Genomic DNA, 55,880 nt, shown 5'->3' with positions numbered 1-55,880 from the left:
TCCCGGCGGCCGGGCCGGTGGAGGGCCCGATCAGGATCGGCGCAGCCGCCGGGGGTCGGTGACGCCCAGCCGGGCGAGGACCGCGGCGGTGGCGGCGCGCCGCACACCGGGGTCGGTGGGGGACAGGGATCCGGTGCGCAGCTGATCCGCCAGTGCCGCTTCGGATTCGCAGCCCAGCGCGGCCAGTAGGTCCCGCACGTGTGCGGTGGCGGCGTCGCCCGCGCGGACTTCGCGGCCCGCGACGCCGAGCAGGTTGCCGCAGATGCGCAGCAGGTACCGCTGGCGCGCGGCGTCGGCGCCGAGCGCCGGGCCGATCTCCTCGGTCAGGGTCTCCGCCACCAGGTCGAGGATCTCGGTGAGGTCGGGGCGGTCGTGGACGGCCGGTGCGGGCGGGGCCGCGGCGGGCAGCGATATCGACTCGTCCAGCAGGCCGAGTACCAGCAGCAGATCGTATTCCGATTCGCAGACCCGGCGGCCGATCGCCGCCAGTTCCAACGAGCGCTCCTGCCCGCCGAGGTGGCGTTCGGCCTGGAACCTGCTCAGCACCAGCCATTTCAGCGTGCCGAACGCCTCCCACCACAGCAGTTCCGCCGCGCCGGGCCGTATTCCGGCGGTCTGCTCGTAGCCGTCGAGCAGCGCCGCCCGCTCGCCGATGCCGCCCACCGGGGCCGGGGCGCCGAACCGCCAGGCGCGCACGCACAACCAGCCCAGATCCTCGATCGGATTGCCGCGGTGGGCAAGTTCCCAGTCCAGGACCGCGCGCACCCCGGACGGCTCGACGAGGAAGTTGCCCAGTCGGAAATCACCGTGCACCAGGGCATTCGGGCGGGCGACGGGGGCGTGCTCGCGCAGCCACCGCAGCCCCATCTCGACGACCGGGCGCGGCTCGGCCAGATCGCGGTAGATCTGTTCCAGCGCCGCCAGCGGATCACCGTCGTCGAGCATGTCCAGAGTGTCCAGCGGAGTTCGATGGATCAGCCCGAGCACCCGGCCGAGTTCCCTTGCCAGCCCAGGCCGTAGCCGCTCGAACTCCGGATCCCGTTGCAGTTTGCGGGGAATGGACTCGCCGCTCACCAATTCCATCAGCAGATACGGGGATTCGATCCCGGGTGCGGTGTCGCCGTTGCCGAGCACCGCGGGGACGGGCACCCCCGCCGCGGCGGCCGCTCGCAGGCAGGCCGCCTCGGCCCGCATCCGGTCCGCGTCGCCGTGCCCCGGCGGGTCGCGGCGCAGGACGGCGCGGCGGGTGGCGCCGGTGTCGTCGCGCGCCGTGACGGCGTAGACCTGCCGGCTCGCGCCGCCGGTCAACTGCCGTGCCTCGACGTCGGTGAGGAGGCAGCCCAGGGCCTCGCCCAGCACCGCGCGCAGGCCGTCGGCCAGCGACACCGCCTGGGCCGCCGGGGATTCCGGCGTCACCGCCACGGCGCCGCCTCCGGGCTCCGCAGCAACCGGCGCGCGGTCGACATCCGGTGCACCTCGTCGGGCCCGTCGTAGATGCGGGCATACCGCGCCTGCCGGTACATCCGCTCCAGCGGGGTGTCGGCGGTGAGGCCCAGCGCGCCGTGCACCTGGATGGCGCGGTCGATCACGTTGTGCAGCATCCGCGCACCCCAGAACTTGATCAGCCCGACCCGGACCCGGAAGTCCTCCCCGGCGTCCATCGCGCGGGCGGCGTCGAGGGTCATCAGCCGGGCGGCGTGGATCTCGGCCGCGGATTCGGCGATGTACCGGTGGATCTCGCCCTTCTCCGCGAGCAGCGAGCCGTGCGCGTACCGGGTGTTGGCCCGCTCGCACATCAGCTCGTAGGCCCGCTGGGCCTGCCCGAGCCAGCGCATGCAGTGGAAGATCCGGCCCGCGCCCAGCCGATCCTGCGCCACCGCGAAGCCGCGGCCGCGCTCGCCCAGCAGATTGCCCGCCGGGACCCGGACATCGGTGAGCCGGACCTCGTAGTGGTCGCTGGGATCGTGCCCCATGGTGGGAATGGAGCGCACGATCTCGAAGCCGGGGGTGTCGGTCGGCACGATGATCGCGCTGATCGCGGAATGCCGTGGCGCGGAATCGGGTTCGGTGCGAGCGAAGACCGTGCAGTAACCCGCCTGTGCCACGCCTGTGGTGAACCACTTGTGCCCGTTGATGATCCAGGTGTCGTCCACCAGCTCGGCGCGGGTGGCGACCAGGGTGGGATCGGAACCCGCCACCTCCGGCTCGGTCATCCCGACCGACGGCAGGGTGTCACCGGCGACGATGGGCGGGATCCAGCGGCGGCGCTGCTCCTCGGTGCCGTGCTTGTACAGCATCAGGGTGTCCTGCATGGACACCGAGCCGACGGCCAGCTGGCCGAACTCCGATCGGCCGATGATCTCGTTGAGGTAGACGAAGTCGAGGAACGGCACCCCGCCGCCGCCGACCTCCACCGGATGGCCCAGCGCCCAGAGGCCGAGTTCCCGGGCCCGGGCCCGCAGCCCGTCGAGCGCGGCGGAATCCTCGGTGGCCAGGGCGGATTCGGCCGGGATGACCTCCTCGTCGATGAAAGTCCGCATCCGTGCGGACAATTCGGCGATATCGCCGGTCGCCCGGCCGATCGCGGTCATCGGCGCGCCCCGGCCGGCACGTCGCGCAGCGGCTGGGTGGCAGCCGAGTCCACGTACTCCTCGATGCGCTCGATGTGCCCGTCGCGCACCCGCACGAACAGGCAGGCCGCCACCTCCAGCGGCCCGTATCCGGGCAGCGAGCCGCGCAGCACGTGCTGCTGGGCGAAGCCGTCGGGCAGGATGTGACGCCGGATGTCCTCGTAGCGAAGGTTTTCCACGGTCCGTTGCAGCCAGCCGAGCACCTTCAGGTTCTCGGTGACGGTCTCCTCGGTGCCCTTGTCGTTGTGCCAGATCCGGGCATCCGGTGCGTACAGTTCCGTGAGTGTCGCCTTGTCGCCGGCGCTGACGGCGGCGAAGAAGCGATCGGCCAATTCGTTCATACGAGGCGGACCTCCTGCGGGGTAGTGATTGTCAGGAGCTGATCACCGGGTGCGGTGCGCGGGCGGTAGCAGCCCGAGCGCGCCGACGGACATCTGATCGAGGGTGTCCAGCAGGGCGTCCTCGTCGGCATCCTCGCCCTGGATCAGCCAGAGATACAACGTGTGGTCGACCATCGCGGCCATGGCGCGCGCGGCTAGTTCGGGATCGAGTTCCGGGCGGACCAGGCCCTCGCTCTGCCAGCGCGCGATGGCCTGCGCGGTGCGGTCGATGATGACGCGGCGGTGTTCGTGCCGCAGCCGCCGGAATTCCTCGTTGAAGGTCGCGACCTGTTCGACGATGGCCAGCAATTTGGCATTGCGCCGATATGCCGCGTAATAGGCGCGATTGGCGGCGACGAGCCGTTCCGCCGGCGTCGATCCGGTACCGGCCGGGTCGCGGCGGTGCATCTCCTCGAACAGCCGGGTGCTCAGCTCGCCGAACACGTCCTCCTTCGACTCGAAATAGCGATAGAAGGTGCCGTAGGAGACGCCGGCCTCGGTGGAGATCAGTTCCACCCGGGCATCGAGAAATCCGACCGTCTCGAACACCTTCTGTGCGGCATCGAGCAGTGCGTCCCGGGTCTTGCGGCCGCGCGGTGTCAGCGTGTCGACCGCCATGGGGGCGCTGTTGACAGATGACTTCGGCATGGATCAGACTATTCCGTAACATGACATGACTGTCAAGTCATCTTTAGGTGAGCAGCGGGCGGCCGGTCCGAGGCCGGCGGAAGGGACGATCATGAGCCGATCCAACCAGAAATACGAATTACAGGGAATCAATCACCTGGCGCTGGTCTGTTCCGACATGCGGCGCACCATCGACTTCTATTCCGGCGTGCTCGGCATGCCGCTGGTGAAGACCATCCAGTTGCCCGGCGATCTGGGCCAGCATTTCTTCTTCGATTGCGGCGGCGGCAACACCATCGCATTCTTCTGGCTCGCCGACTCGCCGGATGCCAGCCCCGGGCTCGCCGCGCCGAAGGGCCTGCCCGACGAGGGGGAGCTGGCCAGCGCGGTGGGCTCGATGAACCATGTGGCCTTCGCGGTCCCGGCGGAGCGGTTCGACGAGTACTACGCCGCGGTCCGGGCCGAGGGCATCAAGGTCAGCCGCATCCTGAACCACGACGACAGCCGCGCGGGCGTCTCGGCGCAGGTCCATCCCGGAACCTTCGTGCGCTCCTTCTATTTCCAGGACCCGGACGGCATCGTGCTCGAATTCGCCTGCTGGACGCGCACATTCACCGAGGCCGACGTGTCGCACGAGCCGAAGACCGCCGCCGACCGCCGGGTGCCGTCCGGTCGCTGAGCCGCCCGAAATTCGCACCACCCGAAAGGAATTCACCCATGCCCCGTTTGCGCGAAGTACCCCGTGCCGAAGTCACCGACGAGCGGATCCTGTTCTTCTACGACCGGTTGTTCGGCCCGGACAAGGATCCCGCGGTCGACCACGGCACCATCCACGCCACCCCCGGCGACTGGTGGACCGTGTTCGCCCAGTCGCCGGCGGTGTTCCGGCACGCGGTGAGGGGATTCTCCCTGTATCGCAATGCCAGCCTGGATCCGGCGCTGCGGGAATTGGGGCAGTGCCGGGCCGGATATGCCCGGGGCAGTCAGTTCGTCTTCTCCCAGCATTCCAAGCAGATGCGTTCCCTGGGCGTCGCCGAGGAGAAGATCGCGGCCATTCCGCACTGGCAGGTGAGCGACGCGTACTCCGAACTCGAGCGGGCGGTGCTGGCCTACACCGACGGCCTGGTGTACGACGGCGGCCGGGTGCCCGACGAGGTTTTCGCGGTACTGCGCGCGCAGCTCACCGATCCGGAAATCCTGGAACTCACCTACATCACCTGCATGTACGACATGCACGCCACCATGTGCCGCGCGCTGCGGCTGGAATTCGACGACCGCCCGGAATTGATCGAGGAATTCCGGGTGCCCGAGGGTGTCGAGGTGCGCGACCTGTCCGCGGATCTGTCCGGCGAGTGAAAAAGGCCGCCGCCGCACCGATTTTCCGGTGCGGCGGCGGGCTGTCGCGCGGCGATCAGAAGTACTGCGCGCCACCGTCGATGCTCAGGTGCTCCGCGGTGATGAAGCGCGACTCGTCCGAGGCGAGGAAGGCGACCACCGCGGAGATCTCCTCCGGCTCGGCGGCCCACTGCGGCACGAACGGGGTGCCCATGTTCGCCAGCGGCGGGTTGGTCGCGCTCGCCCGTTCCAGCGCACCCTGCATGTCCCCGGATCCCATCGGGGTGTTCACCCCGCCGGGGTGGATGCTGTTGACCCGGATGTGATGGCGGCCGAGTTCGGCGGCGAAGGCCCGGGTCATCCCGGTCACGGCATGCTTGCTGGTGGTGTAGTGCACCATGAACGGCTGCACCTTCTTACCGGCGTACGAGCTGATCAGGACCACCGAGCCGCCGCCGCGGTTGATCAGGTGCTGCGCCGACACCATCACCGTGTTCCAGACGCCGGTGACGTTGATGTCCATGTGGTCGCGGAAGATCTCCGGGGTGGAATTATCCCAGGTGGTCGGCACGCAGATGCCCGCGTTGGCGACCACCACGTCCAGACCGCCGAGGTCCGCCACCGCGGAGTCGACCAGGGCGCGCATCCCCTCGAGGTCGCGCACGTCGCCCTGCTTCGCGATGATCTTGCGGCCCTCGGCCTCGACCAGGCGCACCGTCTCGGCGAGGTCCTCGGGGGTGGGGGAGTCGTAGGGCACGTTCGGCAACGGCCCGGCAAGGTCGATGCCGACGATGTCGGCGCCCTCGTGAGCCAGTCGCACGGCATGCGCCCGGCCCTGTCCGCGGGCGATACCGGTGATGAAGGCGACCTTGCCGTCCAGTCTTCCCATGACGTGTCCTATCCCGTTCTCGAGCAGTGAGAAACTTACTTCTCTCAAGTAACAATATAGTTACCGAGTAATCGGTCTGCTACGGCCGATCGCCGGATGATCCGGTGCCGAACAACACAGTCAGCACCGCTTGCATGATCTCCGGATCGTCGGTCCGGTCGCGGTCGAGCAGCCATTGCTGCTGCATCCCGTCCAGCAGGGCCAGCACGGCGACCCCGGCCGCGTGCGGGGTGAGGCCGGAGGGCAGCCGCTCGCCCCAGCGTTCGGTGAAACTGTCCGTCATCTCCGCGAGCACCTGCCGGTAGTGCTCCCGGAAGTGCTCGCGCGCGGGATGGCTCGTGACCGCGCTCTCGGCCATCAGCACGCTGTACGCCTGCGCGAACTCCGCGTGCTCGCGATTGTGGGCGACCACCGCGGCCATTTGCGCGGGCACGTCCGGCTGCAAGCGGTGCGGCGGCAGTTCCCCGCGTCCGAGTTCGGCGGTGCGTTCCAGGATCGCGGCCAGCAACTGCTGCTTGCCCGGAAAGTAGTGCAGTACCCCCTGCCTGGTGAGCCCGATGCTGCGGGCGATGGCGTCCAGGGAGGTGCCGCGGTAGCCGCGCTCGGCGATCATGTCGAGCGCGACCCGCAGGATCTCCTCCCGCCGCCCGGCGCTCACGGCAGGGGCGCCGGGTGATAGCGGACGGTCGGCTGCCCGGGGCGGACCACCAGTTCCGTACCCGGCTCGCCGGACCGCAGCACCCGCTCGATCTCCGTGGCCACCGTGTCGGCGGTCAGCATCGGGATACCCGCCGCCCGGAACCGGTCGCGCGCGCCCTCGGTCAGCGGGGTGTCGACCAGTCCGGGGCAGACCGCGGCGAGCCGGATGCCCTCTTTCGCCAGCGTGCCCGAGAACGCCCGGACCAGGCCGATCACGGCATGTTTGGTCATCGTATAGATGGGGTCCTGCGGCACGCCCTGCAAGGCGGCCAGCGACGCCGTCACCACGATCGAGCCGCCGCCGTGGCGGCGCATCACAGGCAGCGCCGCGCGCAGACCCCACACCACCGCGTCCTGATTGACCCCGACCACCGCGCGGTATCGGCCGAGATCCAGGGTGGCGGGATCCTTGTCGACCGAATTCATCCCGGCATTGAGCACCAGCAGGTCCAGCCGGTCGCCCGCGGCCGCCACCGCCCGCTGCGACAGCGCCGGATCGGTGAGATCGCCGACGACGGCCTCGCCGCCGATCTCCGCCGCGACCGCCGCCACCCGCGGATCGCGATCCACCACCACGCAGCGCACGCCCGCGCCGGCCAGCCGGCGTGCCACCGCAGCGCCGATCCCACCGGCGGCCCCGGTGATCACCGCAGTTTCGGCCATTGCCACTCCTTCGTTCCGGCAACCCGGGACGACTCTACCTACCTACAGGTAGGTAGGTAAACCGGCGGCCGGCCAGGGCATCGAGTGCGGTTGACCGGCAGCGTGTTCCGGCGCGAGCGGTCCATTACCGTATGGACGTGATCACCGTCGCCACCTGGAACGTCCTGCATCGTGTGCATGCCGAGAACTGGTACGAGGAGGTCGGCGACCGGTGGCCGGACGAACACGCCCGGATCGCGGCGGTGACGCGGTGGGTGGCCGGGCGTACGGAACAGGTCGTCGCCTTGCAGGAGGTCAGCGGTGATCAGCTCGCGGCGCTGCGCGCGGCGGTGCCGCACCGGGCCGTGCACGCGCTGCGCTACCCCCGAGTGCCGCGATCGCGGCGGATCGCCACCGCGCTGCGGGATCGGGACGAACACCTGGTGGTGCTCGCCGATCCCGGCAGCCGGCTGATCACCGCGACCGCCTTCGCCGACGACCCGGGCAAGGGGGTGGTGGTGGTCCGCACCGGCGATCTGACGGTGGTGGCCACTCACGTCACCGGCGACGCCCGCCGCGGCGGACAGCTCGCCCGGCTGGCCGAATTGGCCACGGCCGCAACCGGTCCCACGGTCGTCCTGGGTGACTTCAACGCCGATCGCGACACGGTGGCGGCCGGGCTCGGTCCCCGCTTCGCGGTCGCCGCGCTACCCGGCAGCGTCCCGACCCGGCCCCGCACCTCCGGCGCGAAATCCCAGTTCATCGACCATGTGGTGACCGCCGGTGCCACCGCCACCGCGGTCGCCGTCGAGGACCTGCACGGCGTCTCCGACCACAATCCGGTGCGGGCGACGGTGGTACCGACTCCGGGCTGACTCGCCGGTCCAGGTGTGGGCATCGGTGGCGCCGGTCCTGGGCCGACACCGGTCAGGGTGTGGGTACCGGGCGCCTGCCGGTCACGATCAGCAGGATGTCCTTGGTGCTCAGCGTGATCGGGGTGCCGGTGCCGAGTTCGACCTCGGAATCGTTGGCGCACAGCCGGATTCCGCTCAGATCGACGCCGAAGTACGCGAAGTTGCGTGGACCGGCGTGGCCGAGCACCGTGGCCATCCGGTCGACGGAGGCGGGCGGGAGATTCAGCGGTTCGGTGATGTCGAGGCCGTGGATCACATCGTGGCTGAGCGCTCCGGCGGCGCCACCGCCCGGCGGCCGCCACGGGTGCCGCACGTTGTCGCGCAGTGCGGCGAGCAGCTCGGCATCGCTCATCCGCGCTGTGTCGGCGTGCGCGGCCCGGTCGGCGTAGCGATCGAAGGTGAAGCGGGCCGCGGCCATCCCGCGCAGGAACTGCCAGGTCGAGGTGCGGAAGGCCATCGTCATGTGGGCGACGACCTCGCGGATCTGCCAGCCCTCGCACAGCGAGGGGGCGGCCCACTGGTCCGGGGTCAGGCCGGTGAGCAGGGCCGTGAGTCGTTCGCGCTCGGCGGCGGTGTGCTCACGCAGCCGGGCGGTGTCCTGGTCGGTGCTGATCATGGGGTCCGTTCCGGTTCGGGGACGAGGGTCACCACTGATACGAACGGGCCAGTCGAAAATCATCGGTGCCCCTCGCACCTCGCCCGGCACCACCGCGTGGCACCGCCGGAGATCGTCGCGTGGCACCGCCGGGGATCGTCGCGTGGCACCGCCCGAGGCCACCGCGGCGGCTCACCGGACTACCCGCGGCCGAGCTGCGGGACCACGTCTGCAAACTCAACTGCTACATCCGGCCGGAGCTGAGGCCCCCGGCGACTACCCGCGGCCGAGCTGCGGGACCACTGCGGCCGAGCTGCGGGGCTACCGCGGCCGAGCTGCGGGGCTATCGGGGCCGAGCTGCGGGGCTACCGCGGCCCCGCCTACTTCGGCAGCGCTGGGGGCAGGCCGAAGGCGGCGAACCGGTCGGTGCTGCCGAGGAAGGTGATCTGCTGCGCGATCCGACCGTCCCTGGCCGCTACCGCCAGCAGCGCGAACGGCCGCGGTACGCCCGCGGTGTCGCGACGGTACTGGCCGAAGCCGATCGAGCCGTTCATCGCGACCTGGATCAGCCGGTCGCCCACGCAGGCGTCGGTGGCGGCGAACGCCGCCACGATCGCCTCGCGCCCGGACAGCCGCCACGCGAACGGTGGCATCCCCGATTCGGCGTCGGCGCACAGCAGGGTCGCCAGGGTCGCGACGTCGTGTGCCTCGAACGCGGTCACATAGCGCTCGATCAGGTCGCGATCGCGCGGATCGGCCGGATCGAGGGCGCTGGTGGGTGTGGCGTGGACGGCGGCGAGGGTGGCGCGGGCCCGTTGCAGGGCGCTGTTCACCGCGGCGGTCCCGGTCCCGAGCATGTCCGCGGTCTCGCTCGCGGTGAACGCCAGCACCTCGCGCAGCACCAGCACCGCCCGCTGCCGCGGCGGCAGGTGCTGGAGCGCCGCGACGAAGGCCAGTCGCACCGATTCCCGCTGCGCCACCACGTCCGCCGGATCCCGCGCGGCGAGCAGCGCGGCATCGGGCATGGGCGCCACCCATCGGTCGGCGGGCAGCGCCGAGTTCGGATCGAAACCGGCGGACACCGGGCCGTCCCAGGTCAGCATGCGGCGCTCGCGGGCGCGCAGCAGGTCCAGGCAGATATTGGTGGCGATGGCGTGCAGCCAGGTCGACAACCGGGCCCGTTGCGGATCGAAGGTGTGCCGGCGCAGGTGGGCGCGAATCAGGGTCTCCTGTACCGCGTCCTCGGTATCGGCGGCGCAGCCGAGCAGGCGGTAGCAGTAGCCGGTCAGCGGGATCCGCAGGGCCTCCAGCTCGGCGGGTTCCGGTGGCGCGGCTCCGGTCGATGCGCTCACCGTCCCATGCTCGCACCGCCGCGGTCTGGGCCGTACCGCGGGTACGCCGGGATCAGCCGGTCGTGGTCGGCGACCATTCCGCGACGAGATCGAGCAGTCCGGGGAAGCGGGTGTCGAGATCCTCGATGCGGACGTGGCTGCGCCGCTCCAGGCCGTACTGCCGCTGCCGGATCAGCCCCGCCTCGCGCAGCGCCTTGAAGTGATGGGTGAGTGAGGATTTCGGCCGGTCGATGCCGAACCAGCCGCAGGGGTGGTCGAATTCCTCGGAGTGCAACAGCAATTCGCGCACGATGTAGAGCCGCAACGGTTCGCTCAGTGCGCCGAGCGCGGCCTCCAGGCGCAGATCGTCCGGGGCCGGTTCGGGGAGCGGGTCGGGCAGATCGACCGGTCGCGGATGCGCCGCGAACCGGTGAGCGGCTGTCGACGGCATGGTGTTCCTCCGATCACAGTAAGTACGACTCCCATCGTACTACTGCTAGGTTCGAGAAAATTCGTACTGGTTCGAATATATTCGTACTACGAAGGGAGCGGTCGTGACAGCGACCGGAACGACGGTGGCCGAAGCGGTCCCGGTGCGGTGGATGTGGCTCGCGGCCTGGCCGGTGACGGCGGTCTTCGTGCTGTCCAACGCGGCGACCCCACTGTATGTGTTGTGGCAGCACCGGATCGGCTTCTCCAAGGGCACGCTGACGGTGATCTTCGCCTGCTACATCGCGGGCCTGCTGGGTTCGCTGCTGGTGTCCGGGGTCGCCTCCGACCGCTGGGGCCGCAAGCCGGTGCTGCTGCCGGCGTTGGGGCTCGCGGTGCTCGCCTGTGTGATCTTCGCGACCGCCACCGGCGTGGCCGCGCTGATCGCCGCCCGGGTGTGCACCGGCATCGCGGTCGGGGCCGCGGTCTCGGCCGCGATGGCGGCCGTCACCGATGTCGCGGGCTCGCACCGGAAACCGGCGGCGGCGCTGCTCGCCTCCTGCGCCATGGTCTTCGGCGCCGGGGTCGGCCCGCTGCTGTCCGGCATCGTGTCGGAGACGCTGCCCGCCCCGACCGTCACGGTGTTCGTGCTGGAGGCGGCGCTACTGCTGACCGCGATCGTCGCAGTCGTCCGAATCCCCTTGCCCCGCAACGCAATTACCCGCAGCGACGCCTGGGTCCGCATCCCGCGGGTACCGGCCGGGCGCGGGCGCGCCCTGGCCCTCGGCATCGGGGTGTTCGCCCCGGGTATCACCGCGACCTCGTTCGTACTCTCGCTCGGCCCCGCCCTGCTGACCGGCCTGCTGGGCGTGACGAGCCGAATTCCCGCGGGTGCCATGGCATTCGGTATGTTCCTGGCCGCTACCGCGGTGCAGTTCGCGGTCCGCGACCGCAGCCGCCGGGCGATCATGACCACCTCGGCCCTGGCCTCGATCGCGAGCATGGCCACCCTGGTCGTGGCGGTCCGTGCCGAGGCGGTGCCGTGGTTGCTCGCCGCCGCCCTGCTCGCCGGGGCCGGGCAGGGGCTCGGGCAGCTGGGCGGGGCTGTCCCTGCTCAACGCCACCGTCCCCGCCGAGCGCCTGGCCGAGGCCAATGCGGCCCTGAACGTGGGTGGCTACCTGCCCGCCGGGCTGCTGCCGGTCACCGCGGGCTACCTCGGCGATGCCCTCGGCCTCCCGGCCGCCACCACCGTCTTCGGTGCCGTCGTCGTCGCCCTCGCGCTGGTCGGCGGCCGAGCCGCGCGGACCGCCGTCTCCGGCGAGCCGATTCAGGCCGGCAGCAGATCCCGGTAGCCGTCGGCGCCCGGCTGGATCTCACAGCAGCGGAACGTCTCGGCGCCCACCGGCGCGGGGTGCCCGGCCACCGACAGCGCCCGCGCCTTGAACACCTGGGCGGCGCGGCTGGCCCGATGCTGGACCGCGTCGAACCGCCCCCCGAAATCGTCGAGCGGGCGGTCGCCCCAGAACGTCACCTGGTCGATCAACTCGTGATCGAAGAGGTCGAGCAGACCGCTGCGTACCCGGTCGTCGGCGGCGAACAGTTCCGTGTCGACGGCGAGCGCGTTCGGCATCGGGCCGCGCACCCGCGACGCGAACGCGGACTCCAGATCGACGACCCGCACGCCGAGGATGTCCAGCGGCCGGGTGTCGGAATGTTCGGCCACGATCGCCGTCACCTCCCACCCGGAGGTGACCCGATCGAACAGCCAGCCCCCGGCGTACCGGACCACATCGGCCACCGTCGGCGCCAGCGCGACCAGTTGGTACCGCCGCCGATGTTCGCGGGCTGCGGCGACGGCCCGGGACCGAGGGTGCGGACGAGTGCCGAGGGCGGATTCGCGGAGCATGGAACTTTCCTTCTGGTCGGGCAGCGGTGGCCGCCGCGGAGTAACGCCGGTGCGGTGGGTTACCGTCGCCATGAGAAAACCAGATGGCCCCCTACTGTGACAAGGGTCTCAGCGAAAAATTATTGGCATAGCCTGCCAGAAGTCGTTCCGGCAGGCGGCACGCGTCAGTGCAGCGCCGAGGCGATCAGGTCCGCGGTGCGAGCCCGCAGGGCCGAGCGGGCCTCGGGATCGTAGGCCTGCTCGTCGGCGCGGGCCGATTTCCGGCCGTTGAAGTACCCGCCGTTCGGCACGTCCTCGACGAGCAACCGGGCCACCGCATCGCCGCCCTGTTCGACGGTACTCAGCGGCGAGCCGCCGAACTCGCGAACCATCGTGGTGTCCATATAGGTGGCCGGGTGCAGCGCGGTGACCGTGACCCCGGCCGGGCCGAGCTCCTCGGCGAGATCGAAGGTGAACATGATCTGCGCGAGTTTGCTGCGCATATAGGCGGCGGCACCGGTGTAGCCGTGCTCGAAGTTCAGATCGTCGAGGTCCAGCGGTTGCTGACCGATCGAGGCCACGTTGACCACCCGGGCCGGGGCCGCCGCGAGCAGCAGCGGCACCAACTGCCGGGTGAGCCGCGCGCCCGCGAGATAGTTGACGGCGAAACGCAATTCGTATCCGTCGGCGCCGAACTCCCGCTCCGAGCCGGGCGCCCCGAAGCCGACACCGGCATTGTTGATCAGCACGTCGAGCCGGTCGGTGACCCCGCGAACCTGTTCGGCGAGCCCGTCGACCTCCCGCAGCGCCGCCAGATCGGCCAGCAGCACTTCCGGTTCCGGGCCACCGGCGGCCAGGATCTCGGCCCGCACCCCCTCGGCCCGGTCCCGATCGCGCCCGTGCACCAGCACCCGGGCCCCCGCCCCACCCAGCCGCACCGCCAGGTGCCGCCCCAGCCCATCGGTGGACCCGGTGATCAGAATGGTCTTGCCGGACATGTCGACTCCTCGCCGCACCACCGTGCGCCCCATGACGCAACGAACCGGATGGTTCGAAATCGGAGCCTACTCCGGCAGCCCGGCTCGGCCAACACCCCGATCGCCCGGCAACCGCTGCCGGTGGTGCCCCATCGAATCCGCGGCCTCGACGAGGTGATCGTGGAGCACCACGGCCGGCGGTGCGGCCAGCGGCCCGTTGAGTACCACGTCGGTGAACGCCTCCGGTAGCGCCGTCGCGGGATCGAACCGGCCGTTCGGGAAACTCCGGCCGCGCAGCTGTGATCGCCATTCCCGGAAGCCGGACACAGTGCGGCGCAACGACTCCCGGTCGGCGGGCGACAGGCCGGGCAGGCAGGCCGTGAGCAGTTGCCGCGACGCGGTGGTGCGGGCCCGGAACCCGCCGGCCAGATCGAGCGCGGTGCCCAGCTCGCGCACGATCGACGAATACACCGGTCGCCGTGCACATCCCGGGGCGAGCAGACCCGCGCGCTCGGCGATTGCGGTCTCCTCCCGCAGTCGCTCCGGATCGGTGGCCGCGTGCGTCGCGACGGTGAGGCGGGCCGGCGCCGGGCCGGGCGTCGCGGGCTGCGCCGGGGTATCGGCGAACACCCGCGCGCGGAGGTCCGCGGGATCGGCCGGGGACTCCGAATCCCAGTGCAGCCGAGTGTTCTCGCCGTCGGGCAGATCATCGATGCCGACAGCCGCGAGGCTGATCGCCGGATACCGCGACAGCACGTCGTCGACCGCCGCGGCGAGTTCGATCAGGACGTCGTCGGCCACACCGGGCGTCTCGAATCCGAACGCGTCCACGCCGTGTCGTTCGGCGAGCTCGCGGGCGAGGCGGGCCGCGAGGGACTCGCCGGGGCGGGCCGAGGACGACTGCGACACCTGTCGTTCGGGTCGATCGGACCGGCCGGCCGGGCGCGCGGCGGACCTGCCGGGGCCGCGCGGGCTGGAACCGGGGGACCGTTGCTCGTGCTCCGGGGCGTTGCCCGCCGCCGATCCGCCCGCGGTGGCATCCGCCCTCGTGGCGGACCGCGGTGTGCGCGAGACCGGTTCGGTCGCCGAGGTGCCGGGCGCCGGGCGATCCGCCGCCGACGTGACGCCGCCGGGGTCGATACCTGCCGCAGCCTCGCTGTCCGTGGGGCCGGTGTCGGCGCCGTCCGCGCCGGCCTGCGGCGAAGTGGAATCCGGCCCGGAACCCGGCTGTTCGGATCCGGGCTGCCCGGATCCGGGTCCCCCGGTGCCCGGCGCCGTCGAACCGGATGCGCCGGCGGCGGGGTCTGCCGCGGACGACGCGTTCTGCTGTCCACCCATCGCTGTGCCGCGGTACCCGGTTCCGGGCGTCTGCGTCGGGTTCGTCTCTGATGTCGGCGTCGATATGGCTGCGGGCGGCGCGGATGTCGTTGTCACCGGACTGTTCCCGGCAGAGTTCGGCACGGCGCCGCTCGGCGATCGCAGGATCTGCCGTGGTGTGGTCGCCTGACTGCCGATCGTCTGCCGATTGACCAGATCCTGGTTCTCGAAGTTGTCCGCGAGCCGGCGCAGGTCCGCTCCGGTCTGCTGCGCGATCTGCGCGAGGGTGTTCAAATCCGTTCGGACCTGCTGGAATTCGGGCAGATAGCTGGCGGCGAAGGCCTTGCCGCCGTCGTCGTCGCCCCACGGGGCGCCGGCGGCCGACAGGCTGGTGAGCAATCGCTGCACGGACGCGGCCACCTCCGCCCCGACCCGGTCGAATCCGAGTGCCTGGTCGCGGAGCACATCCAGATCCGCGGAGAACTGTTCACCCATCGGCTGCCCTCTCGTCCGGATAATTGTTGCCCGGCGCCGATGCAAGCGTGCGACAGTTCCCAGCACTGAGAAGTCGCCGGGTCGGCTGATCATGGAAGCGGACGGTTTTCCATGGTGAGCGACTTCGGGCGGGTGACATATGCCGGACGGGCAGACCTCGGCCGACGCGAGTCACCTGCTGGCCGAACTACCCGGTGCCGTACGTGATCTGGTCATCGGGCACTGGCCGCGCACCAGCGTGCCCGGCATGTGCGACAACGGGGACCACTACACCCGGACCGGCCGGGAACTGAACACCTCGGCGGATCAGTACGAGGCGCTGGGCAGGACCGCCGAGCAGGCACTCGTCGGCGCGACCCGGGAGGGTCTCGCACAACGCAACAGCAGTGTCGTGAAGTCGATGCGGGATCAGGCGGCGGTCTGCTTCAGCATGGCGCAGCAGTGTTACGACACCGCCGATTCCACGCTGGAGACCCAACACCAACTGATCGTCGCGGGCATCGTGCTGGGCGCCCAGCTCGCGTACGACGCGCTGCTGTTCTTTCAGGGTGGCGGCCTGAAGGCGCTCAACGACCGTATCGAGGCCGAGGTGGCGATGCGGGAGATCGCGGAGCGCCTGGCCGTCCGGACCGGGCAGGAGGCGGCGGCCGGCGCCGCCCGCCGGGCCGCCCTGCACGGAGCGTTGCAGGCGGCCAAGATCGGTGTGTTCACCAGCGCCGTGACCAGCGCGGGGGCGCAGGCCTGGAATATCGCCGACGGTCTTCAGCAGGGGTTCGATGTGGGCTCGTTCGGCGAACAGGTCCTCGGTGGTGCGCTGGGCGGTGTGGCTGGCGCCGAGGTGGGGCGGCGGTTGGCTCCGGCGGTGCTGAACGGGTTGTCCGGCCGGGCCACCACGGTGCTGGGCCGGCTCGTCACACATGTCGGTGGCACGGTGATCATCGGCGGCGCCGGTGGGGTGGTCGGTGGGGTGGTCGGCGTGGTGCCCTCGCTCATCATCCACCACGGTGACATCCACAGCGTCGGTGATCTGTTCCGGCAGGTGCGCGAGGCGGCGATCACCGGATTCGGTGGCGGATTCGCGGGCGCGGCGTTCAGTTCGCTGCGGGTGCATCAGGCGGGCCGGGCCGCGACCCGGGACGGGTACGACACCGATGTGGCGGCCCGGCAACGTGAATTCGGTGCGCGGGTCGACGCGCTGCTGAGGTCGGGGGCGATCCCCGAGGTCGAGGTGATCGAACAGCCGAGCAAGCCCGCTGATTCGGCTCGGCTGGTCGAACGGCTGACCTTTCCCGGCGGCACCGAGGTGATCCACAAGGTGGTCACGGATCCGCAGCACGCACACGCGGAATACCTGACCTCCCTGGTGGGTGACGCGGTGGGCGCCGAGGTACCGGCTGTGCATGTCGTCGGCCGCCACGTGTACACGGAGGTGACGCCCGGCGGGGACGCTGCGGGGATATCGTCCCGTGGGCCGGAATCGGTTGCGCGCTCGGTGAACACCCCCGCCGGAGTGCGATCGGGAATGCTCGATGCGCTGGTGCACCCTGTGGATCGCGAAGCCGGGGACCGGCTGGTGGCCCCCGATGCGGCGGTGTGGGCGACCGGCGAGAGCCCGGCCGCTCGGAGTACCGAATCCGCGAACCCGGTGATCGGTCCGCTCGCGGAGCACTTCCTGCGGCGTGGGCCGGACGGCGCTGTCGGATGGAAGGACCACCCGCTCACCTCCGCCGAGGTGCAGGAGGTGCGGGCCCGGGTGGAACAGTTGCGACCGGCGTTCACGGCGGCCGGGCGCGCGGACTGGCACGACGTGCTGCTGCACCGGCTGGACGCGATGGCGGACCACTCCGTCGACGTCGTCGCGGCCCGCCGGGCCGGTGGCCCACCGCCACCGAATCGCCTTGTCTACGAACCTGTTGCGTCCGTGCGGAATCCGGACGACGCCGGGAGCGGCGGCAGGCGCGGTGCCTCGGCGGGACCGGTGCGTGATCGCCCCGTTCCGGCTGAGGAGGGCTATCCCGGCGGGCGGGCTTCCGGCCCGGTCAGCCCGAAGCCGGTCGACGCCGCCGCAGCCGGCGGGCCGCCGGAGCACGCGCCGCCGAAGTCGCAACCCCCCGAGGGCGATTCGCCGCCCAGTGACCCGGCACCCTCCGACGACTCGGTCCGGGACGGACCCCCCACCCGGCCGCTGCCTCGTCCGGAGCCGGACCACGGTGCGCCGGAGGAGGATCCGCACGCGCCGCAACCAGAGCCGGAGCCCTCCGGCATGACCATGGCGTACCAGCATCCGGACGACGGCTACGTCGATGTGGTGCTGACCGGTCCGGACAGTCTTCCCATGCCGTTGCGACTGACCCCCGGGCAGCAGTACGTCCTGGGACGTGGTCGGGAGACATTTTTCCCGACCACCAACGAATACGTCTCGAACCGGCACGCCGTGATCACCGTGAACGACGCCGGCCGCGTCTTCATCCGGGACGAGAATTCGATGAACGGCACATTCGTCGACGGCAAGCAATTGGCCGCCGGCAACTGGGTACGGGTGTACGACGGCCAGAGTCTGATGTTGAGCCGTAACCTGGAAATCGGCCTGAGTTTCGAGAGACAGGTGGCCGAGGTACGGCTCTTCGGCGACGGCGGACCGTCGCTGAAGGTCAGCCGGAACCAGCGAGTTCCGATCGGCCGGGCGATGGTGCATCCCGACGCGCCGAGACAGAACACCATCTCGACAGTCCACGCGGTACTGGGCATGGACGCGTCCGGTCGGGTCTACATCGAGGACGTCGGCTCCAAGAACGGCACTCGGGTCAACGGTGAGAAAACGACTGTCGGCCGGCCGCATTATCTGGAACCGGGCGACCAGGTGCGCTTCGGCGCGTATACCGGCGAAGCGGAATTTCTGCCACCGGGTGCGAGCCGCGAGGCGAATCCGGTTCGGTTCCTGTTCCGCGGCGGCGACGGTATCCGGCTGACGGGGCGACTGGAGCCGGGCCAATGGGTTCATATCGGAACCGAACCGGGAAGTCCGTTCGCGGCGGAATTGCAGGGCAGATCCGGAGTGGCCGCGCGGCATGCTGTCGTCGGCCTGGACTACGACGGCCGCTTGTGGATTCGTGCCGAGCACGGATCTGCGGGCGTATGGGTCAACGGCGACCGGGTCGCGCCGGGACAGCGCGTCACCATCGCCGAAGGCGACCGGGTCGCATTCGGACGGGAGTTCGCGGGAATCGCTCATGTCGGTGCCGATGCCCACATCCCGCCCGCCGAGATTCGTATCGGTCCTTGGCGAGAAGCGGTCTATCGGCTGGAACCGGGTGACGAGCGACGCATCGGCCTCAGCTCGTTACACAACGACGAGATTGTGCTCCGATTCGGCGTCGTCGACGGCCGGAGTGTGCCGGTGCCCGACCCGCGCGACGAGGTCGTCGTGGGACGCGACTTCGACGGCCGGATGTGGATCCGAGATCCGGTCCCGCATCCCTCCTATCGCGTCCGGGTCGGCGACGACCTGCTCGCGGCCGGCGAGAAGCGGTATCTGGACGATGGTGAGACCCTCACCATCGGCAGGTTGGACGCCGAGGTCAAGATCGCGGGCAACGATCCCCTGGCATTGCGGTTGACCGACGACGAGCATGCTCCACCCCTGATGATCCGGCCCGGCGAGGCGATCAGAGTGGGCCGGGCATCCGACTCACCGCTGGCCCTCCTGCTCGCGAACCACCCTGCGGTGCAACCGCATCACGCCACGATCTATCGGGACACGTTCGGCGACGTGTGGCTGCGTGCGGAACTCTCGGAGCGTGGTACCTGGGTCAACAACCAGCGGGTCGACCCGGCGCGTCCGGTGCAGCTGCAACCGGGAGACCGGCTTCGCTTCGCCGACTGGGCAGGTGCGGCGCTGTTCGACCGCGGCGGTCGGGAAATGGTCGCGCAACCCGCGATCGACGTCCGTCTGAACAGCCCACGTGGTGACACGCCATTGCAACTGGTGCCGGGTGGCGAGCCGGTGACTCTGGGCCGCAGCCGCGATGCGTTGCTGCCGACGGGTGTTGCCAATGGCGACGAGCTGTCCAGACGGCACGTCACCATCGGGGCTTATCCGTCGGGCCGGATCTGGATCCGCGACGAAGGATCGACGAACGGTACACATGTCAACGGCCGGCCGATCGATCCGCACGTGCCGGTGATCCTGAAGCCCGGCGATCATGTCCAGTTGTCGAGCGACGGCGGGTACGAATTCACTGTGGCCTACCCCTCGGCCGAAGGGGATCTGTTCCTGAACATGATGGACAACACGCCGGAGACCGTGAAAATGGTGGGGGATCTCGCCGTCGTCCCGCACCGGGTCTATGCCCGGGTCAGCGAACATATGAATGCCGTCCCGGGTGGCGGAATCGTCATCGGCAACCGCCCCATGCTCGATCTACCCGGTACCGAGAGTCTGCAAGGCACTCCGTACGGTCGCAAACCGGGGACGAGCTGGAATACCGTTCGAGGTGTCTACATGGGCGGTCCGCGCCGAATCGTCATCAACTCCGGTGGTCGTGGCGGCAGCGCCAATGTGGTCTGGCACGAATTCGGACATGCGGCCGATGCCGCCTACGGCACCGGCGGCCGATGGTATAGCGACGGCCCCGAGTGGAGTGCCCTGCACGCGGATATACTGCGAACCCTGGGGCAACACCCCAGGTGGAACGACTACTACAACAAACCTACCGAGGCGTTTGCCGAGGCGTTCACGGCCTGGGTCCGTGGTGGCACCACCGATGTCAGGTACCTGCGGGACTTCGCTCTCGGTGACAATCGGCTGGCCGACGCATTGAAGGATCACTTTGACCGCCTTTTCGGATGACACCAGCCCACCCATGCTCGCCGAGGACGGCGTCACCATTCTCGTGCACTTGCGGGGCCGTACCGAGGACGGCGTCTACTACAGCGGCTACGAGGAATTCCAGCCGGGTGACCCGGAATACGACGAGTTGTTGCCGGCTGCCCGGGAGAATCCGATCGACCCGGATGAACAGCACCCGGTGGATCCGGCGACCCTGGCCGCCGTACTGCACGACGCCGGCATGGATCCGGAAGAGTTCGAACGCCGATAGGCCCGGGCGGCCGCGGCGGCCGATCTACTCGGCCGGCAGCCCGTAGCGCGCTCGCGCGTCGGCCGGTACCAGATCCAGGTACGCGTCCGGATGGTCGGCGATCACCTTGCGCACGTAGGGGCATTCGGGCAGGACCGACAGGTCGCGGTGGCGGGCGTCGGCGAGGGCGGCGGCCACGAGTTGCCCGGCCAGGCCGCGGCCGCCGAAGGCCGGGTCGACCTCGGTGTGGACGAAAGTGATGGTGTCGCCGGTGATTTCGTATTCGACTAAGCCGGCGCGGGTGCCGTCCTCGGTGATCTCGTAGCGGTGGGCGGCGGGGTTGTCGCGGATGTCGATGCTCATCCGATACTCCTTGTCGTGGTGACGGTCTCGGCGTCGTGCCGGGGGCGGACCGGGTGGCGGCTGACGATCGAGATGCGGTTGAAGGCGTTCATGGCGATCACCACCCAGCTGACGGCCGACAGCTGCTCGGGGGTGAGATGGGTTGCGGCGTCGGCATAGTCGCGGTCCTGGTCGCGGTCGGACGGCAGGGTGGTGAGCGATTCGGCGAGGGTGAGCGCGGCGCGCTCGCGGTCGTCGAACAGCAGGGTGTCGCGCCAGGCCGGGAGGGTGGCGACGCGCTGTGCGGTCTCGCCGTGCGCCAGGGCCTCGCGGGTGTGCAGGTCCAGGCAGAAGGCGCACCGATTCAGCTGGGAGACGCGGATGTTCAGCAGTTCCACCAGGCGGCGGAAGAGTCCGGCGGCTTCGGTGGCCTGCTGTACCGCCTTGGCCACCTCGAGTTGTGCGTGATAGGCGGCAGGGTGCTGTTTGTCGACGTAGATCCGTGCCGGTTCACCCATCACAGCACCTGCTGCCCGTACATCTCGCCGAGCGGATCGGCGATGAGTTCGATCCGGGCGCCGTCGGGGTCGCGGAAGTAGACCGAGACCCCGCTGTGCTTCTCGTAGCCGACGCCGGCCGTGTCGAGCCGGCGCACCGCCGCCTCCCACTGCTCGGGCGGCATCGAGATCGCCACGTGGTGCAGGCCGCCGAGCACCTCGGCGTAGGGGCCGACGTCGAGGCCGGGGAAGTCGAAGAACGCCAGCAGGTTGCCGTTGCCGATATCGAAGAAGAAGTGCGACGAGCCGGGGTAGTCGCGGTTCTCGATCAGTTCGGTCAGCGGGAAACCCAGCAGGTCCTGATAGAACCGGATGGTGCGCTCCACGTCGCCGCTGATCAGCGCGGTGTGGTGCAGGCCGCGCGCGGTGGAGGCGGCCCGCTCGGCGGCGGGCCGCAGGTGGGCCGCGCGCAGCCGCTGCCGGTCGGTGGGTGAGTCGGTCATCTCTGCCTTTTCTCGAGTGCGAGTCACGTGAACCGTCCGTCCATCATGGCCGGTTCCGGTGAACGGCCAGGTCAGAACTGCACGGCCGCGTGCATCTCCCACACCAGGATCTCGGCGGGTTCGGTCGCGGTGACCCGTTGCCCGCCGGTCGCCGTGAACCGCACCGCGTCGCCGGTGGCCAGCGGGCCGCTGCCCTCCAGCGTCACCGCGCCGCGGGGCACGAACAGGTGCAGGAACGGGGCCTCGGGCAGGGTGACCGTCTGCCCCGGCGCCAGCCGCGCCGCGTGCAGGGCGGCGTACGAGTTGCGGATGCGGATCGCGGCGTGGTCGGCGTACTCGGGCATCCCCGAGGCGACCGTGACCAGCCCGCCGGACAGCAGTTCGCCGTCGATCTCCAGCTGCTCGTACCCCGGGGTGATCCCGGCCTCGTCGGGCACCACCCACATCTGCACGAAGTGCACCGGGTCCCGGTGGACGTCGCCGCCGAGCCGCCACGAGTCGTTCTTCTCCGAGTGCATGATGCCGCGCCCGGCACTCATCCGCTGCGCCAGCCCCGGATGGATCACCCCGTTGTGCCCGGTCGAATCCTGGTGCACCAGAGAGCCTTCCAGCACCCAGGTGACGATCTCCATATCGCGGTGCGGATGTGTCTCGAACCCGGTCCCGGCATCGACGATGTCGTCGTTGTTGACCAGCAACAGCCCGTGATGGGTGTTCGCCGGATCGTGATGATGACCGAAGGAGAAGGAATGCTTCGAGTCCAGCCAGCCGAAATCGGACTTCATCCGATCCTCGGCCCGGCGGACGTCGATGGTGGGGGTCGGACCACTGGTGGTCATGTGCCTTCCTCGCTGTCGGTGGTCCGGGCCACTGCACGACCCGGAGATTTGGTTTCCATGTCCACCAACATGAGGCGGGAGCGATCTATTCCGGCCGATCCCGGAGCCCGGGGTGTCATCGGTATCTCGCGTCGATGACACCCCGGTTCAGTCCACCGGGTGGTCGATCAGGGCAGGACCTGGGGGACGACGATCGGGTCGACGGTGCCGATGAGGCCGCCGATGACGGCGCCGAGCAGGGTCGGGACCGGGTCGCTGAAGGATCCCGTGGCGGAGCCGATCGCCGCACCGGCCACGGCGCCGTTGAGCACCGGGTCCGGGTACTGGGCATCGGGGTTGGTCGCGACCTCGAGCGGCACGCCGCCGGATACGGGCTGCGCGGTCGCCGGGGCGGCGGCCGACGCGGTGCCGGCGACGAGGGCCGCCGCCGCCAGCGGCAGCGCGCCGACGGCCAGGATGCGGGTCGCCGTGGTGGCCAGGGATTTACGAGCCATTGTCTTCCTTGTCTTCCGAATCTTCAGCTGGAGAAAACTTCGAAACGAACACCGTCGTGAAAAGTGGTGCATCGGAGTAGATCCAGGTGCCGGAAGGTCTGTCAACCGAATCGGAAATAGTTGTGATGTGCATCACATTGCGTTTGATATGGTTCCGTCTGGCGCGGCAGGTCTTCTCTGCGATCGCACACGAAACTCACAGTGCGTCAACAGGGTTCGGCGGCGGTTCGGAAGCGGGGGCCGGAGCGGCGAGGCGGCCCGGGATGGGGCGGTGGTGACCGTGCGTCCGGGCCGAGCGCCGGGAGGGGAATCGCCGGTGCGGTGGTACGGGTGTCCCCGGCGGCGGAGATGCCGTCCGGTGGCTGGGGGAGTGCGGTAGCGTCGCTGTGTGGGGCCCGAACCGTTTCCCTACCGCGAGCATCCCGTGCGCGGGGTGCCGGGGGCGCTGGTGTGGCGGCGGCGGGTGGCGGGGGAGGCCCTGGTGCTGCCCGACGGGTGTATGGATCTGCTGTGGCTGGGGGAGCGGCTGGTGGTGGCCGGGCCCGATACTCGTGGATATCGGGTGTCGTCGCCGGCGGGAGCGGTGGTGTGGGGGATTCGATTCGCGCCGGGTAGCGCGCCCGCGCTGCTGGGGGTGGCACCGGGGGAACTCCTGGACGACCGGGTCGCGCTGACCGAGCTGTGGTCTGCGGATCGGGTCCGGCGGGCCACCGGAGTCGTTGTCGCGCAGGATGATCCGCTGCGAGGGCTGGCCGTGGTGGGGCGCTCGCTGGTGGCGGCGGCCGGGCCCGTCGATCCGGCGCCGGCCGGGATCGTGCGTGCCCTGCGGGCGGGTGCGTCGGTGGCCGCGACCGCCGATGCCGCCGGGCTCGGGGTGCGGCGGTTGCATCGAATATCGCTGGCGGCGTTCGGGTACGGGCCGAAGACGCTGGCCCGGGTGCTGCGCTTGCAGCGGGTGCTGGCGCTGGCCCGGAGCGGAATACCGTTCGCGGAGTGCGCGATCCGGGCCGGATACGCCGATCAGCCGCATCTCGCGCGGGAGGTGCGGGAGCTGACCGGGCGCACGCTGCGAGAGTTGACCGCTCAGGACAGCGGGGCGTAGAGGTCCACTCCGTTGCCGTCGGGATCGTGCAGGACCGCGTACCGCTGGCCCCAGAACGCGTCGAACGGTTTCAGCTCACCGTGGTGGCCCGCCGCGGTCAGTTCGTCGTACCAGGTGTCGACGGCGGCCGGATCGGGGCAGCGGAAGGCCAGGTTCATCCGGCCGCTGCCGCCGCGCCAGGCGGGGTGGAAGGAGCGGATGGTCTCCTCGGTGTCGAGCGTCAGCCGGAACCCGCCGGGCAGTTCGGCCTCCCAGTGCCCGCCGAAGTCGTTTCCGAACCGCACCCCGAGCCGGGTGTAGAAGTCCAGCGAGGCGGCCGGGTCGGCGACGACCAGGCCGATCACATCGAGTTGTACTGTCATGCCGTCCACGGTAGGCACGGCCGGTCCGCGCGGTCTTGTATGAATCGGACGGCGTAGGACGCCCGGACGGCCCCCACGGCCCCCACGGCCCGGACGACTCCGATGGCCCCCACGGCCCGGACGACTTCGACGGCCCCATGGCCCGGACGGCTCCGCCCGCCCGGACGGCTCCGACGACCCGGACGGCGCAGCGCTCGCGATTCCGGCGTAACCAGGCCCGGTCGGGGTGAGACCGCAGGTCCGGGGCTCGCGTGGCGGCGGCCCGGTGGCGTAACCGGGCGAAACAGAATCCGACATCCGGGCGAAACAGACCGCTGCGACTGTCGGGTCACAGCGCCGAACGGCCCGAGGTGAAGGGATCGATCATGAGGGGAGCGCCGATCGCGCATGCCCGTAACACCGGGGTCACCGCCGAGAGATCGGCCGGAAACCGGAACTGCCTACCGTCCGGAACCATGAGGACGGCCGAGCAAGCGGGCCACGACGTGCGACGGCTGCGCGATATTCTGCGCGCCGCCGTGCGCGGTGGCAGCTACCCGCGCGGTCTGCTGCCCAGTGAGGCCCAGTTGATGGCCGCCCACACGGCCTCCCGCGCCACCGTGCGCGCTGCGCTCGCGGCGCTGCGGGACGAGGGCCTGATCGAACGCACCCAGGGCGTCGGCACCCATGCGGTGGTGGCGCCGGTGCGGACCTCGCTGCCCGAGGCGCACGGCGTGATCGCGCCCGCTCGCGACAGCATGTTCAATCAGCGGATGCGTCCGCGGGAGCTGGACCGGTCGGTGATCGCCGCCCCGGACCTGGTCGCCGCGCGGCTCGAGACCGCCCCCGGCACGCCCTGCCTGCGCCTGGAATACGTTGCGCTGCACGAGGACGAGCCGATCGCGATCGCGACCAACTACGTGCTCTTCCCGGAGGCCGCGAAACTGCGGGACACTCCGTTCGTCTCCGACTGGTACCGGCTGCTCGCCGATTCCGGTGTGGCGCTGTCGGAGTCGGAGTTCGTCTTCGACTGCGAGCCCGCCGGCGCGGCGCTGGCGGCGGTGCTGGGCATCCGGGCCGGCACCCCGCTGATGGCCATGGAACAGCTCATCTTCGACCTCGACGGCAGGCCCTTCGACCTCGCGTTCATCCACACCCGCGGCGAACGCTTCCGATTCGTCTCCCGCGGCACCAGCCGGTCGCCGGCGTAATCCGCCGTCCTCCGGCATTCTTCCCGCGCGGCACTCGACGCGCAGAAAGGTACGGTCATGTCCGAAACACCCCCCGTCCCACTGACTGTCACCGATGCGGCCGCGGCGCTGCGCGCCGGCACCGTGACCTCGGTGGAACTCACCCGCGCCGCCATCGCCACCGCCGACCGGCTCGACGGCGAACTCGGCGCCTACCTGGCCCGGTTCGACGAGTACGCGCTGGAACGAGCCGCGACCGCCGACGCGGAACTCGCGGCTGGCACAGATCGCGGCCCGCTGCACGGAATCCCGTTCGGGGTCAAGGACATTCTGGCGATGGCCGAGGGCCCGACGACGGCCCAGAGCCTGATTCTCGACCCGGCCTGGGGCGCGGGCAAGGACGCCCCGGTGGTCACCCGGCTGAAGGCGGCCGGTGCGGTGATCACCGGCAAGTCGACCACCATGGAATTCGCGGTGGGCATGCCCGATGTCACCAAACCCTTTCCGGTGCCCCGCAATCCGTGGAATCCCGCGACCTGGCCGGGCGGTTCCAGCTCCGGCGCCGGCATCGGTGTCGCGTCCGGGATGTTCCTGGCCGGGCTGGGCACCGACACCGCGGGCAGCATCCGGATCCCGGCCGCGTTCTGCGGCGTCAGCGGTTTGATGCCGACCTTCGGCCGGGTGCCCAAATCCGGTTGCGTCCCACTGGGTTACAGCCTCGACCACATCGGCCCGCTGGCCCGCAGCGCCCGCGACTGCGCCGCCGTGCTGGCAGTGATCGCCGGACCGCATCCCAGCGATCCGGACTGTGTCGACGCCCCCTTCACCGTGCCGGAATGGGTCGGTGACCTTGCGGGCGTGCGCATCGGCGTGGTCCGCGAGGGGCACTTCCCCGAGCCCAGCGATCCCGCGCTGGATTCGGTGTTCGACACTGCGGTCGCGGTGCTGACCGCGGCGGGTGCGACCGTCACCGAGGTGACGCTGCCGTACCGCCAGGAGATGATCACCGTCGACATGATCACCATGGGCTGCGAGGCGCTGGCCTATCACCGCACCGACCTGTCCACCCGCTGGGACGACTACTTCGTCGCCACCCGGGCCATGCTGGCGATCGGCGCGCAGGTCTCCGGTGCCGATTACGTGCAGGCGCAACGGGTGCGCCGGGTCGCCCAGGACGCCATCGGCCGGTTGTTCGACACCGTGGACGTGATCGTCTGCCCGACCGCCTCCACCGGTTCGCCGACCTTCGAGTCGATCACCGGGCCCGACGGCACCCCGGACATCGGCATGCTGTTCAGCCTCATCCACACCCCGTACTGGGACACCCTCGGCAATCCGGTGCTGGCCGTGCCGATGGGTTTCACCGCCGACGGCCTGCCGCTGTCGCTGCAACTGGCCGGACGGGCCTTCGCCGAGGCCGAGATCCTGCGCGTCGCCGACGTCTTCCAGCAGGCCACCGACTGGCACTTGCAGACCCCCGAACCGATCGTCTCCGAAGGAGCACTGGCATGAGCGGTCAAGCGCCGGAGGCGGCAGCGGAGCACAACCACGTAGGCGCTCCGCCCGTACCCGAGGGATACAGCATCACCGAGACCATGAAGACCCTGCTCGGCCTGTCCCAGCTGCCTGCCTCCGACGCCGAGATCGCCGGGTACGCAGTCGCTTTCGAATTCCAGCGGATGGCCGTCGACGCCCTGTACGCGGTGCCGGAGGCGCGGTACGCCTCACCGGCGCTGCACTTCCGGGCCGCCGGCCGCATCGTCGACTGGGCCGACGGCAGCTAGCGATCCGGCTGATCGTCGAGCAGCCGCCGGTGCAGTTCGGCGGTCATCTGGTGGATGGCCCGGGTCAGCTCGGTGTTGGTCTTGAGCTCCAGCTCCTGTTCCTGGAAGTCGTGATCGGCCTTGATCTGCTGGAACTCCGACTGCCGGTTCTGGCCGATCATGACGAAGGTGGACAGGAAGATGGCCTCCAGTGACACCACGAGAGTCAGTGTGGGCCAAGGACTCTTCTCGACCCACACCATCCAGATCGCGAAGCCGACGGCGTGGATGTACACGAACGGCATGGAGCCGGCGAATTTGGTGATCCAGTCCGCCACCCGCAACTGCATGCTGGCCGCGCGGCGGTCGCGCAGCTTGATCACGGCGGGATGCTGGGCTGGATTCGGCTGCGGGGCCGTGGTCATGTGCGATTCTCCTCATGGTCGGCGGATGCCGAGGTCGCCGGGATCGTAACCGGCGCGCCCCGGCAGCGCCGGTCGGCCGGTACCGGCGTGGTCGTGGAAACATGGCCACGGACCGCCGACCGAGCCGAGGAGACCGGATGAGCACTGTAGCGGAGTTGAAGGCGCGGGTGTGCGCCGCGATCGATCGGGAGGCCGGCCGGATCGTCGAACTCTGCGACGACATCCTGCGGCACCCGGAGACCGGCTATCGGGAGACCCGCACCGCCGCCCTCGTCGCCGACCGGTTCACCGCCATGGGCCTCACCCCGCAGACCGGCCTGGCCCGCACCGGCGTGAAGGCCCGGCTGCGCGGCCGGGCCCCCGGGCCGACCGCCGCGGTACTCGGCGAACTGGACAGTCTGCTCATTCCGGGCCACCCGTATGCCGACCCGGTCACCGGCGCCGCCCACGCCTGCGGGCACAACGCGCAGATCGCCTCGATGATCGGCGCGGGCCTGGGCCTGGCCCCGGTGATGGGCGAGCTGGACGGCGATGTGGTGCTGTTCGCCGTCCCGGCCGAGGAGTGCATCGAGGTGGGCTGGCGAATGTCGTTGCGCGACAAGGGTGAGATCCACTACACCGCGGGCAAGGCGGAGCTGATCGCGGCCGGCCACTTCGACGATGTCGATCTGGCGATGCTCACCCACACCGGGGTCGCCGAGCCGCCGCTGGCGTTCGGCATGCGGGGCAACGGCTCGCTGGTCAAGCGGGTGCGGTTCCACGGCCGCTCGGCCCACGCCGGCGGCATGCCGTGGGCCGGGATCAGCTCGTACAAGGCCGCGACGGTCGCCATCGCCGCGATCGACGCGCACCGGGAATTCTTCCGCGACACCGATGCCGTACGGGTGCACCACCTGATCACGCATTCCGGCGATTCGGTCTCGGCGATCCCGGCCCGGACCGAACTGGAGATGCTGATCCGGGCCCGCACCATCGACGCCATGCGCGACGCCTCGGCGCGGGTCGATCGCGCGTTGCGCGGCGGGGCGCTGGCGATGGGCGCCGATGTGGAGATCACCACCGCGGTCTCCTTCCTGCCGTTCCAGGACGACGCGCCGCTGGCGGAACTGACCGCCGGGACCGCGTCGGCCCTGCTCGGCGCCGCGGCGGTGGGACATCTGGCCGAGGCCACCGGCGGCTCCACCGACATGGGCGATCTCGGCACGGTGATGCCGGTGGTGCATCCGCTGGCCGCCTCCGGGTGCGCGACGCCGTTCCACGGCAGCGAGTACGTCACCGCCGATCCGGTCGCCGCCGCCGTGGTCCCGGCCAAGGTGATGGCCTGTGCCGTCGTCGATCTGCTCGCCGACGGCGCCGGCGCCGCCCGCTCGGTCATCGAGCGCAGCGGTCCCAAGCTGAGCCGCGAGGAGTTCGTCCGGCTGCACGAATCCCTGTCCAGCAGCGAGTATTTCCGCGGCGGACTGCTGGCGGACGCCGAGTGACGACCATGTGTGCCATACCTGCGATGTAAGTAAAGGCTTGTTAACAAATAGCCGGTGTCGAATACTGGAGGCCATGGCGACGGCGACTGTCAACGGGCTGCGGATCGGATACGAACTCATCGGGGACGGTGATCGGCCCTGGGTGCTCACCCCCGGCGGCCGATTCCCCAAGGAGACGCCCGGGTTGCGGGAGCTGGCCGAGGAGCTGGCGAAGGCCGGCGACAACCGGGTGCTGATCTGGGATCGCCCCAACTGCGGCGAATCCGATGTGTGCTTCGAGGGGGACAGCGAGTCGAATCTGCACGCCGACACCCTCGCCGCCCTGCTGACCGAGCTGGACATGGCCCCGGCGGTGCTGGCCGGCGGTTCGGCGGGCTCGCGCATCGCGCTGCTGACCGCCGCCCGCCACCCCGAGGTCGCCCGCGCGCTGGCGCTGTGGTGGATCAGCGGCGGGGTGATGGGGCAGCTGGTGCTGGGCAACGTGTACTGCGCGCCGAACATCAAGGCGGCCTGGGTCGACGGCATGGCCGCGGTCGCCGCGCTGCCGGACTGGGCCGAGTCGATCGAGCGCAATCCCGCCAACCGGGAGCGCATCCTGAACCAGGACCGGGCCGCGTTCATCGCCACCATGGAGCGCTGGATGATGGCCTACTGCCCGCAGCCGGAGCGCACCATCCCCGGCCTGCCGGATCCGGCGGTCGGCGGTATCACGGTGCCCGCCTTGGTGTTCCGCAGCGGCGCCAGCGACGCCCATCACACCCGCGCCACCTCCGAGGCGGTCGCGGGCCTGCTGCCGGCCGCGCGCCTGGCCGAGCCGCCGTGGGGTGACCGGGAATGGTCGCAGCGTCAGGCCGAACGGCAGCGGACCGGCGGCCTGTTCGTCCGCTGGCCGTTGCTGGCCCCGGCGTTGCAGCAGTGGGCGGAGGACGTCGGCTGCTGAATCCCCGGCCGGTGATCGCGCAGACCACCGCCCGGACCCGGCCGCGCGCAGTAACCTAGGGGCACAGCATTTTCGGAGTCGACTGTGACCACTCACAAGTCCACGGGTACATCCGGCCGCCGGTTCCGTGCCGGTCCGGCGACCGGGCGCGCCCTGCACACAGAATTGCATACCGCAAGCGAGACAACCGCTTACACTCGACAGTCCGGCTGGGGGAATCGCCCGGACGGACGTCGGCCGGTCGGAGCTCCGGGGTCAGGGGAGGCGGACATGGGGATCGCTGCGGTGCCGCAACCGGCGTACCGGCAGGCCACACTGACGGATCTCGACGGCATCGCCGCCATCGAGGCCGAGGTCTTCGAGCAGCCGTATCAGTATCAGCACCTGCGGCAGATGTTCGCGGTGGATCCGGCGGGATTCATGGTGGCCGATCTGGGCGGGGCGGTGGTCGGCTACACGATCGGCCAGGTCCGGGGCCGGCAGGTGTGGCTGTTGAGCTTCGGGGTGTCGTGTGTGTTCCAGAGCCGCGGCTACGGCCGCGCACTACTGGACCGGACGCTGCGCCGGTTCGAGGCCTCGGGCTCGGATGCGGTGTGCCTGACGGTGGCGCCGGACAATCTCACGGCCTATAACCTGTTCAAGCAGATCGGGTTCGAATTCGTCTCCCACGACGAGCAGTACTTCGGGCCCGGCGAGGCCCGGGACGTGCTGGCCTGCCGGCTGCGGGGCTGAGTCGTCGAACGGATCGCCCGGCCCGGGGACTGTGGGAAACGCGAAGATGCGCGCCGGATGCCGTGAGTTGCACAAGATTCCGCCTACCACGGGGCGCGCGTGGGTACAGTGGTTGGCGCGCAGGGGGATTCGTCGGGCCGACGATGGCGAGGACACCGACCCGCGCTCGTGGCAGCGAGCGCGGGTCGATGCGTGAGCCCGCAGGGTGGCGGGAACACACAGGTGCCTCGACCGTTTCCGGTCGCGACCTGATCGGTCAAGTGGTCAGGCGAGGTCGAATTCGCCGTTGCGCACCCCGTCGAGGAACGCGTCGAGTTCGTCGGCATCGAAAACGAGTTGGACCTCGGCCACGGGCTGCGTGGTGGCGGCGCGGAACACATAGTCGCCGTCACCACGTGGGGTCACCGTCAGCGCCTGCTGCTCGGTGCTCCCGGAGCGCACACCCGACTGGTAGGCGTCGAACTCCGCATCGGTCAGCAGCAACAGCTCCTCGGCGGGCAACACGGTGGCAGCCGTGGTTCCCGCGCCGGCGAGCTTGTCGTCCCAGACCGCTGTCCAGCCCTGCTTGCGGGCCACCCGCACGCAGTTCTGATTGGGCGAGCTGGCCGCGGCCTTGTGGAACTCGCCCGCCGTGAAGGCAGGTAGAAGCGTCATGATTTGCCCTTTCTACGGTGTAAAAGATCCGGCGCACAGTCGGCCGGACGAATCGTCCCGAGGGTTATGGCTTGTAGCCGACCGCTGCGAGATTGGACAGATAGGAGGCATCGTCGGTGTCGACGGGGCCCTCCGGACGCCATGCCGGTGCATACACCATTCCCGGTTCGACGAAATCGAAACCGTCGAACAGGGCGCCGAATTCGGCACGGCTGCGATAGGTGAGCGGGTCGGAGGTCTTCGAGTACAGGTCGGTGACCTCCTCGCCGCGCTCCACCGTCTCCTCGTCGAGGCCGTCGGTCGTGGCATGGGTCATGGCGACGTAGCTACCCGAGGGCAACCGGTCGCGGAGGGTGGCCATCACCTTGCGGGGCTGGTACTCCTCCGGCACGAACGGCCACACGCTGACGATCAGCAGTCCGATCGGCTGCTCGAAATCGAGCAGCTCCAGGGTGGTCGGGTGATCGAGGACCGACTCCGGCCGGCGCAGGTCGGCGTCGAACACCGCGGTGGTGTCGAGAGCGCCCTGCTCGCTGAGCAATTCGTGCGAGCGGTTGACCGCCTCCAGGTCGTTGTCGACGTAGACCACCCGGGCATCGGGAGCCAGCGAGCGGGCGACCTCGTGCGTGTTGCCGACCGTCGGCAGTCCGGAGCCGATATCGAGGAACTGCCGGATTCCTTGCCCCACCATGTATTTCACGGCACGGCGTAAGAAGTTCCGGTTGTTGTGCGCGTAGAGGTCGGCGTACGGCGCGATCTCGAACAAGCGCTCGGCGAAGATCCTGTCGATCTCGAAGACGGCCTCGCCCGACAGGTAGTAGTGATAGAGCCGAGCCGCCGAGGGGCGGCTCGCGTCGATCTCCCGGGACTGTGACTCGAACGCGTCGTCACTCATGCCCGTTGCTCCTTTTGTAGTTGTGCCCTTGTTTGTGGATATAGCCCTGTTGTGTATGCCCCGGTTCAGGGGTTGCTGAACGTCTTGCGCCGGAACGAGCGCGCGACATGGTCCATGAACTGCCGGGAGTCCTCGGCGCCGAGCGCCGCGGCCGATAATCGCGCCCAGACCGTCTCCCGGCTGGAGACCGCGGCCTTGTCGTCGATGTATCGGATGTCGCCCTGACTCTCCACCACCGCGATGTCCAGATCACCGGCCGCGCCCGGGGACGGCACCCGCACCAGGGTGAACCGGTCCTCCATGCCGGCGCCGCGGGTGGCGGCGGTGAACGGCAGCACCTGGATCAGGATGTTGGGCCGCCGGGACAGGTCGGCGAGGTGGTGCAGCTGCTCGACCATGACGCCGCGGCCACCGTATTCGCGGCGCAGGCACGACTCCGACAGCACCGCGTGGAAGGCGGGCGGGTTGGTCCCGAGCAGGATCGCCTGCCGGGCCAGCCGCGCCTCCACCGAATCGTCGACGGTGACCCCGGCGGCGTCGTCCGGCAGGTACCGGTCGGGTTCGTGCAGCGCGCGGATGTAGGACTCGCACTGGACGAGTCCGGGCATGATCTCGGCCTCGGCGACGCGCAGCCGGCCGGCGTGCGCCTCCAGATCGACCAGCAGGCGCAGATCCTCGTGATAGGCGCGGCGGTACCCGGTGTTCCAGAAGCCGCGCTTGTGGTTGTCGCGCCGTAACTCCCGCAGGGCATCGAGGTATCCCGGATCGGTGTAACCGAGCTTGGCCGCCAGCCGCTCCAGGTCGCCGATGGTGATCGAGCTCGAACCGTTGACAAGCATGGCGATACGACTCTGGCTGGTCTCGATGATTTTGGCAGCCTCGGTCTGGCTGACGCCCGCCGTGTTGATCATGTGCTCGATCTCGCGTCCCAGCAACAGCTTTCGTGCCGTCCGCAATCGCGTACTCATGCGACCAGGGTATCGGTGCCTTGCGGTTGCTGGAATCCCTTTCGTCCCAACCTCTTACGCAAACGTGATAATCACGCTAGGATCTATCATGTTCACAGTATCATAGTTTCGGTATCGGGCTGATCATGATCACGCTGCGATACGCTTCCGTGCGAAGGCGAATGTCCTATGACGACTACCACGCAAATGCCTTGGGCAGCTTGCCGTTCCGGCGGCAACAGGTGGGCATGTGGTGAGATCACCGGGCACCTCACCGAGCCGGACGCCCGCAGCATCCTCGGGATCGAGCACTCGCCCGGTTGTGGGCAGTGGCTGGCGGCGGTGGCCTACCTGTCGGCCGGGTTGGACGACGATTGAGATGCCCGGGATGCAGATGGTGTTGGTGGTTTTCGGTGGGTTGATGGTGTTGTGCGCCTCCGCGGTGTGGCTGAGCTTCAAACCCCCGGCGGGGGCGCACACGGCGCCGGAACATGTGTTCACGGTCAGCGAGGCGCACCGGGCGATGCAGCGCCACCGCGGGTGCAGTCGCGACGACTGTCCGCGCAAGGAGGCGGCGTTCCGGGTGCTCGTGGAATCGGGCCGGGTGCGGCCGGATTCGGGTCGCCTGTACTGATCTCGGCGCGGCCCGCGTCGATTTCGCCGCTGCCCGCGTGGCCTGAGCCGATTTCGCCGTCGCCTCACCGGATTTCGCCGTGGCACGCGACGATCGCGCGGTGGTCCTCCCGCTGTGGCACGTCCGATCGCGACGGCCCGCCGGGGTCACCCCGGCGGGCCGTCGCGATCCCTGCTCAGCCCCGGTAGGTCCGGGCCACCAGAGCCGAACGGAGATACCACAATCCGCTGGCCTGGGTGGGGTCGAAGCCGGTCAGCTGGCCGATGCGCTTGAGCCGGTAGTCGACGGTGTTGGTGTGCACGTGCAGCAGCCGCGCGGTGCGCTGCCGGTTCAGATTGTGCGCGATGTGGGTCTGCAAGGTGTCCAGCAGTTCCGGATGCTCGTCGAGCGGATCCAGCAGCGAGCCGAGGTATTCGCGGCCGGGCCCCGGCCGGGTCAGCTGGTACTCCAGGGCCAGATCGTCGAAGCGGTACAGCGCCGGCACCGAATGCAGCCGGGCCACCATGTCCAGCAGTTGGTGGGCCTGATCGGCGGCGGTGGGCACCGACTCCGCGGCGGTCGTCACGACGGTGGCCGTGATCGGCACCCGCGCCGCGCGCGACAGCCGGCCGATCAGCTCGTCCAGTTCGGTGTCGTCACACCCGTCGGCCGGGATCAGCAGCGTGCCGCCGTCGACCGACAGCAGTGACAGCGCGGTCTCCCCGCAGCGGGTGGCGATCTCCGCCTGCACCCGGCGCAGCTTGCGCCGGGCCACCACCTTGGCGTCCAGCATCGGGTTGGATTCCTCCGGGTGCGGTGGAATCGACAGTGCCAGAACGCGATAGCGGTCGGCGATCTCGATGCCGCACTCGCGGGCCATGGTGGAGGTGGGATGCCCGCCGAGTAATGCGCTGGTCAGCGTGTGCACCGCGGTGTGATGTTCGGAGACCACCGCGCGCAGTTCCCGCACATAGGCCATGGACACCGCGGTGGTCATGGTGTCGAGCAGTTCGACCACCATCTTCGCACCCTCGACCAGGCTCTGGTAGTCGGTCAGCGGGACGGTGAGCAGTGCCTCGCTGTCGCCGCTGTCCACCGCGCGATGCTTGTTACCGGCCCCCGCGACCACCAGATCGAAGCCGATCTTGAAGCCCTCGTGGATGGCGTGGTGGATGGTGTCGATCGGGACGCCCTCGCGAGCCCATTGCGCCGCAGCGTCTTTCAGCCGATCGGTCTTCTCCTGGATGTCGTTGCCGTCGAGCATGCTGATGGCCAGCTCGAGGCAGATCCGGGTGATGGTGGTGACGTCGCCGTAGATGGCGTCGCCGGGCAGCGTGCCGCAGGGCGCGACGTTCTCCACGAAGTGCCCGACCATCTGTCTCGACAGCGCCCAGACATCTTTCAGCGGCGAGGACATCGGACGCCCGGAGACGGTGAGGCCCGGTCGGTCTGGAGTGTGGACAGACATCGGTGACGACTTCCTTCCACCCCCGTTACGGCACTGCGGGATCAACGTAACCGTTTCGAGACCCACGGGGGTGACTTTGTCTCGAATAGTGATACTTCGCGAAAACCCCCCGGGTGCCGATCGTGATCGATCACAACATCCGGCGGGCGGTCAGAAAGCGGATTCGTTCAGCACCGTGTCGGTCGAGGGCACGCCGACCAGCAGTCGTTTGAGCACCTTGCCGGTCTCGCCGCGCGGCAGCGACGACAGGAAGGTGACATCGCGGGGGACGGAGAAGCGCCCGAGCCGATGCCGCACATAGGTGCGGATCATGTCCGGATCGAGCCCGAAGCCGTCCCGCTTGACCACGAAAGCCGCCAGTCGCTGGCCGAATTCGCGATCCGGCACTCCCACCACCGCGACGTCGGTGACCTGCGGCAGATACGACAGCGCTTCCTCCACCGGGCGGGGGAAGACGTTCTCGCCGCCGGAGATGATCATCTCGTCGTCGCGCCCGGCGATGAACAGCCGGCCGTCGGCATCGATGTAGCCCAGATCGCCGGTGTCGAGCATGCCGTCGGCCTCCTCCGGCGGCGTCGAGTTCACGTAACCGTCGAACAACATGTGGTTGCCGACGTAGATCCGCCCGGTCGCGCCGATCGGGAGGGTGATGTGGTCGGGCCCGAGCACCGCGACCCGGGTGCCCAGCGGCGGCCGCCCGGCGGTCAGCGGCGCGGTGCGCAGATCCGACGGCGTCGCGACCGTCGCCCACGACACCTCGGTGGAGCCGTACACGTTGTAGAGGATGTCGCCGTAGGTGTCCATGAACCGCAGCACCGCCGCCCCCGACAGCGGCGCCCCGCAGCTGGCGGCGACGCGCAGGCTGGAGGTGTCGTAGCGGGCCCGCACCGAGATCGGCAGATCGAGGATGCGCTGCACCATCGTCGGTACCAGGATCAGCGTGGTGATCGCGTGCTCGGTGATCAGGCGCAGGGTGTCCTCGGCGTCGAACTGCCGCGGCAGCACCACCGTCGCCCGCAGCGCGGTGCTCAACTGCAGCGCCGCCAGCCCCCAGGTGTGGAACAGCGGCGCCGGGATCAGCATGGTCTCGTGCATCTGCAACGGGATGCGCGACAGCAGGGCCGCCACGGTCGCGAAGCCCTTGGGTTCCGGGCGGCGGGCGCCCTTGGGGCTGCCCGAGGTCCCGGAGGTCAGCACGACCAGCTTGCCGGGCCGGCCCGGCCGCCGGAAGCCGCGCGGTGCGCCGGCGATCAGCTCGTCCAGGGTGGTGCGGCCGGGGACCGGCGACCGGCCGTCGGTGCTGAACCGCTGGATGTCCGAGTGCAGATAGCGGACCAGCTCGTCCAGGTCGCCGTCGACGAACAGGTGCCGCAGTCGATGCTGCTGCACGATGTCCTCGATCCGGCGGGCCGCCAGCCCGGCGTTGAGCAGGATCACGTCCACGCCGAGTTTGCCTGCCGCGACCATGGTTTCGACCATGCCGGCGTGATTGTGCGACAGCAGGCCGATGGCGTCGCCGAAGCCGAGGCCCAGTCCGGCCAGTGCGCCGGCCAGGGCGGTGCTGCGCTCGTGCAGGTCGCTGAAGCTGCGCGGGCCCCGCTCGTCGACGATCGCCGCGCGTTGCGGGGTCAGGCCCGCACCGGCCGCGTAGCCGCCGGCCAGGTTGAAGCCCCAGCGGGCCAGGCCGCTCAGCTGCCGGGTGCTGCGCAGCGGACCGGCCACGCGGACCACGCCGGTGCCGATCATCCGGCGTGCCACCTCCGCCCGCTGCCGCAGCGGGGTGTCCTCGCCGTTGACGACCGCGGCCGTCGGGGCGCCGAGTACCACATCGGACAGGCGGCGCAATCCGGCCACCGCCCAGTTCGCGATGTCGGCATTGGTCGCGGCCGCCGCGACCGGATGCACCCGGCCGGCGGCGAAGAAGGTGACGGTGATCCGGGTGCCGCCGCGGCGACCGTCCGGACCGCTCTCGCCGTCGCGCAGCCGGACCGCGGCCAGGCTGCCGGTGACCGGATGGTGCACCTCGAAGAACTGCCCCTCGAGTCCGATCACCAGGTTGGCTGAAAATGTGCTGATTCCGACGTCGGTGTTACCGACCCGGACCTGCCAGAGCGGGTGTCCGCCGATCGTCTCGAGCCGATCGCATGCGCCGATGCCGGTGAAAATACGTGAATAGGTCTGCGCATCGGTGAGCAATTCCCATACGGTATTACGCGTGACGGCCAGTTCTACGGTCACGTCGATCACATCGGTAGCCAAATCAATACACTTCTCGCGGGCCGGTCCGAAGGGTCTGGACCAGTGGGAATATATTTGTAACCGGTGGTGATACGCTTCGTCAAGAAGATCGTACGGCGGCTGTGTCACGATGTGACAGAACGCAATCGGGTAATTGTTCGGTGCAAATTCTACTCGCCGGTAACAAGATTTGGGCGGATTCTGGGGGGAATTGTGAAAAATCCCTGAACAAGCAATCGATTGTTTGTGATCTCGTGCGGTCGTGCGGTATGCCGATCGATTGCTCGATCACGCTACGCCGGTGAGTGTTGCCACGCATGCCGGACGGCGGCGGGCACGTGCCCGCGACCAGCCGGTCAGTGGTGGTGCCAATAGTTTGCTGAAGGGGTGATGCTGGGACTTGCGTCACATCTTCCACAATGTCGAGAAAGCCTGTGAACTGGTAACACGGGTTGCACCTGTATGGTGGCCGCACGGGTTGTCCGGGATGTGCCGGACGGTAGCAATTCGGTTCGACGTGAGTGAGCGTGACGGCATGAATCAGCATTTCCATCGGAACTTTCCGCACGGGTTCGTCCGGATGGCGATGGTTGTGCTGATGACCGCGGCCGGGCTGGGTGGCCTGGGGGCGGGGGCCGCGGCGGCAGCGGAGCCACCGGCCACCGCCGGGGACGGTTCGCACATCGACCACATCGATCGGATCGACGATCGCCGGTCGACGGCGTACGTGTACTCCGCGGCGATGAACCGGATCATCCGGCTGGGCATCGCGCAGCCCGCCACCGCCACCGGTCCGCGACCGGTGCTGTACCTGCTCAACGGCGCCGAGGACGGTATCGACGGCGCCGGTCGCGAGACTTCCTGGCAGACGAAGACCGATATCGTCGACTTCACCGCCGACAAGGACGTCACCGTGGTGACCGTGCTGGACGGCCGGTACACCTACTACACCGACTGGCAGGCCGACGATCCGGTACTCGGTCGCAACAAGTGGACCACCTTCCTCACCGCCGAGTTGCCGCCGCTGATCGACGCCGCGTTCGACGGCAACGGCCACAACGCGATCGCCGGGGTGTCGATGTCGGCCACGTCGGTGCTGTCGCTGGCCGAGGCCGCGCCGGGGCTGTACCGGGGCGTCGGCTCGTTCAGCGGCTGCGCCGAGACCAGTTCGGACCCGGGGCGGCGGTATGTGCAGGCCGTCGTGCTCTCCGGCGGGGGCAATCCGTGGAACATGTGGGGTGTCGACGGGTCGGCGGGCTGGCCGGACAACGATCCGTCCACGCCGGCGAATCTGGCGAAACTCCGGGGCGTCGACCTGTTCGTCACCTCGGGCGGCCCGGCGGCCGTCGCGGCCCCGAGTCCGGCGGGGACGGGGCTGGAGGCGACGGTGACCGGGTGCACCCGGGAACTGGAGACACGGCTGACGGCTGCCGGGGTGCCGGCGACGGTCCGCTACCTCCCCGGCGGCGAGCACGCGTGGCCGTACTGGCAGCAGGCCGTGCACCAGGTCTGGCCCGGACTGGCCGCGTCGCTGTCGCGCTGATCGCTCGGCCGGTGCCGCGCCGAGCGGTGTGCGCGGCCGCAATCAGCAGGTGGACCGGACCCGTCTGGCCGCTCGGTCGCAGCGAATAACGGAGTAGCACTACCAAATCCGGTAGTCGCGGGCCGTCGTGTGACCACGGCTCGGCCCGCATCGTCCGGAGCGCGTCATGTCTGGAACACGTATCCGCAACTAGATGGAGGGAAGGATCAACCGAATGCTTCCGCATCTCTTCGATCAGCTCGTCGGTGCTGTGAACAGCTTCTTCGGGCTGCTGCTCATCCCGTAGCGAGTCGCCGATCGGGTGGCCCGGCAGCGGGCCACCCGATCAGTGCTTCACCGCCACCGCGGCGAAACCGTCCAGCGGATGCAGTTCCGGCAGTGGCTGATCCGGGTCCGGCCGCCACCGCGCCAGATGGACCAGCCCGGGGTCGATCGGTTCCAGATCGCCCAGCAGCTCCAGAATCTCGGCGCGCGTACGCAATCGGTCACCGCGGCCGGTGACCTGCCTGGTCACCTCGAGCATCCGCTCGATCTGCTCGGCGGGACCCTCCCGGGTCAGGTGCGACAGTGCCACATGGCTGCCGGGCGCCAGCACCTCGCGCAGCCGCGCGAAGATCCGCTGGGCCGCCGCGTCGTCGTGGACGAAATGCAGCACCGACACCAGCAGCACCGCGATCGGGCGGGAGAAGTCGAGCAGCCCGGATATCTGCGGGTGGACCAGTACCGCGTCGACATCGGTGAAATCACCGTGCACCGCAGTGGCATTCGGATTTCCGGCCAGCAGCCGGCGGCTCATGGTCACCGCCACCGGATCGACGTCGACGTACACCACGCGCGCCGCGGGATTCACCGCCTGCGCGATCTCGTGCACATTGCCGGCCGTGGGAATGCCGGAGCCGAGGTCCAGATACTGATCCACTCCGGCGGCGGCCAGATATCCCACGGCACGTTGCAGGAATGCCCGGTTGGCCCGCGCCGTGCGAGGCACCTCGGGGATGACCTCGATCATCTTCGCGGCGATCCGCCGATCGACGTCGAAGTTGGCGAAACCGCCCAGGAGGTGGTCGTAAACCCGGGCCGGGCTGGGAATTCGGGGGTCGATGTCATCGGCCGCCCAGTCGGGTAGCAGAGGTTGCACAACCGTTGATACTTCCCGTCGGCGGGCCCTCAGTCCAGATTTGTGTTGTGTGATGTGCCGAGCGTTGTGCGGCGGTCGGCGCCGGGGCAGGGCGCGTGCAGCACCCAGCGGTTCGGACCGGCGGCCTTGGCCCGGTACAACCCGGCGTCCGCGGCGTTGAGCAGATGTTCCGCGTCGACCCCGGACACCGGGGTGACCACGGCACCGAGGCAGGCCGAGATGGTCAGGTGGTGGCCGTCCACCGGAATCGGCTCGGCCACCGCCTGGAGCAGGGTCTCGGCCACCGCGGACACCCGGTGGACGTCGCAGGGCGGCGGGAACAGCACCACGAACTCGTCGCCGCCGACCCGGGCCAGCAGTTCCGGCCCGGCATGCCGGGCCAGCCGGGCGGCGACCGCCGCGAGCAGCCGGTCGCCGGTGCCGTGGCCGTAGGTGTCGTTGACCGCCTTGAAACCGTCCAGATCCAGGAAGCCCAGCCCGATCTCGTCGCCCGGCGCCGCGGCGGCCAGCAGGGCGGCCATGGTGTCGACCAACTGCCGGCGATTGGGCAGGCCGGTGAGCGGGTCGTGGCGGGCCTGCCGGTGCAGTTCGGCCTGGAGGGCGCGGCGCTGGGTGGTGTCCTCGCCGACGATCAGCAGATACGCGGCGCGAGCGCCGGATTCGGGCACCAGCGTGACCGCCCAGGCCGCCCAGCCGATGCCGCCGTCGTGGCGGGCGTAGCGCAGTTCCAGCCGCATGGTCCCGGCGCCCGCGGCGAGCAGTTCCTCGGTGATGCGGGCGCGCATCTCCTCCCGGTCGCCGGGATGGATCAGATCGGCCACCGGCCGGCCGCGCAACTGCCCGAGAGGCAGCCCCAGCATGGCGGTGAGCGCCGGATTGGCGTCCACCATCCGGCCCTGGGCGTCGCCGATACCGATCGCGACGGCGGCATTGTCGAACACCACCCGGAACCGGAGTTCGGCGGCATTGCGGGCCTCGGCCATCGCGGTGTGCAGCATCTCCTGGTGCCGGGCCCGGGTGGCCAGCAGCTCGTCGGTATAGCCGCGGGTCAGCGCGCCGAGTGCGGCCAGCAGGCGATCGGTGTGTGGCGCAAGGGTTTCCGCCAGCGGCGCCAGGGCGGCGAAGGAGCGGGACAGCACCTGCGGATCGGTCAGATTGGCCCGCACCAGATCGGCGCCGACCACCACCGCACCGGCGGCGTCGAACGGTTCGGTGCCGACCACCGCGGCCAGCCGGTGCAGCGCATCGGTCAGCAGGTCCTCCAGTTCGCGGATCGGCATCGGCACGAAGCCGGTGTCGGCCACCGCGATTCGCCACTGCCGTGCCAGGTCCGCGAATTCGCGATCGTGTGTCAAGAGCTCACCCCCGCGAATCCGACGCCGAACCAGGGCACCAGACTACCGCGCCGCGGAGGCACAGCCGGACCGGCACGGAAGTACCGAACCTATCCATTCGCTGTGAATCACGTTGTGACAGTGCCGATCAGTGGAAAACCCGCTAGGCTGTCGGTTGAGCCTCGGTCGATGACCCCCCGATCGGGCCGCGGCTCATTGCGCCCGCCGAGTCCGATTCCCTCAATTTCCCCCTCGGCGGGCGCCCCTCTCTTCTTCCACCCCCTGCGCTGCGGCGATGTCGATGGGTGGTGTGCGGTCCGGCGCCGTAACGCGCGCCGTCGCGATTGTCGCTCACATCCGGACAACGAACTGTCCCAGACACGGTGTGTGTCCCAGACACGGTGTGGCAGTACGGAAATGGCTCGTTCGATTGCTGTCGCAGTTACGCCGGTTGCTCCAACGCGCAGTGCGGAATCCACGCGGCGATCACCGGAGGCGCATTCGGCGGGTGCGGCCGCGCAATCGGTGTGCACAACAATCACTCTGGTCTTTTCCGGGAGCGGTGACCAGTGCCCGAGGGGGTTCGAGACGGCGACGAAATGCTCTTGCGCGGCAACGGGATCTGTGCCGGTTCGTGGTCGTTCGCCCAGGTCGGGTACGGAAACGATTCGGCCGGACCGGGTTTCGCCGGCTTGCAGCGGAAACCAGGACCGGCCGATTCGACGTATCGCGCCGGTGGCGCTACTTGTTGGCTTTGTGGTACGCGGCGACGATCTCGGACGAAATTCGCCCACGAGCGGACACGTTGTAGCCGTGTTTCTTCGCCCATTCCCGGATCGCCACCGTCTGCTCGCGGTCGGCGCTCGACTTACGTGGAGCCGGGCCGCCACCCACCTTCAGCCGGCCCACCTTCCGGGCCTTTTCGGTCCAGGGCTCGAGCGACCCCCGGAGTTTGCCGGCATTCAGGGTTGACAGATCGATTTCATAGGCCACGCCATCGATCGAGAACTGCACGGTCTCATCCGCTTTGGACTTCCCGTCGTAATCGTCGATGAGTGTGACGGTGACCTTCTTGGCCATGAGCGAGCCCTTTCACACGGACACACGGATCATCTGGGATTGTGTATACCGTACCCCAGCGCTGTCGGCGACCGCGAACCCGGCGTATTTCGGCGTTTCTCGCGGGGAATGCAGAAAGGGCTGGAAAACAATGCAGGGGGCGAATTCCGGGCCATTCGGATACGCGAATCCCGTGGTCAGCGGGTATCCGGGGAACCGGAGCGGCTCCCCGGGCGAACCGCCTCAGCCGCCGATGGACTCGACGACGCGCACCACGACCAGCACCACCGCAATGGCCAGGTAGCCACGCAGCGCGAACATGCCTGCGGTGCGCAACCCCGAGAACGCCGGGCGTCGCAGGGTATCCAGCGCGGGGGTGCGCCAGGTGTCGCGATCCTGCTCGACGATGGCCTTGCGCTCCGACCGTGACAGTGGTGTCGCGTCCAGTTCCTCCACTTGATCCGGATCGAGGCCGCCCAATTCCGCCGCGGTGCGTTCGGCGGCCCGGCGATCGCCGCGATGCTTGGCCAGCGCGATTCCGGCGCCGCCGGCCAGTCCGGCCACGGCGCCCGCGCCGAATCCGAATTCCAGTGTCCGGGTGGAAACGCCGGGGAAGAACGTGGCCGTGGTCAGCGCCAGCGACAGCAGCACCAGTGACCACACGATGACGCCCGCCAGGATGTTCTGCCGAGTGGTGTTCACCCACGGTCCCAGCACCGCCTTGTCGTTGCACAGCAACACCAGGAATACCGTCGCCGACGGCAGCAGGACTCCGGCGAGCGCCTGCACGCCCTGGGTGATCAGACCCAGCACGTGGTCGGGGCTGAACGTGACCGCGCCCGCGACGCCCAGCAGCAGGGCGTAGCCGAGATAGAACGCCGGCGCCTCGGAGATCTTCCAGTGCAACGAGTGCCGCTTGCCCAGGGTGTCGCCGAGGGCGTAGGTGGTGGCCAGGCCGACGGCGTTGGCCCCGATCAGCGACGCGTCCAGCAGCAGGATCGCGAACAGCGCACCCGCGGTGCCGCCGAGGTGGTCGCGCAGCGCGTGCGCGACGGCCCCGGCATCGGTGAAGGCGCCGGTCGCGCCGTGCAACCCGAAGGCGGTGGCGGCCATGATCGCGACCGCGCCCACCATCACCACCACGATGCCGACGCACAGGTCGATGCGCTCGTACCGGATCCAGCGCGGGGTGATGCGCTTGTCGATGATGTTGGACTGCTGGAAGAACAGCTGCCAGGGCGCGACGGTGGTGCCGACGATGGAGACGATCAGCAACAGCAGGGTGGCGTTCATCCCGCCGGGGAACGAGGGCAGGAAGCCCTTGCCGATGGCGCCGGCGCTCGGATGCACCAGGAACGCCAGCGGGAACATCACGATGTTGATCGCGATCAGCCCGAACAGGAATCGCTCCCAGCGCCGGAACGAGCCACCGGCCACCATCGCGAACAACAGCACCGCCGCCAGCGGCACCGAGACCGCCTTGGGCAGGCCGAAGTAGCCGAGCGCCATCGCGACGCCGATGAACTCGGTGACGATCGTCAAGGCGTTCACCACGAACAGATCGCCGACACTGAATGCGCCCCAGAACTTCCCGAAGCGGGCGAAGATCAGCCGGGCGTGCCCGACCCCGGCGACGGCGCCCAGCCGCACCACCATCTCCTGGTTCACGTACAGCACCGGGATGAGCAGCAGCAGTGTCCAGGCCAGCGCCATGCCGTAGTTCTGCCCGGCCTGGGCGTAGGTCGCCACACCGCCGGCGTCGTTGTCGCCGACCATCACGATGAGGCCGGGGCCGAGGACGGCGAGCAGCATCCGGAATCGCTGCGCGCGGCTGTGGCCGTGCCGGGTGTCGTCCTCGCGGATGGTGCCCAGCGCGCCGACGATGTCGCCGACGTGTGCGCTGTCCATGACGGCGGTGGAGGTGCGCGGCGGCGCCACGGTGGGGGTCGCCACGGTGGGGGTGTTGCGCCGGCTCCCGCCGGCGGAGGAGAAGAAGGCCATCGCCGTTGTCTCCCTTTCTGAACTCGGTCGGTACGAACTGCGGTTCAGGGGTGGGCGCCGAGCCGGCGGATGCGGTGGCCGGGAGAGGCTTTCGCCCGTTCCGGCCACCGGCGTCCCCGGCACCGCGGCCACACCTGGAGGGACCGACACCGGCCGCGCTGCCGGAACTGTCGGAGGTGAGTGTCGAAAGATGGTGCGGCGCAACGGATGTCGATGCGCTGCCACGCCGTCAGTGGCGGGTGTGCCCGCCGAGGGAAGCGGTGACGACCGCGACGGGGGTGTGCGACAGCCGCAGGTTGTCGCGCTCCTGCGGGGTGAGGCGGTAGCGCGCGCGGAGCCGGCGGGCCGGGCCGCCGAGGGCCGCGAGCACGGTGGTGCGACGGGTGTGGGTCATGACGAGCCCCTTCGGGAAGGATGGCCTGCCACAACGGATTTCGCGCGATCGAGCGCACGCCGGACCGGCACCGGCATCCCCGGGTGGACGCGTGGGAGCGTCACGGGGATCGGTGCGAGGTGAACGGCTCAGGCGTGGATCGAGCGGTTGCAGCAAGCCGGGAACGAACCGGATTTTCGAACCGGACTACTCGGATACGGACTATCACCGGACTTCATGTCGTCCCCTCACCTCCTTGCTGCCGAGACGCACGCGAGCGTCGTTCCGCTACCACAGATCGGCACCGGGGGAGCGGGAGCAATTCCGCCGAACGGGCGGGAAAGCGCACCCCTCTCGTCAGAGCTTCGGCACTGTACGACGTGTCCCGGCCGGGCCGGGAAGCCACTTCGGATCACCCCTTAATCCGGGGAGATCTGTCCTAACCCTGGGCGTCTCTCGACGTCGTCGGATCAGTGGCCTGTGTTCGTACAGGAGCCTCGCCTAGCGAGGTGCTGACCACGGAAATAGTGAACCCGCATCCCGCATAAGTCAAGTCGCTCGCGCGCGGCTCCTTGCATACATAGCGATGTGTGCATACTATCGCGGTGAACGGGCGGAACGAGAGGAGGGCGCGGTGGGCGCAGCACACGGGTCCGGCCACGCGCATGCGGGGCACCAGCACGCGGGCCACGGGCAGGGCAGCGCGGACAGCGACCGGCGCTGGCTCGCGGGCGCCCTGGTGGCGATCGTGCTCTTCATGATCGGTGAGGTGATCGCCGGTGTGATCGCCGGATCGCTGGCCCTGCTGTCGGATGCCGCGCACATGCTCACCGACGCCGCGTCGATCGCGCTGGCGCTGGGCGCGATGCGGTTGGCCGCCCGCCCCGCCTCCGGGCGGATGACCTTCGGCTGGCGGCGCGTCGAGATCCTCTCCGCGCAGGCCAACGGACTGACCCTGATCGGGCTCGGCATCTGGCTGGCGGTGGAGGCGGTGCGCCGCCTGATCCACCCGCCGGCGGTCACCGGTGGTCTCGTCCTGGGTGTGGCCCTGGTCGGCATCGTGGTGAACATCACGGCGACCTGGATGATATCCCGCGCCAACCGCAGCAGCCTGAACGTCGAGGGCGCGTTCCAGCACATCCTCACCGACCTGTTCGCCTTCATCGCCACCGCCGTCGCCGGTCTGGTCATGTGGCTCACCGGCTTCGCCCGCGCCGACTCCCTCGCGACGCTGGTGGTGGTCGTGCTGATGCTGCGGGCCGGTATCGAACTGGTCCGCGCGGCCAACCGCATCTTCCTGGAGGCCGCCCCCGCCGACCTGGATCCGAACGAGATCGGCCGCGCGATGGCCGCCCGCGACGGCGTGGTCGAGGTGCACGACCTGCACATCTGGGAGATCACCTCGGGCACCCCGGCGCTGTCGGCGCACATCCTGGTCGAACCCGGCCACGACTGCCACGCGGTCCGCGCCGACCTGGCCCACTGGCTCGCCGACACCCACCACATCGGCCACGCCACCCTCCAGGTCGACCACGCCCGCGCCGCGCTGATCCAACTCGGTGCCGCCGCCGATCCGCACAACGGCGACCTGCACTGCGGCCCGGACACCCACGACGGCGACGCTCCCGATGAACACTGCGGCGACGCCCACGGCCCCGCCCACCGCCGCCCGGAAACCGCCGCCGGTCACTGACGGCGGGCTGACCGCGCCGGACCCGCAGCCGAGTGCGGCCGCGTCTCGGCATCAGGACCGGCTCGCCACCCCGGCACGAGCAGCGCGCACCGAGCGGCGGCCGGACCCGCGCGCATCGACGAGACAGGACTTTCTCAGCGCGGCGACCGAGGTGTGCGCTCGCAGCGGCGCCCTCCACCGGACCCGTTCGCCTACCCGGTTTTCGTGTGGCCGCGCGGCGGTTTCGGCGGTCGCGGCCATGGTTCGGCACCCGCCGGACGCGGGTCGATCCGTTCATCGCTGTTGCGAGCCCGCGGCGATCGCCGGGCGGAGCCCAACACCGTGATCGCTGCCGGTTTTCCGGGGGCGGGGGCGGGGACCGTCGGAGGGAGGCCGATAATCGCCCGGGTGGGATTGATGTCGACGCCGCTGACCATACAATCCGTCTTCGAATCCTGGCGCTGGGACGCGTCCACGGTGGTGCTCACCGTGGCGCTCGCGGCGGGATACGGTGTGGCCCGGGCGCGCGCGGCGCGCCGGGGCGAGTCCGCGCCCGCCGGGCGGGCGGCCGCATTCCTGCTGATGGGCACGGGTGTCTGGCTGCTGACCGGGATCAGCGCGATCGGCGCGTATTCCGACACCCTGTTCTGGGTGCGGGCGTTGCAGACGCTGCTGCTGTTGTACGTGGTGCCGTTCGGGCTGGCCGCCGGACGACCGGTGACCGTGCTGCGCGGGGCCCTCGGGCCCGGCGGCCGGGCGTGGGTGGACCGGGCCCTGGCCTCGTCGTTCGCGCGTGCGGTGACCTACCCGCTGGTGGCGTCGCTGCTGGTGCTCGCGACGCCGTGGATCCTGTTCCTGTCACCGTGGTTCGAGGTGGTGCTGCGGCACGGCGCGGCCGATGCGCTGACGCGAATCCTGTTGGTGGCCATCGGTTTCCTGTACTTCTACTCCCGGTTGCAGACCGATCCGGTGCCGCATCGGTACTCGCAGTCGATCTCGCTGCTGATCACCGTGTTCGAGTCGCTGGCCGACGGCATCCTGGGGCTGGCGCTGTGGCTCGGGCCGTTGGTCGCCGCCGGGTACTACGGCGGGATCGGCCGCACCTGGGGGCCGGATCCCCGGATGGACCAGATCATCGGGGCCGGCATCATCTGGGTGCTCGGCGATGTGCTCGGGTTGCCGTATCTGCTGACGCTGATGCGGTCCTGGGCGGCGGACGAGCGGCGGCACGCACGTGAGCTCGACGCGGCCCTGGATGCGCTCGAAGTGGGCACCGCCGACGATTCGGGCGAACAGTCGGCAACTATCATGGCGGCGAGGTCGGGCCGGGGCGGCGGCCGGATTCGCGGCGCGGTGACCGCCCCGGCCGAGAACAGAGAAGAACCGCCGACCACCGGACTCTGGTGGGAGAATGATCCGCAGCTGCGGGAGCGCTTCCGGCGCTGAGTGTCCGGATCGTCCCGCGCTCGGGAGTGCCCGGACCGCTGCTGGCAGCTTTATGGCAACACTCGCGCCGTAGTCATCGAAATCTCATGATCGACCGTCGATGATGAGTGCGTGCAACGACTCCGCCGCTCCGTCGCGCCCGTCGCCGGTGCGCTCGCCGCCCTCGCTGCCACGGCCGTGACCGGCGCCGGGCCGGCCGTGGCAGCGCCGCTGGCCACCCTCCGGGGTGGCGCCACCATCACCGCGCACGTCATCGGTGAACGACCCGGGTACCGGTGTCAGATCGCGGCGCACGATGTCGACGGCCCCTGGCGACCGGTCGGGGCCGACGGTGTCGTCGACCTCGATTCGGGGCGGCTGCCGACCGGACGGCACGTGGTGAGCGTGCTCTGTGAGGATCGCGGCCGCGGCGACGGCACCGTGCACACCGTCGCCCGCAACACCGAGGTGTTCACGCGCTGACCGGCGTCAGATTTTGCGGATCACCGTGACGACCTTGCCGAGGATGCGGGCGTCGTTACCTGGGATCGGCTCGAACAGCGGGTTGTGCGGCAGCAGCCAGACGTCCTTGCCGGTGCGCTTGAAGGTCTTCACCGTCGCCTCGCCGTCGATCATCGCCGCGACGATGTCGCCGTTGTCCGCGACGTTCTGCTGCCGGACGACCACCCAGTCGCCGTCGCAGATGGCGGCGTCGACCATCGACTGGCCGACGACCTTGAGCAGGAACAGCGAGCCCTCGCCGACCAGTTCGCGCGGCAGCGGGAACACGTCCTCCACCGCCTGCTCGGCGAGGATCGGGCCACCGGCGGCGATCCGGCCGAGGACCGGGACGTAGGTCGGTTCCGGATGTTCGGCCGAGTGCTCGGCCGACACCGACCGCAGGTGGCCGCCGGTGGCGCGCAGCACCGTCTCGTCGAGGCCGCGGACATCCACCGCGCGTGGGCGATTCGGGTCGCGGCGCAGGTAGCCCTTGCGCTCCAGTGCCCGCAGTTGATGGGCCACCGAGGAGGTCGAGGTGAGGCCGACGGCGTCACCGATCTCGCGGATGCTCGGCGGATAGCCGCGTTCGCTCACCGAACTGCGGATGACCTCGAGCACCTTGCGCTGCCGGACGGTGAGATCCGCCGCGCCGCCGGATGATCCGGCGCCCTCGCTGTCGATCGCACCGTCATCGATCGCCCCGGCATCGATGGCGACGCCGGCCACGTCGTCGTGCCCGTCCGCCGGATATTCGCTCACGGTCGCCGTCCTCCGTTTCGTCTGTACTGCTCGTTCGTACTGCACTGCTCGCTTACGTACCGCGGTCCGTACTGCGGGTGCTTCGAATGTAGTCCGGTCAACTGCCGGTTTCAAACATCTGTTCGACGCATGTCGCCCGAAGCGATGACTTCGTCGGTGCCGCATGGTAGAAATTCGAACAGTTGTTCTTCGAACGGATGATCGAAAAACTCGAACTCGCGTCCCGCCCCACCGATCCCTCTCGTCTCGCACACCCTCCCGGAGGTCCCCCGATGCGCACTGCGATCAGCGAATTCGATACGGCCACCGCCGAATCGGCCCCCGTCACCGGGGTGCCGCGGCGGTCGGCGGGCGGCCCCCGCTCGGCCGCGTACGCCTGTCTCGCCGGTGCGCAATCGCCCAGGTCCCGGCAGCCCGAGGCGGCGCCGGTGCGGATGGCGGGCCGCCCGCGCGGTCTCGACGCGGCGGCGCGGGTGGAACGGGCGCAACTCGGGCTGGCCACGCTCGCGGCGGCCGCACTGCTCAGCGCGGCGGCGGTGGCGGGCCTGATCGCGTTGGCGCAGATCCGTTCCGGCGAGCCGAACGACGCGCACACCGCGCTGGTGCAGGTGGCTGAGGGTGAGTCGCTGGCCGATGTGGCGCAGCGGGTCGATCCGGCGGATCCGGTCCACGACGTGGTGCAGCAGATCGTGCAGCTCAACGGTTTACGCGGCGCGGAGGTGTCGCCGGGGCGCACCCTGGTGGTGCCCGTGCGCACCGGCAGGCAGCACGCGCGGTAGGGCGCTCCGGTCACCCGAGGTGGCCGGGATCCTCGATCCGCAGCTGAAACGTGTTGCTAATCTCCTCGGAGTGCGTCCCGGGCCGCGGCGGCCCGCCAACGAGGTCGGGGGCTCGGCAACATGCGACCGTTCATCGCCTTCTGGGCCGGGCTGCTGGCCGGTGTGCTGGTGGCGCTGGCCGCGGCCCCCGTGGCCTCGGCCGAACCGGCCTATCGCGATCTGCTGGACCTGCCCGTCCGCGATGACGGCAGCGCCGCCGGTGGGCTGAATCCCGCACTGCCGCTGGATCTTCCGGCGCTACAGGCCGCGGTCGAGCAGGCCCGGGCCGACGACGTCCCGCCCCGGCGGTACGCCACCCTGCTCGAGCAGTACTGGCTGGTCGTCGCCACCGGCCACGCGGATATCGATCTGGGCGGGTGGGATCCGGGCCGCGGCGTCGCGGCCAACTCCCGCACCTTCACCCAGGTGTACGTGAACTATCTGCGGCTGGCGACCGAGCATCCCGAATTCGCCTGGGCGGGACTGGCCGGGCTGGCGGGCGGATCGTTCGCCGCCGGATACTTCGACATGGGTGACATCGGCGCCGCGATCGATCTGCCGGGCATCCATCAACTCGGTTCGGCGGTGGCCGATCTGCTGGCGCGCACCCCGGCACCCCGGGTCGATCTGCTGCCGCCGGATGTGCGCCTGCTGGGTCTCGACGGCCCGCGGCTCACCGCCGACGATCTCGCCTGGTATCAGACCCGGCTACTGGTGATGCAGAAGCACATCTTCCTCGATCAGGTGCCCATGCACGAGGCGTATGCCGCCGGGGGACTGCCGGCCGTCGAGGAGATGTACCGGGCCGGCGTGCTCGACGACAATGCCCTCGCCGCATGGCATTCCGTCGCGGCCGGGACCGCCGCGGGCGACGCCGACGCGCTGCAGCGGATGACCGACCGCGAGCAGAACCAGATCGTCGCCGCGCAGTGGGACGAGACCGCCGGCGGGCGGGGCGCGATGGGCCGGGTCATGACCTACGTCAGCACCCTGGTGGGCAAGGCGGCGGTGCCGGGTGTCCGGGCGCCGGGCGTCTATCGGCCGGTCACGCTCAGCGCCGAGGTGGACGGCCGCCCGGCCACCCTGCGGACGGCGCTGCCCGATTTCGATTGGGCCGACCGGGCGCCGCGCTGGCAGTACATCACCGCCGACCTGTTGCCGCGCTACACCGATCTGCGGCGCGATCCGGTCGTGGCCCACGCCGTCGTCGCCGAACCCTTCCTCGCGAAACTGGCGCGCGGGCGCATGGTGCCGCGGTTGCCCGATCTGCTCGCCGATCTGACCGACGGCTGGCAACTCGGCTGGTGAGGGCCCGGAAGGACAGGTCCGTACCAGGAGTCGGATACATTCGAGTATCCTGAAGCTGCTGTGAAGCGATACGACCTGCTGGTGCGGTATACCCTATCGCAGGGTACAGAGCCCTGAACAAAAGCTGGCCGGCTGCGCCGCCGATCGCGGTGTGACGGCGAGTCCGCATCGACGAAGGATTTCGGATGCATTGCCCGTACTGCCGACACCCCGATTCGAGGGTGGTGGATTCGCGTGAGGCCGAGGAAGGCAGCGCGATCAGGCGCCGTCGCGCCTGTCCGCAGTGCGGTCGCCGGTTCACGACGGTCGAGACCGCCATCCTGTCGGTGGTCAAACGCAGCGGCGTCACCGAACCGTTCAGCCGGGAGAAGGTCATTCGCGGCGTGCGGCGCGCGTGCCAGGGCCGCGAGGTCGACGACGACGCCCTGAACCTGCTGGCCCAGCAGGTCGAGGACGCGGTGCGCGCCAAGGGTTCTCCCGAGGTGCCCAGCCACGAGGTGGGGCTCGCGATCCTCGGCCCGCTGCGCGACCTCGACGAGGTCGCCTATCTCCGTTTCGCCTCGGTCTACCGATCCTTCAGTTCCGCCGAGGATTTCGAGCGCGAGATCGCCGAACTGCGCCGCCACCGGGCCGACCACACGGTGATCGCCGGCGCCGAATGAGCCGGGCGTGCGGCCGGTTCCGGGATTGCGGAGCCGGTCAGCGCGCGGGGCGGCTCGGCGGCGCGGTGCGGACCGCCGCGACGGCCTTCTCGATTCGCTTGGCGGACACCGGATACGGCGTGCCGAGCTGCTGGGCGAACAGGCCGACCCGCAATTCCTCGATCATCCACCAGATCTCGGTGACGTCGCGGCCGGTGCGGCGGGCCTCCGGGAGCGCGTCGAGCAGGCGCTGATAGGCGTCCAGCGCGCGGTCGAGTTCGGCCACGCCCTGCCGATCGCGGTTCGCCGAGCCGGGCAGGGCCGTCAGCCGTGCCGCCGCGCCCTGGAGGTAACGCGGCAGTTCCCGCAGCCGGGTACTGCCGAATTCGCTGACGAAGCCGGGGAATACGAGCTCGTCCAACTGTTGCCGGACATCCTCGGCGATATCGCGATCCGTGGCGCCGGACAGCGCCGCGCGGACGCGGTGTGCCTCGGCGAGCACCGGCACCACCAGTCGCACGATCCGGGCGACGGCGGCGCCGAATTCCGGCCGGATCCGTTCCACCAGCGCGCGGAACTGCTCCGGGCTGCGCACCGGCCCGCCGTGGGCGGCGATCAGCTCGTCGGCGGCGCACGCCCGGACGTCCTCGATCAGCGCGTCCAGCGAACCGTACGGATTCTGGCTCAGCGCCAGCCGATCCGCCGGCGCCAGCCCCGCGGTGGCGGCGCGCGCGGAGGCGGGCAGCTCCCGCAGCACCAGCGCCCGGGTGCCGGCCCGCATGGCGGCAGCCTGGCGGGCGGGCGACGCCAGCACTCGCACGGCCACGCCGTCGCCCTCGGGCACCAGCGCCGGATATCCGGTGATGGTCTGACCGCCCACCTCCCGCTGCACCGTCGGCGGCAGGGTGCCCAGTGATTCCGAGGTCCACGCCACCGCCGGCGCCCGTTCGGACGCCCGTGTCGCGCGCGCCACCGACTTCGACACCTGGTCGGAGAGACGGGTTTTCAGGGTGGCGAGGCTCTTGTCACGGTCCACGATCGTGCCGTCGGGCGTGGTCGCGGCGAAGGTGACGCGCAGATGGTCCGGCAGTCCCGCCGGATCCAGTTCGGCCGGTGTGATGGTGATCGCGCCCAACTGCGACAGTTCCCGGGCCAGCCCGGTCCGCAGCGGCTCCGCGCGCGGGGTGAGCCGGGCCAGCGCCGCCCGCGCGAAGTCTGGAGCCGGAACCACGCTGCGCCGCAGGTGTTTCGGCAGCGTCTTGATCAGCGCCGCCGCCAGCTCCTCGCGCATCCCCGGCACCAGCCAGTCGAAGCCGACCGCGCGTACATGCGCCAGCTGCGCCACCGGAATATGCACCGTCACACCGTCATCGGCCTGGCCGGGCTCGAACTGGTAGGTGAGCGGGAAGGTCAGCTCGCCCTGGCGCCAGCTGTCCGGGAACGCGGTCGGATCCAGCACCGCGGCGTTCTCGTTGACCACCGTCGACGCCGAGAAGTCCAGCAGTGCAGGGTCTTTGCGCTGTGCCCTGCGCCACCAGGTGTCGAAGTGCCGCACCGAGACGATGTCGGCGGGCAGCCGCCGATCGTAGAAGTCGAACAGCACCTGGTCGTCGACGAGGATGTCGCGGCGGCGGGCCCGGTTCTCCAGATCGGCGACATCCTCGAGCAGATCCCGGTTGCGCTGGAAGAACTCGTGCCTGGTCTGCCATTCGCCCTGGACCAGGGCATGCCGGATGAACAGTTCCCGGGACAGCTCGGCATCGATGCGGCCGAAATCGACCCGGCGTTGCGCGGCCAGCGCAATCCCGTACAGCGTCACCCGCTCGTAGGCCATCGCCGCACCGCGCTTGCTCGACCAATGTGGTTCGGAGTAGGTGCGTTTCACCAGATCACCGGCGAGCCGCTCGGCCCACTCGGGTTCGATGCGCCCGGCCATCCGGCCCCACAGCCGCGAAGTCTCCACCAGCTCGGCCGCCATCACCCACCGCGGCGGTTTCTTGGCCAGCGCCGATCCGGGGAAGATCATGAACTTCGCCCCGCGCGCCCCGAGGAACTCCCGGGTCTCGGCCTCCCGCAACCCGATGTGCGACAGCATGCCCGCCAGCAGCGACTGATGGATGTTCCCGAGATCCCACGGTAGCCCGTCGGAATCCGTTCCCGTCGTGACGGTTTCGGCTGCCGGACCGCGCCCGGAATCCGGCTGCCCGGAACGACCGGCAAGCTGCTGCCCACCGCGCCCGGATCGCTGTTGCCCCGCGCCGCCGGAGTGCGGATTCCCGGCACGCAGCCGCTGTCCGGAACCGCCGGACTGCCGTTGTCCACCCTCGGATTCCCGCTGCCCGCCGCCGGAGTGTCCTGGCCCGGTGCCGCCGGACTGTGTCCCGTCGGACCGCCGTTGCCCAGCGCCACCCGAGTGCGATCGATCGGGACCACCGGACCGGGTATCGCCGGATCGCCGTCTGCCGGAGCCGCTGGACCGCGGTTGATCCGAGCCGCCGGAGTGCCGTTCCCCGGAGCCGCTGGACTGCGACTGCCCCGCATCGCTGTCGCGGTCGCTGCCGCCGTCCCGATCGGACCCGCCGGTGCGCTCCGTCGTCCAGCCGAGCCCGCGGGTGATGGTGCGCAACTGCCCCTGGAGGTCCTGCCATTCCCGGATCCGCAGGTAGTGCAGGAACTCGTCCCGGCACATGCGGCGGAACTGGTTGGACGACAGCGCCTTCCGCTGCTCGGTCAGGTAGTCCCACAGCCGCAGGTGGGCGAGGAAGTCCGAACCCTCGACGAGGAAGCGGGCGTGTTTGGTGTCGGCGGCCTGCTGGAATTCGGCCGGGCGTTCGCGGACGTCCTGGATCGACAGCGCCGCCACGATCACCAGGACCTCGGCCAGGCAGCCGTTGCGGTTGGCCTCCACCAGCATGCGCGCCATCCGCGGATCGACCGGCAGCTGCGACATCTCGCGGCCCACGGCGGTCAGCGACAGCTCGCCTGCCGGTTCCCGGTCGGCGGCGTCGGCGCGGCCCAGTGCGCCCAACTCCTCGAGCAGTCCGATGCCGTCGCGGATGGCACGGCGGTCCGGCGGCTCCACGAACGGGAAGTTCTCGATATCGCCCAGGCCCAGCGCCGTCATCTGGAGGATCACCGCGGCCAGGTTGGTGCGCAGGATCTCCGGTTCGGTGAAGGCCGGGCGCGAGTCGAAATCGTCCTCGGAGTATAGCCGGACGCAGATGCCGTCGGCGACACGGCCGCAGCGGCCGGACCGCTGGCGCGCCGACGCCTGCGAGATCGGCTCGATCGGCAGGCGCTGCACCTTGGTACGCATCGAATACCGGGAGATACGAGCGCTTCCCGGATCCACCACGTAGCGGATGCCCGGCACCGTCAGCGAGGTCTCGGCCACGTTGGTGGCCAGCACCACGCGACGGCCGGTGTGCGGCTCGAAGACCCGGTGCTGTTCGGCGGCCGACAACCGCGCGTACAGCGGCACGACCTCCGTGCGCGGCAGCCGCAGATCCCGCAATGCGTCTGCGGTGTCCCGGATCTCGCGCTCACCGGACAGGAACACCAGCACGTCGCCGTCGCCCTCGGCGAGCAGTTCGGTGACGGCGTCGCCGATGGCGTCGACC

General features: G+C 69.9%; 54 protein-coding genes, 1 pseudogene and 1 riboswitch (1 of these 56 running past the window's edge). Of the genes and pseudogenes, 23 read left to right on the top strand and 32 right to left on the bottom strand.

The features are described from left to right. Positions 1–30: 30 nt before the first annotated feature. From LBW94_RS21600 to LBW94_RS21585, 4 genes are read right to left on the bottom strand one after another with little or no spacing between them, the layout of a single operon-like run. A complete protein-coding gene (locus LBW94_RS21600) occupies positions 31–1,422 on the bottom strand; it encodes a phosphotransferase family protein (RefSeq protein ID WP_225052773.1) in 1,392 nt (463 codons plus the stop codon). Beyond that, the gene (locus LBW94_RS21595; RefSeq protein ID WP_225052771.1) at positions 1,413–2,591 is read right to left on the bottom strand and encodes an acyl-CoA dehydrogenase family protein; all 1,179 of its coding nucleotides are present in this window, start codon (positions 2,589–2,591) and stop codon (positions 1,413–1,415) included. The genes LBW94_RS21600 and LBW94_RS21595 overlap by 10 nt, the downstream gene beginning before the upstream one ends. Next, complete coding sequence (locus LBW94_RS21590; RefSeq protein ID WP_225052770.1) at positions 2,588–2,971, bottom strand: nuclear transport factor 2 family protein; 384 nt, start codon at positions 2,969–2,971, stop codon at positions 2,588–2,590. The genes LBW94_RS21595 and LBW94_RS21590 overlap by 4 nt, the downstream gene beginning before the upstream one ends. 42 nt (positions 2,972–3,013) lie before the next feature. Continuing rightward, a complete protein-coding gene (locus tag LBW94_RS21585; protein ID WP_225052768.1) occupies positions 3,014–3,658 on the bottom strand; it encodes a TetR/AcrR family transcriptional regulator in 645 nt (214 codons plus the stop codon). A 91-nt stretch (positions 3,659–3,749) separates the two neighbouring features. Here LBW94_RS21585 and LBW94_RS21580 point away from each other — a divergent pair, with 91 nt between their 5' ends. Beyond that, positions 3,750–4,316, top strand: a complete 567-nt coding sequence (locus tag LBW94_RS21580) for a VOC family protein (RefSeq protein WP_225053251.1) — start codon at positions 3,750–3,752, stop codon at positions 4,314–4,316. Between the two features lie 38 nt (positions 4,317–4,354). Further along, the gene (locus tag LBW94_RS21575; protein WP_225052766.1) at positions 4,355–4,993 is read left to right on the top strand and encodes a carboxymuconolactone decarboxylase family protein; all 639 of its coding nucleotides are present in this window, start codon (positions 4,355–4,357) and stop codon (positions 4,991–4,993) included. A 55-nt stretch (positions 4,994–5,048) separates the two neighbouring features. Here LBW94_RS21575 and LBW94_RS21570 read toward each other — a convergent pair whose 3' ends face one another. From LBW94_RS21570 to LBW94_RS21560, 3 genes are all read right to left on the bottom strand, one after another. Beyond that, positions 5,049–5,861, bottom strand: coding sequence for a mycofactocin-coupled SDR family oxidoreductase (locus LBW94_RS21570; protein WP_225052764.1), 813 nt, complete (start codon positions 5,859–5,861; stop codon positions 5,049–5,051). Between the two features lie 79 nt (positions 5,862–5,940). Further along, on the bottom strand, positions 5,941–6,519 hold the full coding sequence (locus tag LBW94_RS21565; protein WP_225052762.1) for a TetR/AcrR family transcriptional regulator: 579 nt from the start codon (positions 6,517–6,519) through the stop codon (positions 5,941–5,943). Further along, positions 6,516–7,223 carry an SDR family oxidoreductase gene (locus LBW94_RS21560; protein ID WP_225052760.1) on the bottom strand — a complete coding sequence of 236 codons (708 nt, stop codon included), beginning with the start codon at positions 7,221–7,223 and terminating at the stop codon, positions 6,516–6,518. The genes LBW94_RS21565 and LBW94_RS21560 overlap by 4 nt, the downstream gene beginning before the upstream one ends. Before the next feature lie 131 nt (positions 7,224–7,354). On the opposite strand from LBW94_RS21560, the gene LBW94_RS21555 reads away from it, so the two are divergent. Next, positions 7,355–8,077: an endonuclease/exonuclease/phosphatase family protein gene (locus tag LBW94_RS21555; RefSeq protein ID WP_225052759.1), complete on the top strand. Its 723-nt coding sequence runs from the start codon at positions 7,355–7,357 to the stop codon at positions 8,075–8,077. A gap of 52 nt (positions 8,078–8,129) precedes the next feature. On the opposite strand, the gene LBW94_RS21550 is transcribed toward LBW94_RS21555, so the two are convergent. The 3 genes from LBW94_RS21550 to LBW94_RS21540 all read right to left on the bottom strand — a co-directional run bounded on the left by LBW94_RS21550 (position 8,130) and on the right by LBW94_RS21540 (position 10,493). Then, positions 8,130–8,732 carry a maleylpyruvate isomerase family mycothiol-dependent enzyme gene (locus LBW94_RS21550; RefSeq protein WP_225052757.1) on the bottom strand — a complete coding sequence of 201 codons (603 nt, stop codon included), beginning with the start codon at positions 8,730–8,732 and terminating at the stop codon, positions 8,130–8,132. A gap of 359 nt (positions 8,733–9,091) precedes the next feature. Further along, complete coding sequence (locus LBW94_RS21545; protein WP_225052756.1) at positions 9,092–10,063, bottom strand: RNA polymerase subunit sigma-70; 972 nt, start codon at positions 10,061–10,063, stop codon at positions 9,092–9,094. Between the two features lie 52 nt (positions 10,064–10,115). After that, positions 10,116–10,493 carry an ArsR/SmtB family transcription factor gene (locus tag LBW94_RS21540; protein ID WP_225052754.1) on the bottom strand — a complete coding sequence of 126 codons (378 nt, stop codon included), beginning with the start codon at positions 10,491–10,493 and terminating at the stop codon, positions 10,116–10,118. A 151-nt stretch (positions 10,494–10,644) separates the two neighbouring features. Between LBW94_RS21540 and LBW94_RS44230 the strand changes: the two are divergent. Together LBW94_RS44230 and LBW94_RS21530 are read left to right on the top strand one after the other, a co-directional pair. Further along, positions 10,645–11,556: pseudogene (locus LBW94_RS44230) on the top strand (MFS transporter); the annotation flags it as partial. Next, positions 11,498–11,824, top strand: coding sequence for a hypothetical protein (locus LBW94_RS21530; protein WP_225052753.1), 327 nt, complete (start codon positions 11,498–11,500; stop codon positions 11,822–11,824). The pseudogene LBW94_RS44230 and the gene LBW94_RS21530, both read left to right, overlap by 59 nt. Here the strand turns inward: LBW94_RS21530 and LBW94_RS21525 are convergent. The 3 genes from LBW94_RS21525 to LBW94_RS21515 all read right to left on the bottom strand — a co-directional run bounded on the left by LBW94_RS21525 (position 11,800) and on the right by LBW94_RS21515 (position 15,146). Further along, positions 11,800–12,378, bottom strand: a complete 579-nt coding sequence (locus LBW94_RS21525; RefSeq protein ID WP_225052751.1) for a hypothetical protein — start codon at positions 12,376–12,378, stop codon at positions 11,800–11,802. The genes LBW94_RS21530 and LBW94_RS21525 overlap by 25 nt on opposite strands. 164 nt (positions 12,379–12,542) lie before the next feature. Continuing rightward, entirely contained in the window at positions 12,543–13,355 is an 813-nt protein-coding gene (locus LBW94_RS21520) for an SDR family NAD(P)-dependent oxidoreductase (RefSeq protein ID WP_225052750.1), read from the bottom strand. A gap of 66 nt (positions 13,356–13,421) precedes the next feature. Beyond that, positions 13,422–15,146, bottom strand: coding sequence for a hypothetical protein (locus tag LBW94_RS21515; protein WP_225052748.1), 1,725 nt, complete (start codon positions 15,144–15,146; stop codon positions 13,422–13,424). A gap of 139 nt (positions 15,147–15,285) precedes the next feature. On the opposite strand from LBW94_RS21515, the gene LBW94_RS21510 reads away from it, so the two are divergent. After that, positions 15,286–19,995: an FHA domain-containing protein gene (locus tag LBW94_RS21510; RefSeq protein WP_225052747.1), complete on the top strand. Its 4,710-nt coding sequence runs from the start codon at positions 15,286–15,288 to the stop codon at positions 19,993–19,995. Beyond that, positions 19,976–20,245 carry a hypothetical protein gene (locus LBW94_RS21505; protein WP_225052745.1) on the top strand — a complete coding sequence of 90 codons (270 nt, stop codon included), beginning with the start codon at positions 19,976–19,978 and terminating at the stop codon, positions 20,243–20,245. The genes LBW94_RS21510 and LBW94_RS21505 overlap by 20 nt, the downstream gene beginning before the upstream one ends. Before the next feature lie 24 nt (positions 20,246–20,269). Here LBW94_RS21505 and LBW94_RS21500 read toward each other — a convergent pair whose 3' ends face one another. The 5 genes from LBW94_RS21500 to LBW94_RS21480 all read right to left on the bottom strand — a co-directional run bounded on the left by LBW94_RS21500 (position 20,270) and on the right by LBW94_RS21480 (position 22,899). Then, positions 20,270–20,587: a GNAT family N-acetyltransferase gene (locus LBW94_RS21500; RefSeq protein WP_225052743.1), complete on the bottom strand. Its 318-nt coding sequence runs from the start codon at positions 20,585–20,587 to the stop codon at positions 20,270–20,272. Beyond that, positions 20,584–21,084 (bottom strand): carboxymuconolactone decarboxylase family protein, encoded by a 501-nt coding sequence (locus LBW94_RS21495; protein WP_225052741.1) that lies wholly within the window; start codon positions 21,082–21,084, stop codon positions 20,584–20,586. The genes LBW94_RS21500 and LBW94_RS21495 overlap by 4 nt, the downstream gene beginning before the upstream one ends. After that, positions 21,084–21,566, bottom strand: a complete 483-nt coding sequence (locus tag LBW94_RS21490; protein WP_225052740.1) for a VOC family protein — start codon at positions 21,564–21,566, stop codon at positions 21,084–21,086. The genes LBW94_RS21495 and LBW94_RS21490 overlap by 1 nt, the downstream gene beginning before the upstream one ends. A gap of 71 nt (positions 21,567–21,637) precedes the next feature. Next, positions 21,638–22,405, bottom strand: coding sequence for a pirin family protein (locus LBW94_RS21485; RefSeq protein WP_225052738.1), 768 nt, complete (start codon positions 22,403–22,405; stop codon positions 21,638–21,640). Between the two features lie 167 nt (positions 22,406–22,572). Next, positions 22,573–22,899 carry a glycine zipper domain-containing protein gene (locus tag LBW94_RS21480; protein ID WP_225052737.1) on the bottom strand — a complete coding sequence of 109 codons (327 nt, stop codon included), beginning with the start codon at positions 22,897–22,899 and terminating at the stop codon, positions 22,573–22,575. Between the two features lie 388 nt (positions 22,900–23,287). On the opposite strand from LBW94_RS21480, the gene LBW94_RS21475 reads away from it, so the two are divergent. Beyond that, the gene (locus tag LBW94_RS21475; RefSeq protein ID WP_225052735.1) at positions 23,288–24,001 is read left to right on the top strand and encodes a helix-turn-helix domain-containing protein; all 714 of its coding nucleotides are present in this window, start codon (positions 23,288–23,290) and stop codon (positions 23,999–24,001) included. Here the strand turns inward: LBW94_RS21475 and LBW94_RS21470 are convergent. Next, a complete protein-coding gene (locus LBW94_RS21470) occupies positions 23,983–24,363 on the bottom strand; it encodes a VOC family protein (protein WP_225052733.1) in 381 nt (126 codons plus the stop codon). The genes LBW94_RS21475 and LBW94_RS21470 overlap by 19 nt on opposite strands. Before the next feature lie 455 nt (positions 24,364–24,818). On the opposite strand from LBW94_RS21470, the gene LBW94_RS21465 reads away from it, so the two are divergent. The 3 genes from LBW94_RS21465 to LBW94_RS21455 are packed head-to-tail and all read left to right on the top strand — an operon-like array spanning position 24,819 to position 27,316. Continuing rightward, a complete protein-coding gene (locus LBW94_RS21465; protein ID WP_225052731.1) occupies positions 24,819–25,553 on the top strand; it encodes a GntR family transcriptional regulator in 735 nt (244 codons plus the stop codon). Between the two features lie 57 nt (positions 25,554–25,610). Beyond that, a complete protein-coding gene (locus LBW94_RS21460; protein WP_225052730.1) occupies positions 25,611–27,044 on the top strand; it encodes an amidase in 1,434 nt (477 codons plus the stop codon). Continuing rightward, positions 27,041–27,316, top strand: a complete 276-nt coding sequence (locus LBW94_RS21455) for a hypothetical protein (protein ID WP_225052728.1) — start codon at positions 27,041–27,043, stop codon at positions 27,314–27,316. The genes LBW94_RS21460 and LBW94_RS21455 overlap by 4 nt, the downstream gene beginning before the upstream one ends. On the opposite strand, the gene LBW94_RS21450 is transcribed toward LBW94_RS21455, so the two are convergent. After that, positions 27,313–27,720, bottom strand: a complete 408-nt coding sequence (locus LBW94_RS21450) for a DUF1003 domain-containing protein (RefSeq protein ID WP_225052726.1) — start codon at positions 27,718–27,720, stop codon at positions 27,313–27,315. The two genes, LBW94_RS21455 and LBW94_RS21450, sit on opposite strands and share 4 nt — an antisense overlap. 137 nt (positions 27,721–27,857) lie before the next feature. Here LBW94_RS21450 and LBW94_RS21445 point away from each other — a divergent pair, with 137 nt between their 5' ends. The 3 genes from LBW94_RS21445 to LBW94_RS21435 all read left to right on the top strand — a co-directional run bounded on the left by LBW94_RS21445 (position 27,858) and on the right by LBW94_RS21435 (position 30,873). Further along, positions 27,858–29,201: an amidohydrolase gene (locus LBW94_RS21445; protein WP_225052724.1), complete on the top strand. Its 1,344-nt coding sequence runs from the start codon at positions 27,858–27,860 to the stop codon at positions 29,199–29,201. A 73-nt stretch (positions 29,202–29,274) separates the two neighbouring features. Continuing rightward, a complete protein-coding gene (locus tag LBW94_RS21440) occupies positions 29,275–30,141 on the top strand; it encodes an alpha/beta fold hydrolase (RefSeq protein ID WP_225052723.1) in 867 nt (288 codons plus the stop codon). A gap of 270 nt (positions 30,142–30,411) precedes the next feature. After that, positions 30,412–30,873, top strand: coding sequence for a GNAT family N-acetyltransferase (locus LBW94_RS21435; protein WP_225052721.1), 462 nt, complete (start codon positions 30,412–30,414; stop codon positions 30,871–30,873). Between the two features lie 264 nt (positions 30,874–31,137). Here the strand turns inward: LBW94_RS21435 and LBW94_RS21430 are convergent, their stop codons facing one another. The 3 genes from LBW94_RS21430 to LBW94_RS21420 all read right to left on the bottom strand — a co-directional run bounded on the left by LBW94_RS21430 (position 31,138) and on the right by LBW94_RS21420 (position 33,390). Further along, complete coding sequence (locus LBW94_RS21430; protein WP_225052720.1) at positions 31,138–31,527, bottom strand: hypothetical protein; 390 nt, start codon at positions 31,525–31,527, stop codon at positions 31,138–31,140. 64 nt (positions 31,528–31,591) lie between these two features. Continuing rightward, positions 31,592–32,422 carry an SAM-dependent methyltransferase gene (locus tag LBW94_RS21425; protein ID WP_225052718.1) on the bottom strand — a complete coding sequence of 277 codons (831 nt, stop codon included), beginning with the start codon at positions 32,420–32,422 and terminating at the stop codon, positions 31,592–31,594. Between the two features lie 65 nt (positions 32,423–32,487). Then, positions 32,488–33,390 (bottom strand): helix-turn-helix domain-containing protein, encoded by a 903-nt coding sequence (locus LBW94_RS21420; protein WP_225052717.1) that lies wholly within the window; start codon positions 33,388–33,390, stop codon positions 32,488–32,490. A gap of 168 nt (positions 33,391–33,558) precedes the next feature. On the opposite strand from LBW94_RS21420, the gene LBW94_RS21415 reads away from it, so the two are divergent. Next, positions 33,559–33,747 carry a hypothetical protein gene (locus tag LBW94_RS21415; protein WP_225052715.1) on the top strand — a complete coding sequence of 63 codons (189 nt, stop codon included), beginning with the start codon at positions 33,559–33,561 and terminating at the stop codon, positions 33,745–33,747. Between the two features lie 10 nt (positions 33,748–33,757). After that, positions 33,758–34,003 (top strand): hypothetical protein, encoded by a 246-nt coding sequence (locus tag LBW94_RS21410; protein ID WP_225052713.1) that lies wholly within the window; start codon positions 33,758–33,760, stop codon positions 34,001–34,003. A 175-nt stretch (positions 34,004–34,178) separates the two neighbouring features. On the opposite strand, the gene LBW94_RS21405 is transcribed toward LBW94_RS21410, so the two are convergent. Together LBW94_RS21405 and LBW94_RS21400 are read right to left on the bottom strand one after the other, a co-directional pair. Further along, a complete protein-coding gene (locus LBW94_RS21405) occupies positions 34,179–35,399 on the bottom strand; it encodes a PucR family transcriptional regulator (RefSeq protein WP_225052712.1) in 1,221 nt (406 codons plus the stop codon). 201 nt (positions 35,400–35,600) lie between these two features. Beyond that, positions 35,601–37,697: an AMP-binding protein gene (locus LBW94_RS21400; protein WP_225053250.1), complete on the bottom strand. Its 2,097-nt coding sequence runs from the start codon at positions 37,695–37,697 to the stop codon at positions 35,601–35,603. 526 nt (positions 37,698–38,223) lie between these two features. On the opposite strand from LBW94_RS21400, the gene LBW94_RS21395 reads away from it, so the two are divergent. Further along, positions 38,224–39,231, top strand: coding sequence for an alpha/beta hydrolase (locus LBW94_RS21395; protein ID WP_225052710.1), 1,008 nt, complete (start codon positions 38,224–38,226; stop codon positions 39,229–39,231). Between the two features lie 325 nt (positions 39,232–39,556). Here the strand turns inward: LBW94_RS21395 and LBW94_RS21390 are convergent, their stop codons facing one another. The 5 genes from LBW94_RS21390 to LBW94_RS21370 all read right to left on the bottom strand — a co-directional run bounded on the left by LBW94_RS21390 (position 39,557) and on the right by LBW94_RS21370 (position 45,157). Further along, positions 39,557–40,369, bottom strand: coding sequence for an SAM-dependent methyltransferase (locus LBW94_RS21390; protein ID WP_225052709.1), 813 nt, complete (start codon positions 40,367–40,369; stop codon positions 39,557–39,559). Positions 40,370–40,398: 29 nt separating this feature from the next. After that, entirely contained in the window at positions 40,399–41,724 is a 1,326-nt protein-coding gene (locus LBW94_RS21385) for a diguanylate cyclase domain-containing protein (RefSeq protein ID WP_225052707.1), read from the bottom strand. 720 nt (positions 41,725–42,444) lie between these two features. After that, positions 42,445–42,783 (bottom strand): histone-like nucleoid-structuring protein Lsr2, encoded by a 339-nt coding sequence (locus tag LBW94_RS21380; RefSeq protein WP_225052705.1) that lies wholly within the window; start codon positions 42,781–42,783, stop codon positions 42,445–42,447. A 222-nt stretch (positions 42,784–43,005) separates the two neighbouring features. Then, a complete protein-coding gene (locus tag LBW94_RS21375) occupies positions 43,006–44,763 on the bottom strand; it encodes an NRAMP family divalent metal transporter (RefSeq protein WP_225052704.1) in 1,758 nt (585 codons plus the stop codon). A 229-nt stretch (positions 44,764–44,992) separates the two neighbouring features. Then, positions 44,993–45,157, bottom strand: a complete 165-nt coding sequence (locus LBW94_RS21370) for a hypothetical protein (protein ID WP_225052702.1) — start codon at positions 45,155–45,157, stop codon at positions 44,993–44,995. A 321-nt stretch (positions 45,158–45,478) separates the two neighbouring features. Further along, positions 45,479–45,652: riboswitch (M-box (ykoK) riboswitch) on the bottom strand. Between the two features lie 118 nt (positions 45,653–45,770). On the opposite strand from LBW94_RS21370, the gene LBW94_RS21365 reads away from it, so the two are divergent. The 3 genes from LBW94_RS21365 to LBW94_RS21355 all read left to right on the top strand — a co-directional run bounded on the left by LBW94_RS21365 (position 45,771) and on the right by LBW94_RS21355 (position 48,716). Then, positions 45,771–46,829 (top strand): cation diffusion facilitator family transporter, encoded by a 1,059-nt coding sequence (locus LBW94_RS21365; RefSeq protein WP_225052701.1) that lies wholly within the window; start codon positions 45,771–45,773, stop codon positions 46,827–46,829. Positions 46,830–47,225: 396 nt separating this feature from the next. Then, positions 47,226–48,254 (top strand): cytochrome c oxidase assembly protein, encoded by a 1,029-nt coding sequence (locus tag LBW94_RS21360; RefSeq protein WP_225053248.1) that lies wholly within the window; start codon positions 47,226–47,228, stop codon positions 48,252–48,254. Positions 48,255–48,365: 111 nt separating this feature from the next. Beyond that, positions 48,366–48,716, top strand: coding sequence for a hypothetical protein (locus LBW94_RS21355; RefSeq protein ID WP_225052699.1), 351 nt, complete (start codon positions 48,366–48,368; stop codon positions 48,714–48,716). 6 nt (positions 48,717–48,722) lie between these two features. Here LBW94_RS21355 and lexA read toward each other — a convergent pair whose 3' ends face one another. Then, entirely contained in the window at positions 48,723–49,430 is a 708-nt protein-coding gene (lexA, locus tag LBW94_RS21350) for a transcriptional repressor LexA (RefSeq protein WP_225053247.1), read from the bottom strand. Positions 49,431–49,765: 335 nt separating this feature from the next. Here lexA and LBW94_RS21345 point away from each other — a divergent pair, with 335 nt between their 5' ends. The 3 genes from LBW94_RS21345 (at position 49,766) to nrdR (ending at position 52,281) form a co-directional block, all read left to right on the top strand. After that, positions 49,766–50,272: a LysM peptidoglycan-binding domain-containing protein gene (locus LBW94_RS21345; protein WP_225052697.1), complete on the top strand. Its 507-nt coding sequence runs from the start codon at positions 49,766–49,768 to the stop codon at positions 50,270–50,272. Between the two features lie 120 nt (positions 50,273–50,392). After that, positions 50,393–51,619, top strand: coding sequence for a hypothetical protein (locus LBW94_RS21340; RefSeq protein ID WP_225052695.1), 1,227 nt, complete (start codon positions 50,393–50,395; stop codon positions 51,617–51,619). 185 nt (positions 51,620–51,804) lie between these two features. Beyond that, positions 51,805–52,281, top strand: a complete 477-nt coding sequence (gene nrdR, locus LBW94_RS21335; RefSeq protein WP_225052693.1) for a transcriptional regulator NrdR — start codon at positions 51,805–51,807, stop codon at positions 52,279–52,281. A gap of 37 nt (positions 52,282–52,318) precedes the next feature. Here nrdR and hrpA read toward each other — a convergent pair whose 3' ends face one another. After that, on the bottom strand, positions 52,319–55,880 hold the 3' portion of the coding sequence (hrpA, locus tag LBW94_RS21330) for an ATP-dependent RNA helicase HrpA (RefSeq protein WP_225052691.1). The gene runs 842 nt beyond the window's last position; the window shows 3,562 of its 4,404 coding nt (coding positions 843–4,404); its start codon lies off the right edge, out of view — the gene reads right to left on this strand; the stop codon is at positions 52,319–52,321.

The sequence above is a fragment of the Nocardia sp. alder85J genome, assembly GCF_020176955.2.
Lineage (GTDB): Bacteria > Actinomycetota > Actinomycetes > Mycobacteriales > Mycobacteriaceae > Nocardia.
This window is presented reverse-complemented; position numbering and strand designations above follow the sequence as displayed.

Coding starts and splice junctions, on each gene's coding strand:
- LBW94_RS21595 (WP_225052771.1), bottom strand. CDS start 2,591: ATGACCGCGATCGGCCGGGCGACCGGCGATATCGCCGAATTGTCCGCA.
- LBW94_RS21435 (WP_225052721.1), top strand. CDS start 30,412: ATGGGGATCGCTGCGGTGCCGCAACCGGCGTACCGGCAGGCCACACTG.
- LBW94_RS21570 (WP_225052764.1), bottom strand. CDS start 5,861: ATGGGAAGACTGGACGGCAAGGTCGCCTTCATCACCGGTATCGCCCGC.
- LBW94_RS21590 (WP_225052770.1), bottom strand. CDS start 2,971: ATGAACGAATTGGCCGATCGCTTCTTCGCCGCCGTCAGCGCCGGCGAC.
- LBW94_RS21455 (WP_225052728.1), top strand. CDS start 27,041: ATGAGCGGTCAAGCGCCGGAGGCGGCAGCGGAGCACAACCACGTAGGC.
- LBW94_RS21425 (WP_225052718.1), bottom strand. CDS start 32,422: ATGAGTGACGACGCGTTCGAGTCACAGTCCCGGGAGATCGACGCGAGC.
- LBW94_RS21585 (WP_225052768.1), bottom strand. CDS start 3,658: ATGCCGAAGTCATCTGTCAACAGCGCCCCCATGGCGGTCGACACGCTG.
- LBW94_RS21490 (WP_225052740.1), bottom strand. CDS start 21,566: ATGACCGACTCACCCACCGACCGGCAGCGGCTGCGCGCGGCCCACCTG.
- LBW94_RS21340 (WP_225052695.1), top strand. CDS start 50,393: ATGCGACCGTTCATCGCCTTCTGGGCCGGGCTGCTGGCCGGTGTGCTG.
- LBW94_RS21520 (WP_225052750.1), bottom strand. CDS start 13,355: ATGTCCGGCAAGACCATTCTGATCACCGGGTCCACCGATGGGCTGGGG.
- LBW94_RS21555 (WP_225052759.1), top strand. CDS start 7,355: ATGGACGTGATCACCGTCGCCACCTGGAACGTCCTGCATCGTGTGCAT.
- LBW94_RS21465 (WP_225052731.1), top strand. CDS start 24,819: ATGAGGACGGCCGAGCAAGCGGGCCACGACGTGCGACGGCTGCGCGAT.
- LBW94_RS21360 (WP_225053248.1), top strand. CDS start 47,226: ATGTCGACGCCGCTGACCATACAATCCGTCTTCGAATCCTGGCGCTGG.
- LBW94_RS21430 (WP_225052720.1), bottom strand. CDS start 31,527: ATGACGCTTCTACCTGCCTTCACGGCGGGCGAGTTCCACAAGGCCGCG.
- LBW94_RS21540 (WP_225052754.1), bottom strand. CDS start 10,493: ATGCCGTCGACAGCCGCTCACCGGTTCGCGGCGCATCCGCGACCGGTC.
- LBW94_RS21375 (WP_225052704.1), bottom strand. CDS start 44,763: ATGGCCTTCTTCTCCTCCGCCGGCGGGAGCCGGCGCAACACCCCCACC.
- LBW94_RS21515 (WP_225052748.1), bottom strand. CDS start 15,146: ATGGGTGAACAGTTCTCCGCGGATCTGGATGTGCTCCGCGACCAGGCA.
- LBW94_RS21560 (WP_225052760.1), bottom strand. CDS start 7,223: ATGGCCGAAACTGCGGTGATCACCGGGGCCGCCGGTGGGATCGGCGCT.
- LBW94_RS21460 (WP_225052730.1), top strand. CDS start 25,611: ATGTCCGAAACACCCCCCGTCCCACTGACTGTCACCGATGCGGCCGCG.
- LBW94_RS21395 (WP_225052710.1), top strand. CDS start 38,224: ATGAATCAGCATTTCCATCGGAACTTTCCGCACGGGTTCGTCCGGATG.
- LBW94_RS21345 (WP_225052697.1), top strand. CDS start 49,766: ATGCGCACTGCGATCAGCGAATTCGATACGGCCACCGCCGAATCGGCC.
- LBW94_RS21380 (WP_225052705.1), bottom strand. CDS start 42,783: ATGGCCAAGAAGGTCACCGTCACACTCATCGACGATTACGACGGGAAG.
- LBW94_RS21575 (WP_225052766.1), top strand. CDS start 4,355: ATGCCCCGTTTGCGCGAAGTACCCCGTGCCGAAGTCACCGACGAGCGG.
- LBW94_RS21445 (WP_225052724.1), top strand. CDS start 27,858: ATGAGCACTGTAGCGGAGTTGAAGGCGCGGGTGTGCGCCGCGATCGAT.
- LBW94_RS21440 (WP_225052723.1), top strand. CDS start 29,275: ATGGCGACGGCGACTGTCAACGGGCTGCGGATCGGATACGAACTCATC.
- LBW94_RS21420 (WP_225052717.1), bottom strand. CDS start 33,390: ATGAGTACGCGATTGCGGACGGCACGAAAGCTGTTGCTGGGACGCGAG.
- LBW94_RS21485 (WP_225052738.1), bottom strand. CDS start 22,405: ATGACCACCAGTGGTCCGACCCCCACCATCGACGTCCGCCGGGCCGAG.
- LBW94_RS21470 (WP_225052733.1), bottom strand. CDS start 24,363: ATGACAGTACAACTCGATGTGATCGGCCTGGTCGTCGCCGACCCGGCC.
- LBW94_RS21500 (WP_225052743.1), bottom strand. CDS start 20,587: ATGAGCATCGACATCCGCGACAACCCCGCCGCCCACCGCTACGAGATC.
- LBW94_RS21580 (WP_225053251.1), top strand. CDS start 3,750: ATGAGCCGATCCAACCAGAAATACGAATTACAGGGAATCAATCACCTG.
- nrdR (WP_225052693.1), top strand. CDS start 51,805: ATGCATTGCCCGTACTGCCGACACCCCGATTCGAGGGTGGTGGATTCG.
- LBW94_RS21405 (WP_225052712.1), bottom strand. CDS start 35,399: ATGTCCTCGCCGCTGAAAGATGTCTGGGCGCTGTCGAGACAGATGGTC.
- LBW94_RS21415 (WP_225052715.1), top strand. CDS start 33,559: ATGACGACTACCACGCAAATGCCTTGGGCAGCTTGCCGTTCCGGCGGC.
- LBW94_RS21370 (WP_225052702.1), bottom strand. CDS start 45,157: ATGACCCACACCCGTCGCACCACCGTGCTCGCGGCCCTCGGCGGCCCG.
- LBW94_RS21550 (WP_225052757.1), bottom strand. CDS start 8,732: ATGATCAGCACCGACCAGGACACCGCCCGGCTGCGTGAGCACACCGCC.
- LBW94_RS21495 (WP_225052741.1), bottom strand. CDS start 21,084: ATGGGTGAACCGGCACGGATCTACGTCGACAAACAGCACCCTGCCGCC.
- LBW94_RS21450 (WP_225052726.1), bottom strand. CDS start 27,720: ATGACCACGGCCCCGCAGCCGAATCCAGCCCAGCATCCCGCCGTGATC.
- LBW94_RS21480 (WP_225052737.1), bottom strand. CDS start 22,899: ATGGCTCGTAAATCCCTGGCCACCACGGCGACCCGCATCCTGGCCGTC.
- LBW94_RS21525 (WP_225052751.1), bottom strand. CDS start 12,378: ATGCTCCGCGAATCCGCCCTCGGCACTCGTCCGCACCCTCGGTCCCGG.
- LBW94_RS21510 (WP_225052747.1), top strand. CDS start 15,286: ATGCCGGACGGGCAGACCTCGGCCGACGCGAGTCACCTGCTGGCCGAA.
- LBW94_RS21410 (WP_225052713.1), top strand. CDS start 33,758: ATGCAGATGGTGTTGGTGGTTTTCGGTGGGTTGATGGTGTTGTGCGCC.